Consider the following 56,441-nt stretch of genomic DNA (forward strand, 5'->3'; position numbering starts at 1 on the left):
ACGCATCAGGGTGCATTAAAACTGAAGCTTTTGCATTGGGATAATTTTCTTGTAGCCATTTTCCGGCCTGCATACCCGATTCGTATTTTAAAACCGATGGATAAAAAAATGCCGAGAGAAAAACCATAATCGATGCGGCAACGATTATGCTTCTGATGATCAGCGATTGAAAGCTTATCTTACGGAAAAAACCAAGGATAACCCCTACAAACGGAAGCGCAATGCCATAAAAACGAAAATTGAAGCCCGAATAAAAACCTATAAAAATTATAGCTGCAAGTAAAATGATCAGCAATACGCTCTGTATGTACCAAAATGCCTTTAAGTTTTTACCATCAAGTTTTTGCAGGTACAAGGCTGTGATGATGGCAAACTGTGGAAGAATGATCAATATATAATGTGGCAACTGGAATTTCGAAAGTGAAAACAGTAGAAAAGTGATTGCCGCACTTGTCCAGATCATGATGCTTTCTGCTGGAAGATTAACCCGGTTTTTCTTTCTGAAAAGGTTAACCACCGCGGTATAAAACAATATCGACCAAGGTAAAAATGCCCAGAGCGTAGTATGCAAAAAGAATGAAATGTCTCCCTTGCCCTTTATTGGTCCATTGTTAAAAAAACGACCGAACTGACTGTCCCAAAAAAAGAATTTTAAGCCCGACACCCCAGTTTTTCCGAATATAATTTTTTCAGGATGTAAATCGAACTGAACGTATAAGGTATATAATTCGGGGATGATGAAAATAAAAATCAAAGCAATGGCCAGCCACCATTTCAGTTTCAATAACTCCTTAAACTGTTTGGTTAACAGCCAATAAATAATAAAACCACCAAACACAGGGATCAGTACAAATATGCCCTTAATCATGATGGCGCAGGCGGCAAAGAATGAGCCTGCAACGATATGCCAAAAAGAACCCTGATGCGCTTTGTAGTAATGATAAATGGCTGCTAGGGTAAATGTGGTAATGTAAACTTCTGCGCGTACATCAAAAGTAGAAATGAGTATATGCAGCGAACTAAGTAAAATCAATGCACTGATCAATCCTGTTTTTTCGCCGTAGATATCTTTAGCCAGTTTGTAGAGATACCAGGCACCCAATAAGCCAAATAAAAAGGATGGAAGTTTGTAGGCAAAAGCGGTAATACCAAAAATTTTAAAAGAAGCTGCAGCCAGCCAAAAAGTGAGGTGAGGTTTATCGAGCCAATCGGCACCGCGCACATAGATATTGATCCAATCGTTGCGGAGTACCATATTTTTCGCAATAGAGGCGTACAGCGCAGAATCGGGTTCCATTACGCCACCAAAAAGTGCCAGTAAACTAACAATAGCAATTAATGCAATTAAAATTTTATATACCTGGGTATCTTTTAAGTTCATCTACAGAGGCAAATATGAGCAAAAAAAAGTCAATTTTTTTTAAGGTTTTAGATTAACAGACGCAAAGCCTTATCTTTGCTTTATGACAAAGTTATCTGTTAATATCAATAAAATTGCTACACTCCGCAATAGCCGTGGGGGTAATAACCCTGATCTGGTTAAGGTTGCCTTAGATTGTGAGCGTTTCGGTGCGCAGGGAATTACGGTTCACCCACGCCCAGATGAACGCCATATCCGTTATCAGGATGTTTACGATTTAAAGGCTGTTATTGCAACAGAGTTTAACATTGAAGGAAATTGTAAAGAAGATAAATTTGTTGATCTGGTTTTGGCCAATAAGCCGGCGCAGGTTACCCTGGTGCCCGACGCCGAAGGCCAGATTACCTCTAACCATGGATGGGATACTGTTAAACATAAAGATTACCTGAAAGAAATGGTTGCTGTTTTCCAAAAGGAAGGCATCCGCGTTTCTATTTTTGTCGATCCGGTGGTAGAAATGGTAGAGGGTGCAGTTGAAACCGGAACGAACCGCATAGAACTTTACACGGAGGCTTATGCGCACAACTATTTTGCCGACCGTGAAAAAGCAGTTGTAAATTACATCGCGGCAGCTCATCATGCCAATACACTCGGTTTGGGTATTAACGCTGGTCACGATCTGGATTTGCACAACCTTCACTATTTTGCGCAGAGCATCCCTGGCTTGTTAGAAGTTTCAATAGGTCATGCTTTAATTAGCGATGCCCTTTATCTGGGACTGGAAACCACCATTCAAAAATATTTGCAACAACTAGCTTAACAAGAAGAAAGACTAAAGCAAAAAGACTAAAGCTTTAATCTTTCCGCTTTAAGCTTTTAACCTTTATCTATGTTAAAAGGGATTCTCCTTGTTTTTTTCGGTGCCTGTAGCTTTGGCATATTATCTACTTTTGTTAAACTGGCTTATCACGAAGGTTATACTTTAGGCGATGTAACCGGTGCGCAGGCTTTTTTTGGTGCCGTAATTTTATGGATACTTTTTTTCTTCCAGCGCAGAACGGCAAGTTACAAGTCAAAGGTTGTTCCTGCCCTAACCCCTTGGTGGAAAATGATGCTGGCAGGTACATGTACTGGTTTGGTGAGTATTTTCTACTATCAAAGTGTAAAGCTTGTTCCTAATTCGGTTGCTATTATTTTATTGATGCAGTTTATCTGGATGAGCATTTTACTGGAATACCTCATTTTTAAAAAGAAGCCTACAGCATTGCAGTTTTTGGCCATCTTACTGGTGCTGGGCGGAACCGTTTTAGCCAGTGGAATGGTAGAAACGAATATACAAGATATGGATTTAAAGGGCATTGGCTTTGGCTTACTGGCCGCCCTTTGCTATGCTGGCTTCTTATTGCTGAGTGGTAAGATCGGGAATGAATATGCACCATTAAAAAAGAGCGCGCTGATGATTACCGGTGCCTGTATATTGATCTTTATTATTTTTCCGCCAACATTTTTATACAACGGCGCTTTAAGCGGAAGCCTTTTAAAATGGGGATTGATTATTTCGGTTTTCGGCACTGTAATTCCACCCTTATTTTATGCAGAAGGTGTGCCTAAAATTGGTACGGCCCTAAGTTCCATTTTAAGTGCTGCAGAATTGCCCGTTGCCGTAATGATGGCGGGTTTTGTATTGCAAGAGCAGGTTTCTTTTTTGAGGTGGGTTGGGGTTGTGGTCATTTTATCGGCCATGGTTTTGCCAAATCTGAAGTATCTGAAAAAAGCTAGCGGATAGAAAAGTTGAGGATGAAAGGTCAAAATTGAGCTAAATATCTTCTGACTTTGGGACACACGACCTCCGACTTACAAAAAAAATAAATATCTTTAAAAAGCATAACGTATTTACACATGAAAAAACTTACTCTTTATATTTTAGCCTTTATCGTGCTTGGCTTAGCGGCCTGTAAAACGAAAACTACCATCAACCAAGACGAAGCTTCCGAGGTAATTACCGATTATTTAAAAGCCAACCCTGAGTATAAAACCACCCGGTTTAAATTTGGCGAGATGAAGTTTAACAGCACCAACGATATGTTTGAGCTCGGAAAATATAAATCTTTGGCAAGCAAAGGTTTGGTTACGCTCGATCTGAAAGAAGCTAAAAAGAAATTCCTTTCAAAAGACAGTAGCTTTGTTTATCAGATTACGTTAACCGATAAGGCAAGTCCACTGGTATTGAAGCAGGATAACGATAGAGCAACGGTAAAAGTTGTAGAGTACGCATTGTCTGACGAGAAACCGGTTGATTTTGCACAGGTAAATTCGAGTACAGCAAAGGTAACCGTATCGCTAAAAATGGTGACTACCGATTTTGCCCCTTTCGATGATGATGCCAATAAAAACAGTAATTTCATTACCAAAACCTATAAGCTGAAGCTGAGTAAGGATGAAGGTTGGAAGGTGCAGAAGTAAGGTTAAATATTAAAGCGGAAAACAGAAAAGTCCGTCATTGCGAGGAGGAACGACGAAGCAATCTTACAACGATCGTTAGGTATGAAATAAATTAAAGCTTTTTGCTCACCCATAGCGTAGGATTGCTTTGTGCCTCCGCATGATACGAAGTGGCAAAAAGATTGAAACATATAGCGGGAACGAACTTAAATTTTAGCAGGCTATCTGCTTTCCAAATAATCGGATTATACGATTAAAAATGAACAAACGTTTGTCTTATTCTTTAGCTACATAATCTACTAATTTTGTCGCTTTTAAGCATAAATAAGACACCTTTTTTACACTGATTGATAGTAAAATACAGCTTCGTTTTTGCTACCTTTGCACGCAAATTTATTATTCATACCGCATGAGCTTAAATATCCATTACAAGGAAGATTTTCAAAATCGTCATATTGCGCCAAATGAGGCAGATACAGCCGAAATGTTGCAAACTGTTGGCGTAAATTCTATTGATGAGCTGATTGAACAAACTGTTCCGACGGCAATTAGGTTAAAACAGCCTTTAAATTTGCCGGCAGCAAAATCAGAAACTGAATATCTTGGTGCTTTAAAACAAACTTCATTATTGAATAAAGTTTTCAAAAGCTTTATCGGTCAAGGTTATTATGATACCATTACCCCGGGTGTAATTTTACGTAACGTATTTGAGAATCCAGGATGGTACACACAATATACACCATATCAGGCAGAGATTGCTCAGGGCCGTTTACAGGCTTTGTTAAATTTCCAAACCATGGTTATCGATTTAACCGGAATGGAAATTGCCAATGCATCTTTATTGGATGAGGGTACTGCCGCTGCGGAAGCAATGTTTATGCAATACAGCTTGCGTAAAAACCAGGCCGCCAAAAAGTTCTTCGTTTCCGAATTGCTTTTCCCTCAAACCATCGATATTTTAAAAACACGTGCAAACCCTTACGGTATTGAACTGGTTATTGGAAGTCATTTAGATTTCGTAGCCACTGAAGATTTCTTCGGTGCAATTGTACAGTATCCGGCAGGAAATGGTGAAGTTTTCGATTACAAAGATTTCGCATCTGCATTGCACAACCAAAATATTAAATTAACCGTAGTTGCCGATATTTTAAGCTTAACCTTATTAACGCCTCCGGGCGAGTGGGGTGCTGATGTAGTGGTTGGTACTACACAGCGTTTGGGTATACCAATGGGTTTTGGTGGTCCTCATGCTGCTTTTTTCGCCACTAAAGAAGATTATAAACGTAATATCCCTGGCCGTATTATCGGTGTAACCATTGATAGCCATGGCGATTATGCTTTACGTATGGCGCTGCAAACCCGCGAGCAGCATATCCGTAGAGATAAAGCAACTTCAAACATCTGTACTGCGCAGGCTTTATTGGCTATTATGGCTGGTTTTTATGCTGCTTACCATGGTCCGAAAGGATTAAAAGCCATTGCAGAGCGTACACACGGTTTGGCCATCAGCTTAGCTGCTACTTTAAAAGGCTTAGGTTTTGAGCAGCTGAATTCAGCTTATTTCGATACCATCCGTTTTGATCTGGGCGATTTAAAAGGTGGCATCCACTCAGGATGTATCGATAACGAAATCAACCTCAACTACGTTGGTAATGTGGTTACCATTTCGCTTGATGAAACGACTACCTTTGAAGATATTGTTTTAATTGCTAAAGTATTTGCTAAAGTAAAAGCCATTGCTGCCGATCAGGTTGAAGTGGTAGAAAATGTAGAAACGGTTATTCCTGAATCGCTACAACGTACTTCGGTTTATTTAACGCACCCAATCTTTAACTCGCACCACTCAGAGCATGAAATGTTGCGTTACATCAAATCATTAGAAGCAAAAGATTTATCGCTTTGCCACTCTATGATTGCTTTGGGCAGTTGTACCATGAAATTAAATGCTACAGCAGAAATGATTCCGGTTACCTGGTCTCACTTTGGCCGTATACATCCATTTGCCCCTGCCGATCAGGTATTGGGTTACTATTCTGTTTTTAACGAACTGGATAAATGGTTGAGCGAAATTACCGGTTTTGCTGCCATGAGTTTACAGCCAAACGCTGGTGCTCAGGGTGAGTATGCTGGTTTAATGGTTATCCGTGCTTATCACAATGATAGAGGCGATTTCCACCGTAATGTGGCGTTAATCCCTGCTTCGGCACACGGAACCAACCCTGCTTCTGCTGCCATGGCCGACATGAAAATTGTAGTGGTTAAATCTTTAGAAAATGGTAACATCGATGTTGAAGATTTAAAAGCCAAAGCAGAATTACACAAAGATAACCTATCGTGTTTGATGGTAACTTACCCATCTACCCACGGGGTGTTTGAAGAAAGTATCATCGAAATCTGCGAAACCATCCACGCTAACGGTGGACAGGTTTATATGGATGGGGCAAACATGAATGCTCAGGTTGGTTTAACAAGCCCGGCTAATATCGGTGCCGATGTTTGCCACTTAAACCTGCACAAAACTTTCTGTATCCCTCACGGTGGCGGTGGTCCTGGTATGGGCCCAATTGGTGTTGCAAAACACTTGGTTCCTTATCTTCCTGGCCATGCTGTGGTTGATATTGATAAAGGAAAATCTATTTCTGCAGTTTCATCTGCACCATGGGGTTCGGCTTCGATTTTGATCATCTCTCACGCTTATATCGCGATGATGGGTGCCGAAGGTTTAACGAATGCCACCAAGTATGCAATTTTAAATGCAAACTACATGAAAGCGCGTTTAGAGCAGCACTATCCAGTACTTTATTCTGGTGCTCAGGGCCGTTGCGCACACGAAATGATTTTAGATTGCCGTTCGTTCAAAGCTTTTGGAATCGAAGTTACTGATATTGCAAAACGTTTAATGGATTACGGTTTCCATGCACCAACAGTTTCGTTCCCGGTTGCGGGTACCTTAATGGTTGAGCCTACCGAATCGGAACCTAAACACGAGTTGGATCGTTTCTGTGATGCCTTGATCGCGATTAAAAACGAAATTTCTTCTGTAGAAAACGGAACTTTTGATAAAACAGATAATCCTTTAAAAAATGCTCCTCATACCGTGTCGGTAATTACCGCAAACGATTGGGATCATGCCTACAGCCGTCAAACAGCTGCTTTCCCACTTCCATATGTACTAGAACGCAAATTCTGGCCTTCAGTTGGCCGTGTTAACGATAGCCATGGCGATAGGGCATTAATTTGCGCTTGTCCGCCGATTGAAAGCTATTTGGAAGAGATTGTTCCTTAGTAATGTTGAAGGCAGGAAGGTAGAGGGTTTAAGGTTTTCCTTTCCAATGCCTCAATTTTCCCTTCTATCTTCATTGCGAGGTGGTACGACTTAGCAATCTATTTAGAAAATTGCTAAGTCTAAGTTCGTATCTTAACCAACATATTTATCTGCAGGTTTTATAGGGTCATTCCATAAAATCTGCAGATTTTTTTTGATATAGTAATTTATTTGCCTAACAATAATCCGTCAGAATTAACATTATAACCCTGAATTTTAATCTGATTGTTTTCTGCGGCCAAGGTAACCGTTTCTTTGGATTGAAATTTCGTTCTCTCCACGATGTAGTACAATACATAGGTTGCAGAAGAATTTGTGCCCCTTACCACTTTCGATTCCCAGTGATCGAGTTTTTCACTTTTAATTTCTCCAAGTTTGTTCAGTGCTCCGCTTAAATAATTGTTTAATTTCACAGCACTGGTTACGGCTTTGAACTGGGTACTTAGCAATGGATCTACTTTTTGAAATTCCTTTTTCTGAAGCAGCGCATAGAATTGATCAGCTACTTTTTCGGCATCTTTTTTATCTTCTTCACGGTTAATATATGTACTGTTAAAGTTGCAGCTGCTTAAGGTGAGTAATAGGCTAAGTGCAAATAGCGTTGCGCAAAACTTGTTTTTCATGAGCGGTTAATTTTTTTTAATATAGAATATTATTTTTTTTAGTCAGGCCAAGGGCAGTATATTTTTAATGAAATTGGCCAAAGTGCCATAAAATACCTGATGGATCGTGGAGAAAACACTCTTTGCCCCAAGGTTCGGTACGGATTGGTGTCAATCTTACATCGTCATATTTTTTAGGCAGATCGAGCGCTAAAAGCTCATCGTAATAACCGTTCACATCATCAACCTCTACAAAAATCATGGTATTATCAATCCAATCCTTTACATAGGCGTTTTGAAGGTAAAAGGCAATATCATTCATTTTAAAAACCGACATCTGATCTCCCAGTGTAGTTTCTTCAAAACCTAAATCGCGGTAAAAACTTCGGGAGATTTCAAAATCTTTGGCACCGACAAACGGCCTGATTGAGCTTATTTTATGTTTCATAATTTGATTTTAAGCTTAAGGTTTTCTGTACAAAATGCCGCCCAATATGGATAAGGGGGCAAAAAAAATGATGGCAAACAACTGTGTCCAATGGCTACCACCTGCGGTAAATAACGATATGGCGGCAAAACCAGCAATAATGAGGGCCAGTATATAATTCAGCATTAGGTTTTGACTCTTGGCAATTGCACCTAACACGTAACCGCTCAAGATTGAAAAGATGGCCCCATAAACGAGTGTCAATATTTTAAAGTTGAGCGCCGCATCGGCGTGGGGCCTTTGCACCGATAGTTTAAACAGTAAAAGAGATGAGATAACAAAGATGGCATAGCCGGCCAGCACGGCTAAAATTTTTCTGATCATATTCTAAAATTGTTCTGTTCTTAAAGTTTAAACTAATATAATCTTAAATTTTGGTGTTATTTAATTCACATTAAAAAGTAAACAAATTAAACCTTCACTATAATTGTCAAGTCAATAGAATGATTTTAAATAAATCCGATTATTTTTGAATAACTTAACATAGGTCAATAAGAATAGATCAAGTGTTAATATATCTTTGTATCAAAATTAAAAAAACCAGAAAATGAAATTAAAAATCTCTTCAATTTTTTTATTAGTGGCAGTTGTAGCATTGTCAGCTTTTAAAAACCCTACAAAACCAGTTACTTATACTGTAGATGCAGCAAAATCGACCATTACTTGGGTTGGTAAAAAAGTAACAGGTTCTCACAACGGAACTATTGCTTTACAATCGGGTACACTTGCAGTAAACGGTAAAAGTGTAACAGGTGGTACTTTCACCATCGATATGAACTCAATTAAAGATGCTGATGGTAGCGCTAAATTAGAAGGCCACTTAAAAGCGGATGATTTCTTTGGTGTAGCTAAATTCCCAACTTCAACTTTCGTAATTACTAAAGTTGCTGGTTCAGGTGCTAACGTAACTGTATCAGGTAACTTAACCATTAAAGGTATTACTAAACCATTAAGCTTCCCTGCAACTGTAACTGTTAATGCTGATGGTACTGCTTCTGCTTTAGCTGGTAAAATCGTTGTTGATAGAACTAAATATGATATCAAATATGGTTCTAAATCATTCTTCGATAGCATTGGCGACAAAGCAATCAACGATGAATTTGAATTAGCTGTGAAATTAGTAGCAAAAAAATAATTTTTCCCGTCTCGGAAAATAGAAAGCCCCGACAACTGTCGGGGCTTTTTTCGTTTTATGCCAGCTGAAGCAGGCAAAATAAATAATCATGGAATAGATTAGCTAACGATGAATTCATTGTGGTCCGGCTTTAGCCAGTCACAATTCAAAGGACTAATTCACATCATGCATCTGTTTGGACAAAGCTTACCTTATCTTAAACCCACCCTCAACAGCATCTACAAAGCCTGTTGCAGCACTTTTACCATGGTAAAACAAGCATTCCCAGTTTTCTTCTGCTGCTCTTTTGCCAAATTCTTTACGGAGTTCCATCGCCTTGCGGCCATCAAAATCATATTTGGCAATAAAGTTTTTAACCAGTTCTTCAGGTTCAGGTAAAACATCTCCTCCGAAAAACACTTTCTGATTACCTTCTGATAATAAAAAAACCTGGTGGTTAGGACAATGCGCGCCTGTAAATTCGAAAGAAATGGTTTCATCAAGTGCCCCATCACCTTCCACAAATTTCAACTGTGCATTGCGCTGTACAAAATCAAAAATATCGGCATGGTAAGAAGAAGATGTGCTGCTAAAAGCTGTTTCCCATTCTCCACGGTTAATTACATATTCTGCATCCGGAAAACTCAATTCTGTTTTATCGCCCAACTTATGGATCATACCACCAGAGTGGTCGTAATGTAAGTGCGACATGAGCACCTTGGTTACATCAGTAGGGTCGAAGCCCGCATTGCGGATGTTTTTGTGCAAAATCAGTTCGCCATGGTCATCGCTAAAGCCTAGGCCCGTATCAAAAAGAATCAGTTCGTTTTTCAGTTCTACCAAAAAAGGCTGAACGTTAATAAACAACGATGCCGGTCTATCTTTAAAATGATGTATAGCTGGGTCAAAAGGAACAAATTTCTTTGTAGCATCAACAGAATAGGTTCCTTCAAATAAGGTATGAACTTGCAAAATGTGGAGTTTTAATGTTTTTACAAAGGTAACAATCTAAACATTAGTATTTGTTTTGGTAAAAGCTTGGATACTTCCTTTTTTTGTAAAATATCATCCTTAAATTTCTACCATGAATTTTCGAATCCTAATTTTTATACTGGCTTTTGGCTTTTCCCTGCAGTTAAATGCGCAACAAAAGCCAAATGTAATTATTGTTTTGGCCGATGATATGGGCTATGCAGATATTTCCTGCTATGGAAGCCCGCTAATTAAGACTCCATTTTTAGACGGAATGGCTGCAAAGGGAATAAAAGCTACAAATTTTGTAACTACTTCGCCAACCTGTACGCCTTCAAGGGCATCATTGCTAACAGGTAGGTATTGTAGTAGGATGGATTTACCTTCGCCAATAGGGCCGGGCGATAAACGCGGGATCCCCGAAGATGAAATTACCTTGGCGCAGCTGCTCAAAAAATCGGGTTATGCCACCGCGCTGGTGGGGAAATGGCATTTGGGCGATCATGGCGTTTCGCTACCTAACAAAAAAGGATTTGATGAATTTTATGGTCTTTTATACAGTCACGATTATAGGGCGCCATATGTAAAAACCGATACTACGATCAAGATTTTCAGAAATACCAAACCAGAGATTTATAAGCCGCACGATAGTATTTTAACGGGAAATTACGCCCGCGAATCGATTAAATTTATTAAACAGAGCGCGGCCAATAAAAAGCCATTTTTTCTTTATTTAGCACAGAACATGCCGCATTTGCCAGTGGCTTTTGCAGCACAAAAAAGCAGAAAAACACCTTCAGCCGGAGGCGAACTGGGCGATGTGATTGAAGATATGGACGCCAGCTTAGCGCTGATATGGAAGCAGGTAGTAGCATCGGGGCAGGCGGATAATACGATTTTTATCTTTACCAGTGATAATGGCCCATGGATTAATGCACCACAGCGGATGTACGATGATGGCTTTACCAAATTTTACCATGTAGGTTCAGCAGGGGTTTTCAGAGGTTCGAAAGGCATTTCCTACGAAGGTGGCCATCGGGTTCCTTTTATCGTCTACTGGAAAGGCCATACCCTTAGCAATAACCAGTTAACCCAGCCAATTTCAAATTTAGATGTTTTCCCTACGTTGGCCGAGTGGACGAAAAGTAAACTGCCGGAAAAAAATTACGATGGACAATCTATAGCCCCATTGTTAACCGCAAAAAATTACAATCAGCCGCACCGCCCAATTTATTATCACAACTATGTTTTGGAGGGGGTTAAAGATGGCGACTGGAAATTGAGGATTACCAAAAAAGATAATGCTGAGCTTGCCGAACTGTACAATTTATCTTGGGATCCAGCTGAACGGGTAAATTTAATTGATGATGCAAAATATGCCGATCAGAAAGCGCATTTATTGAAGCTTTATCAGGCATACCCAGGAGCTGCAAAATAAATTAATTTTTGTTGTCCATCTGTGGTGGTCATGCTGTCCAGAATGTACCGCCAACTAAAGATTGCCATCACCATATGCAATTAAAATGTATATTTACTGTTCGGAGACAGAATAAATGGAAAAAAGATGGGTACTGGCATCGGCTTGTAATGATGCTACTTTAACAACAATAGCTGAACAACTTAATATAGACCGCTCGCTTGCACAGATATTGGTGCAGCGCAATATATGCGATTTCGATCAGGCTAAAGATTTCTTCAGGCCAGATTTAGATCACCTCCACAATCCCTTTTTAATGAAGGATATGGATGTTGCCATAGCGCGAATAGAAGCAGCTTTGGCCACCCATGAAAAAATCCTGATTTATGGCGATTATGATGTAGATGGTACCACCTCTGTTGCACTGGCATTTAGTTTCTTTTCACAGCTTACCCAAAATATAGAATATTATATTCCCGACCGCTATTTGGAAGGTTATGGCATTTCTACCGCTGGTATCGATTATGCCAATGAACATGGTTTTTCGTTAATCATTGCGCTGGATTGCGGTATAAAATCTATCGATAAAATTGATTACGCCAATAGTTTGGGTATTGATTTTATTATCTGCGACCACCATTTGCCCGGCGATGAAATACCTAAGGCTATTGCTGTTCTAGATCCCAAACGTGCAGATTGTGCCTACCCATTTAAAGAGCTGGCAGGCTGTGGCATTGGTTTTAAGCTGGCGCAGGCTTATGCCCAAAAACATCATTTACCGAAAGAAACCTATTTACAGTACCTGGATTTGGTGATGGTAAGTATTGCCGCAGATATTGTACCTGTTGTGGGCGAGAATAGAATTTTAGCCTACTATGGCCTTAAAAAACTAAACAACAACCCCTGCGAAGGCTTAAGGGCATTAATGGAAGTTTCGGGCAAAACCGAAAATTACACCATTACCGATGTGGTTTTTACCTTAGGCCCGCGGATTAACGCCGCCGGCAGGATCGATCATGCAAAACATGCCGTTGCCATGCTGCTTTGCCAGGTTGATGGAAACTCTTTAGAACAAAGTGAACTGATTAACCTTAAAAATACCGAGCGTAAAACTTACGATCAGGATATTACCCGCGAAGCATTGGCCTTAATTGGCGATAGCGATATTCTGATCAACAAAAAAACAACTGTTGTTTTTAATGAAAACTGGCATAAAGGGGTAATCGGGATTGTGGCTTCGCGCTTAACCGAAAAATACTACCGTCCAACGATTGTATTAACCAAATCTAACGGACACATCGCTGGCTCTTGCCGTTCGGTTGTTGGTTTCGATTTATATGAAGCTTTAAGTGGCTGTGCCGATTTATTAGATCAGTATGGCGGGCACAAATTTGCTGCAGGCTTAACCATGCAGCAGCACAATGTAGATGCCTTTGCCGATAAGTTCGAAGAAATTGTTTCGGCAACCATTACAGATGAGCTGCTTACGCCGATGATTAAAATCGATGCCGAAATAGAATTGGCTCAGATTGATGGTAAATTTTACAGGGTTTTAGCACAAATGGGACCTTTCGGACCTGAAAATATGGCGCCTATTTTTGTAACCCATAATGTATACCTGGCGCAGCACGCCATGGCTGTTGGGGCAAATCATTTAAAAATTAATGTAAAGCAACAAAATTCGCCTATTTTTGAGGGCATTGCATTTGGGCTGGCAGAGTATCAAAATCTGTTGCAGCCAAGAGTGCCGTTTTCAATCTGTTATACCATCGAAGAAAATGTGTGGAGAGAAAAGAAACGTTTGCAGTTAAATATAAAAGGAATAAAAGTAGATTAAGTTAAACTAAATCGTCATGCTGAACTTGATTCAGGATCTCTTTATGGAGATGCTGAATCAAGTTCAGCATGACGGATCGATTGATATATGATATTAAGAGCCGAAAACCTGGTTAAAAAATATAAACAGCGTACCGTTGTTAACAATGTTTCTTTCAACGTAAGTCAGGGAGAAATTGTGGGGCTTTTGGGGCCAAACGGTGCCGGTAAAACCACTTCATTTTATATGATTGTAGGCTTAATTAAACCTAATGAAGGCCGCATTTATTTAGAGGAAGAAGATATTACGGAGGATGCCATGTACCGCAGGGCCCAAAAAGGGATTGGTTACCTTGCACAGGAGGCATCTGTTTTTAGAAAGCTTACTGTAGAAGAAAACATTCTTGCCATTTTGGAGATGAGCAGCATGAGCAAAGAAGAACAAAAAGAGAAGCTGGAAGAACTTATTAACGAATTTAGTTTGCATAAAGTCCGTAAAAACCGAGGCGACCTTTTATCAGGAGGTGAGCGCCGCCGTACCGAAATTGCCCGTGCTTTAGCTGCCAATCCAAGCTTTATTTTGCTGGATGAGCCATTTGCAGGTGTAGATCCAATTGCGGTAGAAGAAATCCAAAGTATTGTTGCCAAACTGAAGCATAAAAACATCGGGATCCTAATTACCGACCATAATGTGCAGGAAACCCTATCAATAACCGATAGGGCATACTTACTTTTTGAGGGAAAAATTTTGGAGCAGGGTATCCCAGAAGTTCTGGCAGAAAATGAGATGGTTAGAAAAGTTTACCTGGGCTCGAACTTCGTGTTAAAGCGTAAGAAATTTGATGTTTAATTATTTAATCAACGATAATCAGCAAACAAATTTTAATTTGGTGTGTTGCCTAATCACGAAATTAAAACAAAAGCTATAAAATTATTTACCGTGTATAAAAATCTGTGCGTGTCTGTGAACGTCTGTGGCAAAATGATGCTCATTAATTTTAACATTTAATATGGCATTTGTAAACTCAATTTTTACTTGGTTAATGAAAAAGCGGATCCACCAGATCGAGCTTTTTATGAAATATCCGCACGATGTTCAGGAAGAGTGGTTCCACACGTTGATAGATAGTGCCGAGAATACAGAATGGGGAAAACTGTACGATTATAAATCAATTTTAACCACCCAGCAGTACCAGGAACGTGTTCCCATCCAAAATTACGATACCTTAAAGCCCTATATAGAGCGCATGCTCAATGGCGAACAGAATATACTTTGGCCATCAGATATTAAATGGTTCGCTAAATCATCCGGTACGACCAGCGATAGAAGTAAATTTATCCCTGTTTCGGAAGAATCTTTAGAAGAATGCCATTTTAAGGGCGGTAAAGATATGCTTTCCATATACTGCAATAACCGCCCGGATAACCAGATGTTTACCGGTAAAGGCCTTGTGCTGGGGGGAAGCCATCAGGTAAACCAATTAAATGAAGATTGCTTCTACGGCGATTTATCAGCAGTGCTGATTAAAAACCTACCCATTTGGGCCGAATATTATCGCACGCCCGATATGTCTATCGCCTTAATGGATAATTATGAAATTAAGATGGATAGGATGGCTGAAGCCACGATCAATGAAAATGTAACCAGTATTTCTGGCGTACCCACCTGGACCATCGTTTTGGCCAAAAAAGTACTCGAGCTTACCGGAAAACAGAATTTACTGGAAGTTTGGCCAAACCTGGAGCTCTATATCCATGGGGCTGTAAATTTTACCCCATACCGCGAGCAGTTTAAACAGCTGATTCCATCAACCGAAATGTATTATCTGGAAACTTATAATGCATCCGAAGGTTTCTTTGGTATCCAGGATCAGGATCATTCAGAAGAAATGCTGCTGATGTTGGATTATGGAATCTTCTATGAGTTTGTACCCATGGAGCATATCTGCGATGAAAACCCTAAAGCTTTGCTATTGGGAGAGGTAGAATTGCATAAAAACTATGCAATTGTGATTTCTACCAACGGTGGTTTGTGGCGGTATATGATTGGCGATACGATCCAGTTTACTTCACTTTCTCCTTACCGCATTAAAATTACCGGCCGTACCAAACATTTTATCAATGCATTTGGCGAAGAAGTAATTATCGATAATGCAGAACAGGCCTTAACCAAAGCCTGCCAGGAAACCAATGCCGAAATAAAAGATTACACAGCTGGCCCAATTTATTTTAAAGATGAAAAGGCAGGTGGGCACGAATGGATTATTGAATTTGACAAACAACCGAACGATTTTGAGAAGTTTGTAGATGTAATGGACCAAACGCTGCGCGAGATTAATTCCGATTATGATGCCAAGCGTTTTAAAGATATGGCTTTGGCACGGCCTAAAGTGCACAATGCACCTGCAAATACATTTTACAACTGGTTAAAGGCAAAAGATAAACTTGGCGGCCAGCACAAGGTACCACGTTTGGCCAATGAGCGGAAATATGTAGATGATATTCTGGAGATGATCAAATCATCTTAAAATATTATTGATTATATTTGTTCTGGTTTACAATTTAAATATGGAAGCAACAGGGAAATTAACTAATGTTCAACTAGAATTGTTAAAATTGTTCCAGTACAATTTACCAGATGCTCAGTTGGAGGATATTAAACAGATGTTGGCTGGATATTTTGCAAAATCAGCTTCTAATGAAATGGATAAACTCTGGGATGATAAAAAATGGGATGAAAGCACCATTGAATCCTGGAAAAGTGAACATCTAAGAAAAAAATAGCATTAATGAAAGTTGTACTGGATATTAATGCACTTCTGGTATCAATTCCTAAAAAATCGAAATATAGGGCAATTTTTGATTCATTGATCAATGAGCAATTTAGCGCAGTAATCAGTAACGATATTCTTTCTGAATATGTTGAAATTATTGAACAAAAAACAAACTTTCTCATTGCAAGCAACGTTGCCGAATTATTGCTAAATCTTCGCAATGTTGAAAAGGTAGATGTTTATTTTGAATGGAAGTTGATATTATCCGATTTAGATGATAATAAATATGTTGATGCATATGTGTGTAGCAATGCAGATTATATCATCACAAATGATAGCCACTTTAATATTTTAAAACAGATAGCGTTCCCTAAGGTTAACATATTAACAATTGATGAATTTTTATCTATCATTTCCAAATAGGATGCCTGTCACTGCCCGCTCCGTATTCAATCCTAAAAAACAGCAGCTTTCTGAAGATGATACTGATAAACTTATCGCTATTGCTTTTGATGAAAAATTGTTAACGCTTTTTCACAAAAAATAATGAGAAGCATTAGCTATACACGCGTAGCATGGCTATTGTTTTTTGGCTATTTCTTCGTACTCATGGTGCAGCTTACCTTGCGCTATATTCCTTTCGACAGGGAGGTATCTTTCCTGCAGATTAAACAGACCGAAGTATCCGAAATTAAAGCCTATCTGCCAATATTTTATACGCATGTTTACAGTGCCATATTTGTATTATTGGCCGGCTTTACGCAGTTCAACCCTAAAATTTTATCAAGGTATCCCAATATCCACAAGCGGCTCGGCTACTTATACGTGGTATTTGTACTGTTGCTTGCTGCGCCTTCGGGTATTTTTATAGGCTGGTTTGCAAATGGTGGCTTAATGGCCAAAACATCATTTGTTATTTTGGGTATTTTATGGTTCTGGTTTACGTTAAAAGCTTTGCAGCTAATCTTAAAACGGAAAATAAAAGCGCATAAAAATTTTATGTACCGCAGTTTTGCATTGGCAACATCAGCCATCACATTAAGGCTGTGGAAAGTTATTTTAGTATATTTATTTCATCCCGCACCAATGGATGTTTACCAGATTATAGCATGGTTGGGCTGGATGCCAAATTTGTTAATTGTAGAATGGTTAATAAGGAAAAAAATTATTTGACCAAAAAAGAATACGCTCATGAAAAAAATCTTATTACTAGCACTTCTCCCATTTTTGATGCTCTCTTGCAGGGAAACAAAGAAAACCAGCAAGCAAGAACCATCAGGTATTGTGCAGCAGGAAATCCACAAGGAACTATATGGCTTTTGGGTCGGTGATTTTTACGCAGCCGAAGAATCGGAATACGAAGGAGATATGGCCGATGCGCCTAAAAAACTGAACATTAACATTAAAAAAATAACCAAGGATACTGTAGTTGCGCAGAGCGTGGTATCTGGAAATAGCCGCCCGCTAATTGGTAAACTATCTGAAGATGGTGGTAAGATCACTTTTATCCTGGAAGAACCAGGAACAGATAAATATGACGGTAAATTTGAAATCACTTTGGTAGGCGATACTTTAATCGGTAAATGGAATGCTTACAAAAAGGAGCTCAAATGGCCTGAAAAAGAGTTTAAATTGCTTAAAAAAGCTTTTGAGTATAATGCAAACCTCATGTTGCCTTCAGAAACAGAATATGTAGATTGGAGCGACCATAAAATGGTGGAAATGATTGATACCGCAGAGGATGGAACAGTTGATACCTTGGGTGCCAATCCTTATTATAGAAGTGCGTCTGATCAGATTTTGAAATTGAACGCCTCTGCTGTGCTTTTAAAAGAAGCTGATTTAAAAAACCTGCGTAAGCTTGATTTGCAGATTATTAAAAACACCATTTTTGCCAGACATGGGTATGCATTTAAAAAGCAGACCTTTAGAAATTTTTTCGATCCGGTAGAATGGTATGTTCCGGTAAAAAACAATGTTGATGATGACCTGACTGCCATCGAAAACAAAAATATTAAACTGTTAGACCGTTTTACCAAGTACGCCGAAGATAATTACGATTCTTTTGGCCGTTAATTTGTAGCCATATCATTATGAAATTGAACAGGCAGAAAATATTGGGCTTCTTTCAGAAGTCGAAAAGCAAAGCTTCGGTTATTTTAGGCGATAAAACGAAGGCCAATAATACCATTAAAGATGCTTTAGGCAAGGCGGTAACCAATAGGAGCGATTTGGAAGGTGTTTGGGCAAAACTGGTACTGCTATTTGCCGTTGCAAAAGATTACGTTAATGGCGATTATACCGAAATCCCAAAAAGATCGATCATTGCCATTTTGGGCGGATTGATTTATTTTCTCTCGCCTATTGATGTTTTGCCCGATTTTGTGCCTGTTTTTGGTTTTATAGACGATATATACATTTTAAACCTGGTTTATAAACAGGTGGTAAAAGATCTGGATAAATATAAAGCCTGGAAAGACGCTCAGATTAAAGTAATAGGTATAAATGGCTCAAGGGCATAACAGTTTTATGCAGTGGTTGAGTGCGCATCTTTTTAGTTGCCCCTTTAAATCACATTTTGGAATAGATTGCCCAGGCTGCGGTTTACAGCGTTCTGTGCTTGCCTTATTTCAGGGCGATCTGGTTGCTTCATTTAAATTTTATCCGGCAACCATACCTTTAATTTTTGTGGCGTTATTTACCATTGTGCACCTTAAAATGGATTTTAAATTTGGTGCCCAGCTCATTAAAATCGTTTTTGCAGGTGTTGCAGTAATTATCTTAATCAATTACATTTACAAAATATACAATCACCAACTGATCTAAATATAACTATGTCTGAAGAACAAGAAAACCCTCAAGAAAATAAACCCATTGATCTTTCAAAAAAAGAAGATCCAATTGTTGAACCGGTTAATGATGGTCCGGTAACGCCGCCACCTTTTCAACAGCCACCGCCATTTCAGCAACCACCACCTTTCGGACAGTTTGGGAACGGAGGCTTTGGTCAGCAGAATTTACCCAATGGTACCGCTGCACTTGTTTTAGGTATTATAGCCCTTCCGGCATGCTGTTTTTATGGTATATTCGGATTGATATTTGGCATTATTGCCTGGGTTTTGGGCGCTGGCGATGTTAAAAAATACCAGCTTAACCCGGGTTTTTACACCGAATCGTCATATAAAAATGCAAAAGCAGGTAAAATATGCGGTATGATAGCCACAATTTTAAGTATTTTAACCATCCTGTTTTTTGTATTGGTAATTGTTGGGGCCATCACAAACCCACAGATGTATGATGATTTCTTACGTGGATTGAATTAAACAGCTGCTTGGATTAATTTTACCTTAAAAATATAAATCGGATGATACTTGCCATCCGATTTTCTTATTTTTGTAGCGTTCAAATTGTAAATAAAAAACTCACGATAATGTATCCAGAATATTTAGTAGAACCAATGCGTAAGGAATTAACCAACGTAGGTTTTCAAGAATTAAAAAATGCAGAAGATGTAGACCAAGCCATTAAAGGCGAAGGCACTGTGTTGGTTGTTGTAAACTCAGTTTGTGGTTGTGCAGCAGCAAATGCACGTCCGGCGGCTAGGGCAGCGGCGGCGCACGAAAAACATCCCGATAAATTGGTAACTGTATTTGCAGGTATGGAAAAAGAAGCTGTAGATCAGGCTAGAAACTACATGATGCCTTTTCCTCCATCTTCTCCGGCAATGGCTTTGTTTAAAGATGGTAAATTGGTTCACATGATTGAGCGCCACCAGATTGAAGGCCGTCCGGCACAAATGATTGCGGATAACCTGATCGGTGCTTTTGAGCAATATTGCTAATAAATATTCTTCATGCCGAAGAGCGAAGCATCTTTTATTGATGGAAACTTTCTGTTAATAAAGGATGCTTCTTTTTTTTATTATGATAATCATCAGAAATCTTTATTGAGTAACTTCTCTAGTTCGCCGAACGAAACATTCATTCTCACCCTGCCTTGTTTGGCATAAGATATTTCTCCGGTTTCTTCCGAAATGATCACGGCAACGGCATCAGTGGTTTCAGAAACGCCAATCCCGGCCCGGTGCCTCAAGCCAAATTGCGATGGCAATTGATCGTTATCGGTTAAAGGCAATATGCAGCTGGCACTTTTGATCTTGTTTTCAGAAATAACCACGGCCCCATCATGCAACGGACTATTTTTCTGAAAGATACTTTCTAACAACCGTTTTGAAATTTTAGCATCTACCAGCTCACAGCTGTTTGCAAAAAACTGTTCGTCGTAAAACTTAAGAAATACAATCAGCGCACCTGTTCTGGTTTTTTTCATGCTCTTGCAAGCATCAATAATGGGTTTAATGCGTGTTAAGTTATTTCTTTCTATCTCTTTCCGGCCAAATAAATAACCCCACCAGGCTTTATTTTTCTGTAGAAATGCATTTTTACCTATTAACAAGAGGAACCGCCTAATTTCGGGATGGAATATTACAATGAGGGCGATAATCCCAACGCTCATAAATTTCTCTATGATGGTGGTTAGCAGATCCATGTGTAAACTCTTTACTATCCAGTAGAAAACCGTGATAATAAACATCCCAACCAGCAGGTTTACTGCCAAGGTATTGCGGATCAAAGTATATACGTAGTAAATTAATAAGGCTACTAAAATGATATCAACGATATCAGTAGGAGACACTTTAAGGAAATCAAAATCAAAACCTTTCATTATTGGCAAGATAGCAAAACCGTTTTCAGTTTACAAGGTTCGGTTAATTGTTTATGATGGTTAATTGTTTGAATGGGTTAACTGTCTAAATGGGTTAACTGTTTGAATTGGTTAATCGGTTAACTGTTCATGTTCCTGAAAATTATTGCTTAAGTATCGATTTCCGTAATGCATTTAGTTTATTTGTTAGTTCGTCAAGTTTGATTCTAAATGAAATGTACTCTTCTTCATTAATATATTCCAGATCGAAAGCGCCTATAATGTGGTTAATTGTTTCAATCGCACTTGAGTAAGACATGTTAATAAAATGTGCTTTGTCTTTTGGTGTAATTCTGGCTGAGCCTCCTGCTAAACAATCGCCAATGCTACTAGATGATCTTTTGATCTGACTTGTCAAGCCAAATACTTCATCTTTTGGGAATTTTCTTGTCAGATTGTAAATGTCTTTTCTAAACCTTCTGGCTTTTTGCCAGGTTTCTAATTTTTCAAAGGAATAAATATGCATCACAATTAATTTTAATTTAATTATGGGATGATATCAAAAGTAAGAAAGATTATAGGAGAATATAAATTTGGGATCAAATTATCAATTAGCAAACTATTTAGCTGCTTCATGTAATTTAATGGCTTATGAACTTCAGTTAACCAGTTTAAACAATTAACCGATTAACCTTTTCTAGTTATTTCAGCATCTCTACTAATTTAACCATACTTTTGCAATTAACAGTAGTTTAATGGTTTATGAACTTCAATTAACCAGTTTAAACAATTAACTGATTAACCTTTTCTGATTATTTCAGCATCTCCACAAGCCTAATACATTCCACAGCTTCCCTTACATCATGCACCCTTAAAATTCCGGCTCCTTTTTGAAGGGCAATGGTATTCAGTACCGAAGTTCCGTTAAGTGCTTCGGCTGCGGTGGTGCCCAAGGTTTTATAAATCATGCCCTTGCGCGAAAAGCCAACCAGTACAGGGAGTTTAAAAATTTTAAATGCTTCCATTTGGTTCAACAGTTCGTAGTTGTGCGCAATAGTTTTCCCAAAACCAAAACCCGGATCGATAACCACATCATGGATATGAAGCGCTTTAAGCCTTTCCACTTTTTTGGCGAGATAATCAATCACCTCTAAAAGTACATTGTTGTAAACAGGATTTTCCTGCATATTCTGCGGCGTACCCTGCATGTGCATAATCATATATGGTACCTGAAGTTTGGCCACTGTTTCGAACATTTGTCCGTCCATATCGCCGGCGGCAATATCGTTAATGATGTGGGCACCGGCCATGATTGTTTCTTCGGCTACTTTTGCCCTAAAAGTATCGATAGAAATAATGGCTTCTGGAAATTCTTTTGCAAGGCTTTCTACCACCGGAACCAAACGGTCTACTTCTTCCTGTGCAGAAATATCTTTGGCACCCGGCCTTGACGAATAGCCGCCAATATCAATAAATGTAGCACCTTCTTTCAAAAACTGTGCAGTTTTGGCTAAAGCTTCATCGGTAGATTTTGTTCTGCTGTTACTGTAAAAAGAATCAGGTGTAATGTTTAAAATACCCATCACTTTCGGACTGCTTAAATCAATCAGTTTGCCTTTTATATTTAAGCTCCTTTTAGATTCAAAAAAGTTTTTTTCTGCCATAATAAACCCTTTCGGGATTTGGGTTTCGCTTTAAAAATGTATCTTTAGCTTTTGTTTTTTCACGACAAAAGTACACTAAAAACTAAATAAATATTGCTTTGGCACAAACAAATACCTCTACCGAATTTGATGAAGTGATTGCTGTTTGCAGATCATTATTCTTAAAAAAAACTAAAGATTACGGCACTGCCTGGCGGATTTTAAGACCAAGTTCAATTACCGATCAAATTTTTATCAAAGCCCAGCGTATCCGCACTTTGGAAGAGAAAAAGGTAAGTAAAGTAGGTGAAGGGGTAGTATCAGAATATATTGGTATTGTAAATTATTGCATTATTGCCATGATGCAGTTAGAACTGACGGATAGCGATCCGAATGAGATGCCTTATGCCGAAGTTGAAAAACTGTTTGAAGAAAAGGTATCCGAAACCAAAGATTTAATGTTTGCCAAAAACCACGATTATGGCGAGGCATGGAGAGATATGCGCATCAGCTCGTTAACAGATCTGATTTTGATGAAGATTTTTAGGGTTAAACAGATTGAAGACAATGAAGGGCAGACCCTGGCTTCGGAAGGGGTAAAAGCCAACTATCAGGATATGCTCAATTACTCGGTTTTTGCTTTGATTAAGCTCAACGTAAAATAGATAAAAGCTCAACTACCTTTAACATACATACAGATGCGAAACATACTATTGAAATTCTCCAGATTTTTTGTCGGTGCTTTATTTATATTTTCAGGATTGATAAAAGCCAACGATCCGCTTGGATTCGGTTATAAATTACAGGAGTATTTCGAAGTTTTTCACCTCAACTTTCTGAGTGGTATGGCCACTGGCATTGCCATTCTGCTTTGCACCTTAGAAATTGTACTGGGGGCCTTGTTGTTATTGGGTTTCTGGAGCAAAAAGGCAGCCTGGGGATTGTTGCTCTTAATCATCTTTTTTACGCTGTTAACATTTGTATCGGCTGCATTTAAGGTTGTTACCAGCTGTGGCTGTTTTGGCGATGCCATTCCACTTACACCTTGGCAGTCGTTTAGTAAAGACCTGATCCTTTTATTGCTCATCATCATTATTTTCATCAACAAGGATTTAATTGAACCACTGTTCAAGAAAGAGTCTGTTCAGAGAAATACTGCACTGGCAGTAACCCTTATTTCTTTGGGATTTGGTTTGTATACCTACAATGTGCTTCCAGTTATCGATTTCCTTCCTTACAAGGTTGGCGCGCATATTCCATCATTAATGGTGATTCCTCCGGGAGAAAAGCCCGATGAATTTGAAATTATGTACCACCTGAAAAATAAAAAGACCAAGGCTGAGCAGGATATGAGCGATAAAGCTTATCTGAAAACCGAGATCTGGAAAGATAACAACTGGGAAATCATTGGCGAGCCGACCAAGAAGCTAGTTAAAAAAGGGTATGAACCAAAAATTAAGGATCTTATCATTACCGATGCTTCTGGAACCGATTATACAAAAGAATTAATCGAAAACCCTTATTATAGTTTGGTGTTTGTGGCTTACGATCTAAAAAATGCCAATCAAAATGCCATTGGTAAACTAAATGCAATCGCCATCAATGCTACGCAGCAGTTTAATATCCGTACGGTACTGTTAACCTCCAATTCGGCGCAGGATGCAGAAGCCTTTATCAAAAAGAATAATCTTTTCTCTGAAGTTTTTTATGCTGATGCCGTTCCATTAAAAAGTATGGTAAGGGCAAATCCGGGTGTTTTATTGTTGAAAAATGGTGTGGTGATCAATAAATGGCATTTTCATAATGTGCCAACTTTTGATCAACTGAGCAGAAAATATTTCGATAAATAAGCATGATAGGCTATGCACTAAAAAAACTAATGTATGGACTGCTGGTCATGGCTGGCGTTATACTGGTTGTTTTTGTGCTGTTCAATATCTTACCTGGCGATCCGGCACGGATGACGATGGGGCAAAGGGCCGATGTACAATCGCTCGAGGCTGTTCGGAAAGAATTGGGCCTCGATCGTTCCAAGCCCGTGCAATTTGCTTTATACCTGAACGATTTATCGCCGATCAGCATTGTAGATCATGACAGCACCGCCCAGCAGAAATACCATTATGCCAAATTACTCGCTTTCGATAAAAAAGCACTTGTCTTAAAATGGCCTTATCTGCGCAGCTCGTACCAAACCAAACGTGATGTAACCGCCATACTTGCCGAAACAGTTCCGAATACTTTTATCCTGGCTTTAACGGCTATGATTTTTGCTACAATTATTGGTGTGTTTTTGGGGGTTTTATCAGCGGTTTACAAAGATTCGTGGATTGATAAATCAGCTAATGCCTTTGCCATTTTGGGTATTTCGGCCCCATCATTTTTTGCTGGGATTATTATTGCCTGGCTTTTTGGTTTTGTTCTGAGCAACTACACCGGTTTAAAAATGAGCGGTAGCTTATATTCATACGATCCATTTAATGGTGAAGTTTTAACACTAAGAAATTTATGGCTGCCCATGATTACGCTTGGCCTAAGGCCTCTGGCTATTATTGTACAGTTAACCAGAAGTGCCATGCTCGATGTTTTAGCCCAAGATTATATCAGAACCGCAAGGGCAAAGGGTTTGAGCAGAAATACCATCATTTATAAGCATGCCTTAAAAAATGCGATGAACCCGGTTATCACCGCAATTTCGGGCTGGTTTGCTTCGCTATTGGCCGGTTCTTTTTTTGTTGAATACATTTTTGGGTATAACGGATTGGGCAGAACAACGGTAACAGCTTTAGAAATGTCCGATTTTCCGGTAGTAATGGGTTCAATACTTTTTATCGCTTTTGTATTTGTGGTTATCAATATTCTGGTTGATATTTTATACGCATACATCGATCCGAGGGTTAAATTAAGTTAAGCTGTGCAGGAAGAAGAAATCATCAATTACACACAGGTAGCAGATAGTCGGATTATCGCCATATTTAACCTGGCTACTGTCGCAATACCCGAAGCAGAACGCTTGTTCAGCCATGTACTCAATGCACAGCATATCTGGGCACAGCGTATCTCTGGTCTTAAACCAATTTATGGCGTTTGGGATATTCATCCTAAACAGGATTTTGAAAGCATCTCGGTACTCAATTTTAAGTTGATCAGGGATGTGCTCAAAAATGATCCATTAGATAAAAGCATTGAATATTGTACTTCTAAAGGTATCAGGTACGAAAGTAGGATAGATGAAATTTTATTTCATTTATTTAATCATTCTACTTATCATCGCGGACAGGTTGTAACCTTATTAAAGAAGGCAGGTTTTGAACCACCGGTAACTGATTATATTATGCTAAAACGCGATCATTTGTTGTAGATCGCCAGTAACTAGAATACACATGAAGATTTTCCTAATTGGATATATGGGCTGCGGTAAAAGCACTAAAGCAAAACAGTTGGCGCACCGCTTGGAATGCCCTGTTATAGATTTAGATGCCGAAATTGTTGCAAAAACTGGTAAAACCATAGCCGAATATTTCGCTGAATATGGCGAAAGCGGTTTTAGGGATTACGAAAGCGAAATGCTGAAAACTTTTGATTACCCGGAAACCTGTGTGGTGGCAACAGGAGGTGGACTACCATGTTTTTTCGACAATATGGAGTGGATGAACGCCCATGGAGAAACTGTTTACCTGCAAATGGAACCTGCCGCTTTGGTATCGCGCCTGCATAACCGCCAAAAAAGGCCTTTGATTAAGGATTTGGACGATGAACAGCTTTTGGTATTTATTACAGAAAAACTTCAGGAACGTGATCCTTTTTATACCCAAGCGAAGTTGATTGTAGATGCATTTGATTTGGATGGGGAGAAGTTAGAGGAAGCAATTAAGGGGAATCATTAGCCCTTTTAGCATATTATCAGTCTTGGTCATTAAGGGAGTTAAGGAATTATACCTTAATGTTCTTAATTTCTTACTGGTAAATAAATCATTAATAGGGTTTACCCAGTTCTCTTTTCAGACCATGGGAGTTAAGGAAATTTACCTTAATGTTCTTAATTTCTTACTTGTAAATAAATCATTAATAGGGTTTACCTAGTTCTCTTTTCAGACCATTAAGAAGTTAAGGGAGTTAAGAAAATATATCTTAATGCTCTTAATTTCATACTGGTAAATAAATCATTAATAGGGTTTACCTAGTTCTCTTTCAGATCATTAAGAAGTTAAGGGAGTTAAGAAAATTTACCCCAATGCTCTTAATTTCTTACTGATAAATAAATTGTAAATAGCCATTGCCTAATAAATCAGTTTTTCGATGTTGAAGTCAATTAACCACTTAAACAGTTAACCGACTAACCCAAAAATGGCTTATAAACCAATGAATTAATCCCATCATCAATTATCTTTGCAGACAATAACGCAAGTGGAATTCCTCCCCCTGGATGTACACTGCCACCACAGAAATACAGGTTTTTGATTTTCGAACTGAAATTGGCGTGCCGTAAAAAAGCAGAAAACTGATTGTTGGAGCTGTTTCCGTATAATGAACCCTGATAAGATCCTGTTTTGCTTTCTATGCTTCTCGGATCGAGCACCTGCTCGCAAAGAATATCTTTTTCAATATTACGGTTTAAAATGCGGCTTAGTTTTTTGGTGATATTTGCTCTGGCTTCTTTAATCAACAGATCCCAGTTTTGTCCGGTGTTGGCGGGTACATTTATCATTACAAACCAGTTTTCTCCATCAGCAGGCACATCGTTTTTAAGGTGTTTAGAGCTGATGTTGAGGTAAACCGTAGGATCATTGCATATTGTTTTATCTTTCCAGATGGAACTGAACTCACGTTTGTAATCTTTAGCAAAGAAAATGTTATGCAGGCCTAAAGCACCATAGTTACCTGCCATGCCCCAATAAAAGATGAGTGCCGAACTGCTGCGCTCTTGATTTAAGCGATTTTGGGGCTGCGGTACTTCTTTAAGCAAGTTTTTATACGTAAACCAGATATCAAGATTGGAAACAACAATATCGCTATGGTAGATAAGCCCATTAGCCTTAATTCCTTCAACTTTAGGCATAGGTTTATCTTGGTGCAAGATTTCCTCAACCTTTTGGTTGTAATGAAATTTTACCCCTAACTCTTCTGCCAGTTTTACCAGAGCAGTAACAATGCCATACATCCCGTTTTTTGGCAGGTAAGCGCCAAAATGATATTCAAAATGAGGAATTACGTTTAAAGTGGCGGGTGCCTGATAAGGATCTGAACCATTGTAGGTAGCATAGCGGTTAAAAAGCTGTGTGATCCTATCATCCCTAAAAAAAGAACTGTTTGCTTTGGCCAGTGTTCTGAAAGCATCAATCTGCCCAAATCGAAATATAGATTTTAAAGTATCCCAGTGGAGGTAGCTTTTGAGCTTATGCAGGCTTCTTTCTAAAAAAACACGGTGCGTAACTTCATATATGGTTTTGCTTTTTTTGAGGTAGCTATTAACTTCTGCGGTTGTAGAATTGGTTTTTTCTTCAATTTCACGGGCGAATTTATCAAGATCAGCGCTTGCATTTAACCTTAAGCCGTCTTCGTAAAAATAGCGGCAAATTTCTGTTAGCTTAGTGTACTCAAAATAATCTTTTGGATTTTTTCCGGCCAGGGTAAAAAGCTCATCTACATATTGCGGCATGGTAAACAAACTCGGACCAGCATCGAACCTAAAACCATTCATTTTTATTTCGGCCAGTTTACCTCCAGGTTTTGAACCGGCTTCAAAAACATCAGTTTCATATCCCTTTACAGCAAACCGTATTGCAGATGCAATACCGGCAATTCCAGCACCTATAACTATTGCTTTTGGCATGGTTTATTTCAACTCCTCCAGATAAACTTTGGTCTGCTTTTCTATTTCGTTTGTTGCAAATTTAATTGCCGAACCAATTCTGGTGGTTTCGGGCTTTACAGGCATTTTGTTAATGGTGGCTAAAGCAGCTATATACCATTTGCTCCAAACTTCAATAATGTGTTTTTCATCGGCTACAGCTTTGCCTGCCGCTATGGCCTTTTTGCTTAAATCGAATTCTGTTTTTAAACGCGCCAAAGCATCAGTTTTAACCTGCGAAACCGTAGCCGATGCCGTATTTTCATCAGCAGAAATCAAGGTATAAGCAGCTGTTAATCCACTTATGCCCACATTTTTCATTTCAGTGGGCGAAACTTTATCAATCCTGTCATTATCGGTGTGGTAAAAAACATCGGTAAAATGCCACATTAAAAGTCCTGGTATTTTATTTTGCAAAAATGGCGTATGGTCGCTGCCACCTTCAAATGGATTATAGTTAACAGTCCAGTTGGCAAACTTTCCCTGGGCTTTGCAGATATCAAAAATAAAGTCGTTAAAATAATGAGGGAAAAGATCTTTTTCAGCCACATCCCCAGCGCCCCATTCTGTGTGCTTATCAGTTCCCCTTGTCCATATGGCAGATGGATCGGGCATTTTTTCGATTAAAAAAGAACCACCGGTTTTTTTGGTGTCTTCGCCAACCATATCCAAGCTCATGCCCCACATAATACCTTTTGCCCTGGTTGTATCTTCGGTAATGTACCTTCTGGTAGAAACAATTTCATCGCCCCATAAAAAGGTTAAGCTACGCTTTGGGTTTATTTTTTTTGCCTGGTACAGTTCGGCAGTTAACCTTGCCATTTCGGCCAAGGTTCCAACACCGCTGGCATTATCGTTTGCGCCGGGTTCTTGCACGTGTGCACTAAAAACAAAGCGCTCATCGGCATTTACGCTACCTTTCACATTGGCAACAATGGTCAATTCTTCCGATGGATAAATTTTGGTCTCAATATTTACCTTTAATCTGGTTTCGCCTTTTAAGCAGGTGGCTTTTAATTTTTCTTTGGCCGCATACGATAAAAGCAGGGTCCAAACCTCGCTGTTGGCTTTCATACTGCCAAATTGGATAGAAGTTTGGTGGATTTCTGGCTGTGTATATTTTGGCATCGAATAGCCCAATACGCCAATGGCACCAGCTTTGGTAGCTGCCTGGAGCAAACGGGAAGGATGGGTTTCGCTAAACACGATCTTTCCCTTCAGATCCATTTTTTCAACCTCCGCGGGATTAGCTTTTTCAATGAAAACAACAGCCGCAGTAACGCCGCCAGCTGGGGTAGAGCCGCAATTAATAGGAATCATATTGCGGTTGGTTTTATAAGAAATTAGGGGCTGCTTTTCGCCAACGATATCGATGTTCGCATCAACAGGCTCCCATGTATTGTTTTTCATGGGGCGTTTCTCAATGCGGTAAGTTAAAGGAGCTTCCTTTTCATTTTGCTGCTGCAATACAAAACCTGCTTTTTTAAGTATATTTTCTACATAGTGGATACTTGCGTTAAAACCCGTATTACCAGGCACGCGGAAATACTTTTCAACAAAAGCTGTGGTTTCGTAAGCATTTTTTTCTTTAAAACCTGCTCTGGTAAGGTTAAAATATCCATCTGTTGGGTTTTGAGCGTATGTTCCCAACCCCGCAAAAAGCAGTGCAAAAAGTATCTTCGTTTTCATCGTTATTAATAAAAGCGAAAGATACTAAGAATATTCAATCTTGTTTAAGCGTAGCGCTTACCTGTTTTATGTTTTAACCCCTCATCAACGGATAAAGGACCAGAACCTACCACCCAAAACATAATGAGCAGAAATAAAACCAGCACCGAAAACCATAATTCCGAATTAGGTGTAGAGAAACCCGGGGTAAGGTTTACAAAAAACACGGCGAACAATAAGATCGGAATTTGAATCACTACCGCGAAACGGGTAACAAGCCCCAGCGTAATTAAAACACCCCCAACCAAATGTGCAAATGCAACAAGATGAATGGCTACACTGATCATCATGCCCGAAAAGCCAAAAACATTGTTTTGTGTAATCATGTTTTGAAGAACCGATGTGTCGCTGACAAAAGAAACACCTTTTCCAAAAATGATAAGGCCGAGGACAATGCGTAGATAATCCAGCCATTTTGATTGATGAACATCTCCCCAATGTTCAATTTTACGGATAACGTTCATAATGAACCTCCATTTTTATGTGAATGATATATTAAGTTACGGAATTATATCAGATTATCAAATTAATCGGCTGAAAATCAGTAATGATATACAGGCTGATGCCGGTTAAGCAATATTTAACAAATAGGTGTAAAATTAACATAATATTAATTTATACCGTTTTGGTTTTTGGTATAAATTTGGTATTATTGTTGATAATAGATAGATTTTTTATCATGAGCAAAGAAATACTGGAATTTTCTGTACAGGTAGATGAAAAATTTGACCTTAACTTTAACTGGCTTGATGGTTTTTGGGGAGCCGCCTTTAAGTTTTTTGGAAAATAATTTTTAATATCATAAATAAGCCGGATCAGTTGCCATGACTGAAAGGGAAAATATTGCCCATTCTTTCTTGTAAACTATTTATATTCATTCCAACTTTAGCTTTCATTTACCTTAATGTTCTTAATGGTAAATAAATCGTAATAGAGCTTAACTTGGTTTTTTCTTTTCAGAACTTTGAGAAGTTAAGGTAGTTAAGAATTTACCTCAATGTTCTTAATGGTAAATAAATCGTAATAGAGCTTAACTTGGTTTTCTCTTTTCAGAACATTAAGAAGTTAAGGTAGTTAAGAAAATTTACTTGAATGTTCTTAATTTCTTAATGGTAAATAAATTGTAAATAGCAATTGCCCAATAAAACACTTTGGTCTTAAGCCTTAGGCCTTTCCTGTTTCAGCCTTTTGCCTTATCTTTGCAAAATAATGAGTAGAAGAAAACCAGGTACGGTAACTATTGTTCCAAACGTACATATAATTGATATTGCTGAAGAGGGAAAAGGCGTTGGCAAAGCCGACGAATTGGTGATTTTTGTTGATAAAGCTGTTCCCGGCGATGTTGTTGATGTACGGCTGACCAAAAAGAAGAAGAATTTTGCTGAAGCGATTATCGATCAGTTACACGAAAAATCTGCTTTGCGTACCGATCCCTTCTGCCAGCATTTTGGTACCTGTGGCGGTTGCAAGTGGCAACATATGGGCTACGATGCGCAACTGAAATTTAAGCAGAAGAATGTTGAGGCTGCTTTACAGCGTCTGGGTAAAATAGATACTTCTAACACCGAACCTATTCTGGGATCGGCAAAAAACAGGTATTACCGCAATAAATTAGAATTTACTTTTTCGAACAAGCGTTGGTTGGAGAAAACCGATGTTGAACGTGATGAGGATTTTGATATGAACGCACTGGGTTTTCACGTGCCCTTGCGTTTTGATAAGATTTTGGATATCGAGCATTGCTATTTGCAGGATGAACCATCCAATTCCATCCGGAATGCCGTACGTAAATATGCTTTGGAAAACAGCCTCTCTTTTTACGATCTGCGTAACCACGAGGGGGCTCTGCGCAACCTGATTATCCGTACTTCTACTACGGGTGAAGTGATGGTTGCAGTGGTATTTGCCTATCCGGAGCAGGAGCAGGTTGATGGACTGATGAACTTTCTTAAAACTGAATTTCCGCAGATTACCTCCTTATTGTACATTGTTAACCAAAAGAAGAACGATACTATTTTTGATCAGGAGATTGTGGTATTTGCTGGCCGCGATCATATTTTCGAAGAAATGGATGGCATCCGCTTTAAGATCGGGGTAAAATCATTTTATCAAACCAATTCTGAGCAGGCTTTTGAATTATATAAGATTACCAGGGATTTTGCCGGTTTTAAAGGCGATGAACTGGTTTATGACCTGTACACTGGTGCAGGTACAATTGCCAATTTTATTGCCAAACATGTAAAACAGGTTGTTGGTGTTGAGTATGTGCCAACGGCAATTGAAGATGCAAAGTTTAATTCGGCATTGAACGGGATTGATAACACCATTTTTTATGCCGGTGATATGAAAGATATACTAACTGCAGAGTTTATTCTTGCACACGGTAAACCTGATGTAGTAATTACCGACCCGCCAAGGGCAGGTATGCATGCCGATGTGGTGCAGCGCTTATTGGAAATGGAGTCGGAAAAGATTGTTTACGTGAGCTGTAATGCAGCAACACAGGCAAGAGATTTAGAATTGTTAAAAGATAAATATGAGGTTGAGCGCATTAAGCCTGTTGATATGTTCCCGCATACTCAGCATGTAGAAAATGTAGTGTTGTTGAGGTTGAAATAATAGAAGGATTGAATAATTGAATGAGAGGGTGATTGAATGAGAGAATGGGCTGGTTGCTTATAAACATTCCATCCTTCAGTCATTCAAAATTCAACAATTAGTAGGTTATGGATAGAGAAGAATTATTAAGCGCAACGCCAGAAGATAGCGGGGCAAAGAAACAGGAAAGTCCGCTGGTAAGTTTAGAAAAAGACCTGGCGTTTTATGCTGATGCAATTAAAGAGGTAGCTGTTGAAATTATGGTTGAAGGTATTTCTGCCCATCCAATTTTTATTGCCCACCAGCATGAGGTTAGTATTGGCGAAATGATCCTGAATAAAGAAGAACTCAATACGGATTGGACCATCCAGGCTTCTACTTTAGAGGAGTTTGTAGAGAAAGGGATTATTGGTAAAGAGAAGAAAGAACCTTTCCTAAAAGTTTACAAAAAACCGGAAGATTTTATGTGTGTTTTTGTAATCGTACCCGAAGGTGCAAACTTTATTTACTATCCTTACAATAAAGGTGGAAGGTAGTAGGGCTTAGGGTTTTAATGCTATGGCTTTAATTGCCCAATCTGTGTAATCCCTTAATCCGTGGGATATTTTAAAAAAAAAAACGCTGCTTTGTATCCACAAAGCAGCGAATTATCATTAACTAAACTAAAATTCTAATTTACATGTCTAACATCACCGCTTTTTGAGCTTGATGTTTTTTTAAGGGAGGCATTTCCTTTATAACTTACGTCTCCACCACCACTGGCCGATGCCTCTAGGCCTTTGTTTACATGGATAGCTACATCCGATCCGCCTGACGCCTGTACCTTTGCATAATCGGTAATAAAGTCATAGGCATCAATATCACTTCCACCGCTTGATTGGATGGTCATGTTTGAAGCCTTTCCTTTTAAGTCGATATCACTGCCACCGCTAGATTGGATCGAAATATCATTGCAAACCACCTCCAGTTTTAAATCTGATCCCCCAGATGAGCGGATGGCCAGTTTATCTGTTTTTAATTGATTCTGCGTAAATACATCAGAACCTCCTGATGCAGCAATAGCATTTAATGTTTTATAGTTTACATAGGCTTTAATGGTACGGTTTTTAAACATTCCGCCCCAGTTGATGCCGTCTTTAAATTTAATGTTAACGTTTCCGCCATTCTGTTCTACAACAATATCTTTAAGGGTTTCTGCATCCGATTTAATGCTTACGCCTTCACTGCCGCCCTGCGTTAAATATAGATCTATGCCACTGCTGATGCCGATGCTGTTGAAGTTTTTTACTGCAACGTTTTTGGTTTCCTGCGCTTTGGCCATATAGCTGCTGATTATGACAAATAATACTGCTGCTGATTTGGTAAGGATTTTCATAGTTATTTTTTGTTAAATGATTTTTGAAGCTATCATTTCTGTAGGTGAAATGACGGCCCGTAATTTTGTGTTTTGGTTATTGATTAGACGCAGATCAGATAGAAACGTTGCAGGGAATCGAAATTATTTTTCAAATAGTTTGAATTTCATCCTTAAAATCGTTCTTTTTGTATTCAACCTTTTATATAATGGCCGCATCACAATTACTTATTTTAAACAAGAAACAAATTCAGCAAAAAATAGACCGTATCGCTTATCAGATTTTAGAAGATAACCTGAACGAAAAAGAAGTTGTACTTGCTGGTATCTGGGACCGCGGTTATAAATTGGCTTTAAGGTTAGAGAAAGTACTGAAAAAAATCTCTGATTTTAAGTTAACCCTATTGCGCATCGATCTGCAGAAAGAAAGCAGTAAGCTGGTTGCCTCAACCGATCTGGATGAAAGCCACTGGAAAAATAAGGTAATTATTATTGTTGATGATGTACTGAACAGTGGCAAAACGCTGGCCTATGGCTTGGGCGTTTTCTTAAATACACCGCACAAAAAAATCCGTACAGTAGTTCTGGTGGATAGAAGTCATAAAATTTTCCCTATTGCAACTGATTTCGTTGGATTAGAACTCGCTACCATCTTAAAAGAACATGTAGATGTGGTAATGGATGTAGAAGGCGAAGAAGACCGGGTTTACCTAAGCTAAGATAGGATAGCATGTAGGATGTAAGATGGAAGAGGTAAGATGGAAGAGGTAAGATGGAAGATGGAAGAGGTGAGATGGATGATGGAACAAACCATCAATCGTGTTATATCGTCCACGTTACAACACAGGGTCCATGATTTATGCACATATGTAAGCTGCATTTGCAATTGAGCTCAATTTTTTGCAACTTCCCGAAATGTATCAGCCCAGAAAAAATAATTTTATTTTCAGCTTTTTTTCGTGGTACATCCAGTACATTATCAAAAAGGATTTCACTTCATTTAAGTATGATGAAGTGGAAATTAAACACGATACTTCCATTTTGGTTTTAGCCAATCATTTTAGCTGGTGGGATGGTTTTTTTCTGTTCTACATCAATAAGAAGTTATTTAAAAAACAGTTTCATGTTTTGGTAAATGCTGATAATTATAAAAAAGTTGGCTTTTTGAAATACCTTGGCGCTTTTGCTGCAGAAAATAAAGGAAAAGATGTTTTAACCACACTTGAGTACGCGGGCAAGCTTTTAGACAATCCCGAAAACCTGGTGCTCGTTTTTCCACAGGGAAAACTGTATTCCAACCACTTAAAGCAGATCCATTTTGAGAAAGGCGTGATGCAGATGATCAATGCCAGTCAGAAAAAGACCAATATTGTTTTTGCCGCAACTTTTGTCGATTATTTTGCAAAAAGGAAACCTTCCGCCTATACCTATCTGCAAAATTGGGAAACCGAAGAGTATGTTAGTTTACAGTTATTGAAAAGCGCTTACAATAAACACTACGATCAATCGGTTATTAAACAAACACAGATTACTGAATGACGGTTTTTATTTACGCAGTTTTAATCTTTCTGGTCATCCGGTTTTCGGTCACTGTTTTTAACTTCCTTTCCAATCCGAAATTGCCAAGGGTAGTTAAGCATTATCAGGATAAAGTTTCGATATTAATCCCGGCCAGAAACGAAGCCGAAAATATACTTGGGCTATTGGCTTCGATCAAAAATCAGGATTACACCAATTATGAAGTTATTGTTTTAGACGATAACAGTAGCGATAGTACCTTTGCTGTAGTAAAAGAATTTTGCACCGTCAATGCCAATTTCGAAGTGGTTAAAGGAAAGGAGCTTCCGCAGAAATGGTTGGGTAAAAACTTTGCCTGCCACCAACTTAGCAGCTTCGCCACAGGTAAATATCTGTTGTTTATTGATGCCGACGAAACAATAAAAAGAGGTTTGATCAACAGTCTGATTGCGCGCATGGAGCTTGGTAAGCTCTCGCTATTGAGTGTATTTACCAATCAGGTTATGAAATCGGTAGGCGAGCGCTTAACCGTACCCTTAATGCATTTCATTTTGTTAAACCTTTTGCCCTTGCGTTTGGTTAAACTTTCAAAAAACCATGCCTTTGCTGCAGCGAGCGGTCAATGTATGTTTTTTAATGCGGCTAATTACCGGGACAATCAATGGCACGAACGGGTAAAACTGCAGGTTGTGGAGGATGTTGAGATTATGAAACTGGTTAAACAGGAAAAGTTTAATGCCGAAGCACTTTTGGCCAATGGCCTGATATATTGCAGGATGTACAAAAACCTCGGTGAAAGTATGAATGGCTTTAGTAAAAATTTACTGGCAGGTTTTGGGAATAACATCATAATATTATTACTTTACCAGCTTTTGGTGGTTGTAGGACCGGTAATTTTAATTTTAAACTTTAATGTAGCTTTACTTGTATTACCACTAACATTAATAATTTTAAGCAGAATAATGATTTCCTATTTATCCGGACAAAATGTTTTGATAAATTTGATATTGCATCCATTCCAGATGCTGTTCTTCTTGATAATTTCATTCATTTCTATAAAAAAGCATATTTTTAAAACAGGCACATGGAAGGGCAGAACGATCAGAACGACTTAAAGGTTAAAAGGATTGCAGTAACAGTAATTATCGTTTTTCATTTGGTTGGCTTGCTTGGCTTCTTAATTCCTGCCGCTCAGCCTTACTTTATCAAGCTTGTTCCTTTCCACCTCTTGCTGATGTTTGCTGTAATTGTGTTTTCGTACAATGCAGATGTAAAGCGCTTGTTATTATTCGTTTCGGGCGTTTTTCTTTGTGGTTTCATGGTGGAAGTGTTGGGTGTGCACACCGGTAAAATATTTGGCAGCTATTATTATGGCGATACTTTAGGCTATAAAATTGCTGCGGTTCCGTTGCTGATGGGTGTAAACTGGGTAATACTCATTTTTAGCGTGGGCCAGATGATGAAAAGCATGAAAATAAGGCACAGTATTTTGGCTTCGGTTATTGGGTCTTTTGTACTGGTGGGTTTCGATTTCTTTTTAGAGCCTGTAGCCATGAAGTTTAACTACTGGCAATGGGACTGGCACGAAGTTCCGCTTCAAAATTATGTTGCCTGGTTTATTGTTTCGGTAATACTGCTCAAGTTTTACTACGCTCTGGGCCTAAAACAACAGAAATATATCGGCACCACGATGTTTGTTGCGCAGTTAATCTTTTTTGTTGTCTTGTACATGACAACCGGAACAAATATTTTTGCGTAATTTTGTAATAACTATTTTAATTAATTTTATAAAATGGAAACACTGATCGTACAGCCTAAAAATAAGAAACAACTTTTGGCAATTGAGGCTGTGTTACAAGCATTAAACATAACTTTTAAAAAAGAAAAGAGCTATGGTTCGGAATTTATAAAGGAAATAGCCAGGGGAGAAGAGGATATAAAAAACGGGCGTTTAACGAGGGTTGAAAATGTTCAGGATATATGGCAAAGTATTTTGTAGATATTACTGATCAAGCTAAAAAGCAACTGGCTGCAATCCTTAAATCTGGAGATAAGGCCTTATTAAAAAACTCCAACAAATTTTTATAGAGTTAAGTATTCATCCGGCATCTGGTACGGGGAGGCCCGAAAAATTAAAATTTCAGTTTTCAGGCTATTGGTCCAGATAGATAAATAAAAAAGATAGGTTAGTCTATAGAATCGATGGAGAGATTATTACAGTATTTGTAATTTCTGCAAAGGGGCATTATGACGATAAATAACTAATCCTAAAAGAAAAATGAGCAATTTAAACTTACAGGTCAACATCGATAAATCATCAGGCTTTTGCTTTGGCGTAGTATATGCTATAGAAATGGCCGAAGATATTTTGGATAACGAAGGGTATTTATACTGCCTTGGGGATATTGTTCATAACGATGAAGAAGTTGAACGGTTAACCAACCGCGGGTTAAAAATCATCGATCACGAAGTTTTAAAAGATTTAAGGAACGAAAAGGTATTGATCAGGGCACATGGTGAGGCGCCATCAACATACCAGTTGGCTTTGGCAAACAACCTAACCTTAATTGATGCCTCTTGCCCGGTTGTGCTTAAACTGCAGAACAGGATCAAAAACTCGCACGATGACGAAGAACAGGTGCTTATTTTTGGTAAGCACGGTCATGCCGAGGTAATTGGTTTACAGGGACAAACAGATGGTAAGGCTATTGTGTTTCAGGATTTGGCCGAGTTAGATAACATTGAGCTTCCATCTAAGTTTACGTTATACAGCCAAACCACTAAAAGCACCGATAAATTTTATCACATCAAGGATGAATTGTTAAGCCGTGGTTACGATGTGAAAGCCAATGATACCATTTGCAGGCAGGTATCTAACCGTTACGATGAGCTTGAAGATTTTGTAAGCCATTATGATAAGATTGTTTTCGTTTCTGGTAAGAAATCATCAAACGGAAAAGTGCTATATGATGTGTGTAAAAAGTATAACGATAATTCTTATTTCATTTCTAATGTTGAAGAATTAGAACAGCACTGGTTTAATGAAAATGATAAAGTTGGTATCTGCGGCGCTACTTCTACGCCAATGTGGTTAATGGAGAAAGTTAAAGTAGCTTTGGAGCAGTACTAGATATTTTGTATACTCGAGTTGTTACCTATTTGCTAATAAACAAGTTTAGGATTATGCATTTCCACCCAGATAGGCCAAAGCACTACATCTCCGTTCTACTTAAATCCGGCCTAACAAATTTTTCGGGTTGCACTCACCAGGCCTTCCCACTAACTTTGAAAGAAAAGTTTTCAGCCGGCATTTTTTGTTTCTTTTTGATGCCAAAAAGAAAGAGCCCTTCGGCGGCGGTGAGCCGACACAAGGCTGCGCAGCAGGGCAAAAAAATCAATTAGAATTTCAGTCGGTGTGACACCGACCGATAGATTAATTACCAATCGTCACCCTGAATTTATTTCAGGGTTTAAATTACAAAAAAAAGATGCTGAAACAAGTTCAGCATGACGACAGCGAGTGAGGATACTTAAAAGAATCATCTTCTCAATAAAACCATAATTTGAAAAAGATAAAGCCATACATCGGAATATTGGTTGCCCTAGCCGTAATTACCTGCTGGCTCATATCGCTTTATAGCCTGCTTACATGGCATTTCTCTTGGAGCAATCCGCTGGTTTACTTAATGGTTTTCGTTCAGATGCATCTGTATACCGGACTGTTTATCACCGCGCATGATGCCATGCACGGGACAATATCGGCCAACAAGAAAGTAAATAATTTTATTGGATACCTCTCTGTTTTTCTTTATGCCGGTTTCTTCTATAACCGTTTGTATGCCAAACATCATCAGCATCATAGCCATGTACATACCGAACAAGATCCCGATTTTGCACCTCATGGCTTTTGGAAGTGGTATTTCCGTTTCATGCTCAATTATGTTACCATTATTCAATTGGTAATTATGGCTATCGCTTATAATGTGCTTAAAATTTGGGTTTCTGAAAAGAATTTACTGTTATTTTGGGTTTTGCCTTCGCTGTTAAGCACTTTTCAATTGTTCTATTTTGGCACCTATCTACCACATAAAGGTGAACATGATAACGAATACCATTCTACTACGCTGCAGAAAAACCATTTCGTTGCATTTTTTACCTGTTACTTCTTTGGTTATCATTTAGAACATCACCAAAAACCGGGTATGCCCTGGTGGCAACTGTATAAAGTTAAAAAATAGTGGTGATGCTCTGAGTATGATCATGAATAAATATTTTCATCCTGAGCTTGTCGAAGGACTAGTTTAAAATCCTTTGCGTTGTCGGATGTTACCAAGTTACACTAAACTATACTATTAAAGAAATTGATATCTTCACTCAGAGATGGTTTTGGTCGATTACCCATAATTTGTTGCTGCGCATGGTGGGAAGCTTTAATAGGGCTTAGAATCGTTGCTCCCCACAGGAGGAGGCTTTCTACAACCAATAATTTGCTGCTGCGCACAGCAGGAAGCTTTCCTGATACTCATGATGGGTTGCTGTTCCCTGCAGCTGGGTTTCATTGCAAAACCGTTTGAACCATTTTTGCAGCTTTTGATGTTCGCCTTTAGGCTAATAACCTTGCAGTTAAACAACTAGGGAATGAATTGCGGTTAATATTATTTTCTGCTGACCAAAAAATGTTTACGATCACATTTTAACATAGGTAAAAAATAATAAAAACGCGATATTTGCGGCACTTAACATATTATTATCAATGAGCAAAAAAGGGATTTTACTGGTAAATTTAGGCACACCCGATAGTCCGGCAACAGCCGATGTCAAAAAATATTTAGATCAGTTTTTGATGGACGAAAGGGTAATCGATATTCCTAAACTGAACAGAACTTTACTTGTAAAAGGAATTATTGTTCCTTTCCGTAGCCCGAAAACTGCCAAATTGTATAAAGAAATATGGAATGAAAACGGCTCCCCGCTTTTGTATTACAGCCGCCTGCAAGCCAAAATGCTGCAAGAAAGATTGGGCGACGATTACCACGTAGAACTGGCCATGCGTTACCAAAGTCCTTCTATTGCTTCGGCGCTTGCCAATTTAAAAGCAGGTTTGGTAGAAAGCATTCAGGTAATCCCCATGTTTCCACAGTACGCTTCTGCAAGTACAGGCTCGGTAATGCAGTTGGTAATGGAGCTGGTAAGCAAGTGGCCAACCGTTCCGCCAATTTCGTTTGTGAATTCGTTTCACGATAATGAATTAATGATCAAGGTTTTTGCAGAAAATGCAAAAAAGCATAATGTTGAAAGCTACGATCATGTTCTGTTCAGCTTCCACGGCTTACCAGAACGGCAATTGCTAAAGTGCGATCATACCGGCAGTTATTGTTTAAAAAGTGCCGATTGCTGCCAAACCTTAAACGATACCAATAAGTTCTGTTATTCTGCTCAGGGACATGATACCGCCCGCTTAATTGCCGAAGAATTAAACCTATCGAAAGATAAATACACCGTGTGCTTCCAATCGCGTTTAGGTAAAGAGCCTTGGGTACAGCCTTATACTACCGATGTTTTAAAGAAATTAGCAGCCGAAGGCAAGAAACGTTTATTGGTTTTTAGTCCGGCGTTTGTAGCCGATTGCCTGGAAACCCTTTACGAAATTACCGTTGAATACCACGAAGAGTTTAGGACTTTGGGTGGTGAGCATGTGCAATTGGTAGAAAGTTTAAACGATAGCCCTGTGTTTATTGAAGCGCTTGCGGGCATGGTAAATTAATTGTTGGATATGGCAGGTTTTATCATTTTAATGGGCGTTTCGGGGAGTGGTAAAACCGTTGTTGGAAAAGCTTTGGCGCCCCAAATAAATGCCGAATTTATTGATGGGGATAATCTTCATTCACAGCGCAATGTAGATAAGATGGCAGCTGGTATTCCCTTAACCGATGCCGACCGCTTAGATTGGCTTTTGCTCATTGCAAAAGTTGGCCGTGAGCACGTGTCCCATGGAACCTCTTGTATTATTGCCTGCTCGGCCCTAAAAAAATCCTACCGTAACTTGCTTAGAGAAGATAATCCAGCTATCCGCTTTGTATATTTAAAAGGAAGTTTCGATTTAATCCACGATCGGATTACCAAACGTTCGCATCAGTACATGCCTTCCAGTTTATTAAAAAGTCAGTTCGAAACCTTGGAAGAACCTGGGGCAGATGAACAGGATGTAATTACGGTTTCGATAGATCAAAGCATAAGCCAGATAGTAGCGGAAATTGCTAAGCGCGGTCTGCTTTCGTAATCATCGAAATAATCTCATCTGTTGCCCCTTTTTTATTGATTACATAATTCCTGGCTTCATGGGCAGCATTGGTGTTTTCGGCAAAATCTTCAAAGGCATAGCTCAATTCATCAATTGATGAAATGCTTTTCGCCGCACCTAATGCGATTAAATCTTTAGCTTCCTGAAATTTATCGTATTTAGGTCCGAAAATTACGGGCAGCCCAAAAGCAGCAGCTTCTAAAGTGTTGTGGATACCTGTGCCAAAACCACCACCTACATAAGCAACTTTTCCGTACTGGTATAAAGCCGAAAGCATGCCGATGTTATCAACGATAAGCGTTTGGTGACTGGCGTTTGGCGTTTGATTACCTGAGCTGAGTGCCGAAAACCGCAAACTGCCAGCCGAAAACTGTTTCTCTATGCTTTCAATATGGCTTTCGTGAATTTCATGTGGCGCAATAATAAATTTCCAGTCAGGATATTTGCTTGGCAATCCGGCCAGTAGCTTTTCATCTTCGGGCCAGGTGCTGCCACAGATCAACGTTGGCGATTGGCCTATAAATGCTTCAATAATTGGCAGTTGCTTAGGGTTTTGTGCACTTTCAAAAACACGGTCGAAACGGGTATCACCATTGATGGTAACATTTGTTAATCCAATTGAGTGTAATAGCTTTTTACTCTCCTCATTTTGAACGAAGAAATAGCTTACAGCTTTTAAAATGTTGCGGTAAAAGCCTCCATACCATTTAAAAAAGGCCTGGTTTTCTCTAAAGATGCCTGAAATAACATATAAAGGAATATTGCGGTCTTTTAATTCTTTAAAGTAAAAATGCCAAAATTCATATTTGGTAAAAATGGCCATCTCCGGGTTAATGCTGGCAATAAAACGCTTGGCATTTGCGGCCGTATCAATCGGGAGGTAGAAAACATCGGCCAGTGCATAGTTTTTCCTGATTTCATATCCCGAAGGAGAAAAAAAGGTAACCACTATTTTCTTGGCGGGATAAAGTTCTTTTAATTTTTCTAAAACAGGGCGGCCCTGTTCAAATTCGCCCAGGGAGGCAAAATGAAACCAGATGTGCTTTTCTTTGGGATTAATTTGCTGAACAATTTGTGTATAGACGTTTTTACGCCCGTTTATAAACAGTTTAGCCTTAGGATTAAATAATGAAAATATCCTGATAAGTAAAGTGTAAACCCGAATTCCGATTATGTAAAGCAAAAGCATTAGTGTAATTTCATATCTTCGTGGCAAGATAAAACGAATTATTTAAAAAGCTTAAAAATATATGGAACCATTACGGTTTAGCCTATAATTCAATGCAATAAATAGACAGACTGTAGTAGCGCCATAGCAGCTAAAAACAAAAAATAACAGATGAAGATAGCCGTTATTGGTACCGGATACGTAGGTTTAGTTACCGGAACCTGCCTAGCAGAAACAGGAAATGATGTAATATGCGTTGACATTAATGAAGCAAAAGTTAAAAAAATGCAGGCTGGCGAAGTGCCTATTTATGAGCCTGGCCTAGATCTTCTGTTCCACAGGAACATTGAACAGGAAAGACTAACTTTTACTACAAATTTAGCCGATGCCATAAAAGATGCGCAGATTATTTTTATGGCTCTGCCAACGCCTCCGGGTGGAGATGGTGCTGCCGATCTTTCTTATATTTTAGGTGCGGCCAAAGATATTTCCAAGCTCATTACCGATTATAAGGTAATCGTAAACAAATCGACCGTTCCGGTTGGTACAGCAGATAAGGTAAAAGCCGTTTTTGCCGAAAATACTACGGTAGAAGTTGATGTGGTTTCTAACCCTGAATTTTTGAGGGAAGGTGTAGCTGTTGATGACTTTATGAAACCAGACCGTGTGGTATTGGGAACAAAAAGCGATAGGGCTAAAAAACTGATGACCGAACTTTATGGTCCTTATGTACGCCAGGGCAACCCGATCCTATTTATGGATGAGCGTTCATCTGAGCTGACTAAATATGCCGCCAACTCTTTTCTGGCTACAAAAATCACCTTTATGAACGAGATTGCAAATCTTTGCGAGCTGGTGGGTGCCGATGTAGATGCCGTAAGACGTGGTATCGGATCAGACGACCGTATCGGAAAGCGCTTTCTGTTTCCGGGCGTAGGTTACGGTGGTTCATGTTTCCCAAAAGACGTTCAGGCCCTAGTGAAATCATCTGATGATTATGCCTATAATTTCCAGATCCTGAAATCGGTGATGGAAGTGAATGAAAAGCAAAAAACCATTTTAGTAGATAAAGTATTAAAATATTATAAAGGCGACATTAAAGGCAAGCATTTTGCACTTTGGGGATTGGCCTTTAAACCAGAAACCGACGATATACGCGAAGCCCCAGCTTTATATATTATCGATGCGCTGGTTAAAAACGGAGCAACGGTTACCGTATTTGACCCAGAGGCAATGGCCAATGTTAAAAATATTATTGGCGATAAAATTAATTATGCCAAAAACCAGTACGAAGCTTTAGAAGGCGCTGATGCTCTGCTGATTGCAACGGAATGGTCGGTGTTTAGAAATCCTGATTTTGAAAAAATTGAAAGTATTTTGAAAAATAAAGTGGTTTTCGACGGTCGAAATTTGTATGATTTGCAAAAAATGATCGATCTTGGCTATTATTATAATAGCATAGGTAGAAAACTAATAGATTAAAATGGGTTTGAAAAGAATTTTGATCACAGGTGCGGCCGGATTTTTAGGCTCGCATCTTTGTGATCGTTTTGTGAAAGAGGGGTATCATGTAATTGGAATGGATAATCTGATTACCGGAGATATGGCAAACATTGAGCATTTATTTAAGCTCGAGAATTTTGAATTTTATAACCACGATGTTTCAAAATTCGTACATATCCCCGGCAAACTCCACTACATTTTACACTTCGCTTCGCCAGCAAGCCCAATCGATTATCTTAAAATACCCATCCAGACCCTCAAAGTAGGCTCTTTGGGCACACACAACCTGCTAGGACTGGCCAGAAACAAAAATGCCAGGATGCTCATTGCTTCAACATCCGAAGTATATGGCGATCCAAATGTTAATCCACAGCCTGAAGAATATTGGGGCAACGTAAATCCCGTTGGCCCACGTGGCGTTTACGATGAGGCCAAACGTTTTCAGGAAGCCATAACCATGGCCTACCATACCTTTCACGGCGTAGAAACCAGAATTGTAAGGATTTTTAATACCTACGGCCCAAGAATGCGCCTAAATGATGGCCGTGTTTTACCTGCTTTTATTGGGCAGGCATTAAGGGGCGAAGATTTAACTATCTTTGGCGATGGAAGTCAGACACGTTCGTTCTGTTACGTTGATGATCTGATTGAAGGCATTTACCGCTTGTTAATGAGCGATTATGCACAACCGGTTAACATTGGCAACCCTGATGAAATTACCATTAAGCAGTTTTGCGAAGAGATTATCAAACTTACAGGTACCTCGCAGAAAATTGTTTACAAAGAGCTTCCACAGGATGACCCTAAACAGCGCAGGCCGGATATTACCAAAGCAAGGGAAATATTGGGCTGGGAGCCAAAGGTAGACCGTGCAGAAGGACTAAAAATTACATACGAATATTTTAAATCTTTGCCTCCAGAGGCTTTGGAAAAAATAGAACATAAAGATTTTACTACATTTAACCGTTAAAATGGCAAAAATATTAGTGACTGGTGGAACAGGATACATAGGTTCGCACACAGCAGTAGAGTTACACAACGCAGGATATGAGGTTGTAATTGTTGATAACCTTTCTAACTCCAATATCAAAATTTTAACCCAGCTCCACGCCATCACTGGCAAATGGTTCGATTTTCATGAAATTGATCTTCAGGATGATAAAGCTGTTCAGGAATTTGCAGAAAACCATACCGATATTGATGGGATTATCCATTTCGCAGCATCAAAAGCTGTAGGCGAATCGGTAGAACAACCTTTAAAATATTATAAAAACAACTTTTACGGATTAATTAACCTGTTAACCTCGTTCAACAGAAAAATTAATTTCGTATTCTCTTCTTCATGTACCGTTTACGGTCAGCCAGAAAGCTTACCGGTAACCGAAGCAGCGCCGGTACAAAAGGCAGAATCGCCATACGGCAACACCAAACAGATTGCAGAAGAAATTTTAGCAGAAACAGCTGCGGTAACACCTGATTTAAATATAATTGCTCTGCGTTATTTTAACCCTGTAGGTGCGCACGAAACAGCATTGATTGGCGAGCTGCCTAATGGCGTTCCGGCAAATTTGGTTCCATTTATTACACAATCTGCAATCGGTAAGCGTGGCCCAATTACGGTTTACGGCGACGATTATGATACACCTGATGGATCGGCCATCCGCGATTATATCCATGTGGTTGATTTGGCAAAAGCACATGTTGCGGCCATTAAAAAACTCGAAAATGGCAATCCGAACGGCAATTACGATGTTTTCAATATCGGAACAGGTAAAGGCTCTTCGGTTTTGGAAATCATTGCGGCCTTTGAAAAAGTGAACGGTGAAAAGCTGGATTATAAAATAGGCCCGAGAAGAGCTGGTGATATTGTGCAGATTTATGGTGATGTGCAAAAATCAAATAACGAACTCGGTTGGAAAGCCAACCTGGACATTAACGAGATGATGCGCTCGGCATGGGAGTGGGAAAAATACATCAAAGCTAACCCCTTTTAAATGAAATTAGCTGAGCATAAAGAGCTAAAAGCAGCCATAACAGCATTGCCTGTCAAAGAAAAAGACAAGCTACTGCTGCGTTTAATTGCCAAAGATAAAGTGCTTACAGAACATCTTCATTATAAGTTATTAGAAGATGAAACGGACTTAGACGACCGCAAAGAGCGGATTAAAACTGATGTAAAAGAACAGGTTTCAGACCTTCAGAAACTGAATGCTAAAGAAGCATTGGTAAAGGTGAGGAAAATGATCACATCAGTTAATCATTTCTATAAGGTAACAAAAGACCCATTGGGTGAGGTTGAACTGAAATTATTTATCCTCAACATTATTCCGTTTGATTACAAGAAATCAATTTTTGGTTACCGCGATTTTATGATCCTCTTCACTACTTTTTACGTGAAGACAGTTGCGGTAACCTTAAATAAGTTTAAAAAACTCCACGAAGATCTTCAATTTGATTTAAGCGAAGACTTTAATAATTTGCTCCATAAAATCTATTCCTCTAAATTAGCAGCTGCTGCAGAAGCCAGCAATTTACCAAAGGAAATAAGTTAAATACCATAAACTGCCATTATGTTCGGATTATTTAAAAAGAAAAAAATAGTACCCGAATTTAATTTCTCGAGCATAGGAACAGATATGCACTCGCACATTATCCCGGGGATAGATGACGGCGCACAAACCCTTAACGATTCTTTCCTCATGGCCAAAAAGTTTAAGGCGCTTGGCTACCATAAGCTTATTGCAACGCCGCACATTATGGCCGATTATTTCAGGAATACACCAGATACCATTCACCGTGGGCTTGATGCGTTACGGAATGGACTTAAAGACATCGGACTCGAATTAGAAGTAGATGCTGCAGCAGAATATTATCTGGATGAAACATTGGAAAAAAAGATCAGACAAAAAGAAGTTTTAACCTTTGGGGGCAATTATCTTTTGTTCGAACTATCGTATATCAATGCCCCACAAAACCTCATCGATTTTATAAAAATGATGCAGGATGCCGGCTATAAGCCTATACTGGCGCATCCCGAGCGATACCCGTATTACTATGGTGCATTTGAAAACTACCACCAGATAAGAGAAACCGGATGCTTATTACAGATGAATACCATTGCCCTGACCGGCTATTATGGTTCAGGAGCAAAAAAAGTAGCCGAAGAAATGGTAGAAAACCACATGGTTGATTTTATTGGCAGCGATATGCACCATTTAAAACATGCAGCAGCCTTAGAAGATAGTTTAACTACACCTTTTATCGAAAATCTGCTCAGCCAGGAGCAATTAAAGAATGCCTTATTATAGGTTCACTGGTTCATTTGCCATTAGTAGATTGGTTGTGGCACAAAGCACCAAATCACTAAAATCTTATCAGCACCCTTTAATTAATTTTGCATAACGTCGGGCCATTAACGATTAACTAATGAACCATTGGCCAATGAACTATTGAACTTGGTTTATTCGTACCTCAATGCCTCAACAGGATCCAGTTTCGATGCTTTTTTAGCAGGATAGTATCCAGATAAAATACCTACAAGTACACACAGTACAAAGCCACCGATAATAAACAGCCAAGGTATTAAGAAAGCTCCACCCATGGCCAGCGATATAATATTGCCGAGCACAATACCCAGGAATATACCCAGTACCCCGCCCATTAAACAGATTACTACGGCTTCGATCAAGAACTGTCGGCGGATAACCTGCGGATTGGCGCCAATTGCCTTCCTGATACCGATTTCGCGTGTACGTTCCGTAACCGAAACGAGCATAATGTTCATTAAACCGATTGATGCACCGATAAGCGTAATAATTCCGATAGCTACACCACCAATGGCCACAAAAGCAAGGTTTTCGAACAAGGTCTGCGCAATGGCATCGCTCTTGGTAATTTCGAAGTTATTGGTTTCGTTAACTTTAACCTTTCGGATATTTCTGAACAGGGCAGTAGATTCGCCAATAATGTTTTCCTGCATTTCATTGCTGGGAACCATTACCGTTATGGTGTATGATGGATTGGCATTGGCATTAATCTGCTTGGCTTTTAAGAGGGGCACATATACGGCTCTATCTCCACTAAAACCCATACTCGATCCTTTTTTCTCGAGTACACCAACAATTTTAAAACGGTTATTACCAACGTTGATCAATTTATCTAAAGGATCTGAATCTTTGAAAAGTTTTTCTACAACCTCTCCGCCAACAATACAAACATTACTACCCAAGGTAATTTCCGAAACACTAAAATTTCTGCCCTGAGATAAATTTAGCCCTTGTGAGGCAAGGCCATTTTCATCAATACCCTGCACGTTAATATTCGGATTGGTTTTTAAACTGCCGTTCTTCACCGTAGAGCCGCCACTGGCAAAAACACTTACGGCTACGGTTGCGGGTGTATTTAAGCTATCCTTAAATTTTATGGCATCCTCGTAACGGATTGCCTTAAAGGGTTTTGGTCTTTTTCCATTCCCGATCCTTATCCCGGTACCGCGGTTTCTAATGGTAAATGAATTGGCCCCCATACTGCTAAAGGCATCGGTCATACTTTTCTTTACAGCATCAAGTGTGGTTAAAATCCCAACTAAAGCCATTAAACCAATGGCAATAATTAAGGCCGTAAGCATCGTGCGTAAGCGGTTTCCTTTAATAGATTCTAATGCCAGTCTGATGTTTTCTCTGTAATTCATTTATAGTAAGTATCAAGTATTGGGGGGATGAAGTAGCAAGACAGGCTTTTAGCCTTAATCCCTACACCTTTTGCCTTAAACCTTTATGCGTAAAAATAAAAAAAGTCCCGGTGTTTAGACATCGGGACTGTGTTATATGTTACAATATATTTTATTTATGCCGAGAAACTGGTGCCACAGCCACAGGTGCTGGTTGCATTAGGGTTAACGAATGTAAAACCGCGCGAATTTAATCCATCTTGCCAATCAATCATCATGCCCATTAAATACATTTGGTGAGCTTTGTTCATAAACACCTTAATGCCATCTATAAAGAATTCCTGATCGCCATCTTTTTTCTGGTCAAAACCTAAGATGTAATTCATGCCAGCGCAACCGCCGCCTTCTACACCTACGCGTAAACCGTAATCTTCACTAATCTCCTGTTGGTCCCTTAATTTATATAACTCTTTAGCTGCTCCTTCCGAAAAAGTAACTGGTGCAAATGCTGTATCAACTGTTGTGCTCATGTTATTTAAATTTTATCTGTTACAAATATAAATAATAATGCACATTTTTGCTTTTAACGGTTCGTTAATATTACCGTATTTAAACAATACTTATGAACACCCAACAGATTTTAATTGACGTAGTAATCTTATTTGCAGGCATTTTCACCGCGCTAATGGCGGTTTATTATATTTTAAAGGGCGATATTCAGCGCTTCTTTAATTTAAAAAACATAGAGCTTAATAAAGAGGGTAGGGCCCATATTTTGCCCTTAAGGCTTCAGGCGCACGAACGTTTAATCATTTTTATCGATCGCATCAATCCGGCAAACCTGTTGGTACGCCTGCATCAGCAGGGAATTGATCTGGCCACTTTACAGGCAGTTATCCTAAACGAAGTACGTTCTGAATATCAGCACAACATTACCCAGCAGCTATATGTAGACAGTACAACATGGACTGTAGTGCGTAAATTAAAAGACGATACCATTGCCATGATTACCAATGCCGTGCAGGGCTTACCCGCCGGTGCCAATGGAATTGAATTAAGCAAAGCCATTTTACAACACATGGCCACTATTGATGAAAACCCATACGATTTAACGATTGAATTGATTAAGAAAGATATCCATAAGCTATTTTAGCATGAATTGCACTGATTGGGTTAACTGGTTAATTGTTTAAATTGGTTAACTGTGCTTAACAAGGTTAATTGGTTAACCGTTTAAATTGGTTAACTGTTGCATGGTTGGAAAATGCTACTTTACAATTAACCACTATACATTTTGCAATGGGCAGTTTGCTGTTACCAATGAACTAATGACTAGTGGACCAATGAACCAAATATATGAGCGATAAAAAGCATACCACCACTTCGGGCATTGAAATAAATAGGCTGTATACTTCTGCCAGGCCAATGGAAGAGCAACCGGGCGAATTTCCATTTACCAGGGGCATTCAGAAAGATATGTACCGAGGGCGTTTGTGGACCATGAGGCAGTATGCTGGTTTTTCTACAGCCGAAGAGTCGAATAAGCGTTACCATTACCTGTTGGCCCAGGGAACTACTGGTTTATCGGTTGCATTCGATCTTCCAACGCAGATTGGTTATGATTCTGATCATGAAATGTCTGATGGAGAAGTGGGTAAAGTGGGGGTAGCCATCGATTCGTTAAAGGATATCGAGATTCTGTTTGATGGTATTGAGCTGAAAGATATCACCACATCCATGACCATTAATGCTACCGCTTCCATATTATTGGCCATGTACATTGCATTGGCTAAAAAACAGGGGGCAGATCTGAAACAGATTTCGGGCACTATACAGAACGACATATTAAAAGAATATGCAGCGCGTGGAACTTATATCTATCCTCCAAAGCAGTCTATGCGGCTAATTACCGATATTTTTGAGTTTTGCAGTAAGGAAGTGCCCAAATGGAATACCATTTCTATTTCCGGATATCACATCCGCGAAGCGGGCTCAACTGCTGTACAGGAACTGGCTTTTACCCTGGCCAATGGCAAAACCTACCTTAAAGCCGCACTGGATAAAGGTTTGGACATTAATGTTTTTGCCAAGCGCTTATCATTTTTCTTTAATTGCCACAATAATTTCTTTGAGGAGATTGCCAAGTTTAGGGCCGCAAGGCGGATGTGGGCAAAAATTACCAAAGATTTGGGCGCTACCGATGAAAAGGCACAGATGCTGAGGTTCCATACCCAAACGGGCGGCTCTACCTTAACAGCCCAACAGCCCCTAAATAACGTAATCAGGGTGAGCAACCAGGCCATGGCAGCAGTTTTGGGCGGAACCCAGTCTTTACATACCAATGGTTACGATGAAGCCTTGTCGCTTCCTACAGAATCTGCCGCAAAAATAGCCTTGCGCACACAACAGATTATAGCTTTCGAAAGCGGGGTTACCGATACGGTTGATCCACTGGCCGGATCTTACTTTGTTGAAAGCCTGACAGACGAGGTTGAGGCCGCTTCGTGGGCATATATTGATAAGATTGACGCAATGGGCGGTTCGGTTAATGCTATAGAAAGTGATTACATGCAGAATGAAATTGCCGGAGCATCTTATCAATACCAGAAAGAAATTGAAAGCGGAGAACGGATCTCGGTTGGTGTAAATAAATTTACGCAGCAGGAGGAAGGGCTGACTGAAGTGTTTAATATTGATGATTCTATCCGCAAGCTGCAAACCGAAAAACTAAATGCGCTTAAAGCTACCCGTAACGCGCAGGCAGTAGCAGAGGCATTGCGTGTACTTGATGAAGCGGCTAGGGGCGACGATAACCTGATGCCATTGATCATCGATGCGGTAGAAAAATATGCTACTCTTGGCGAAATAGCTGATGTGTTAAGAGGCGCTTTTGGTGTCTACTAAATTGCTTTCATCACTATCCATTATTGAAGGGGAAATGCAACCAAGGCACTGCCTCAAAAAGGAATAAAAATGCTGTTCATTTTAGGCTCTTCAAAACACAAAATTGTGTTAAAATTCATACACTACTGCGCAATACAGGATTAAAACAAAAAATATCATGCAGATGTAGCAAAAATGATATTTGTTTATGGCTGTTAGGGCTTTGATTTTCAGCTAATTCTGATTATTTTAACGCTCAGATACGTAAATAATGACCAAAATGGCTTGGATTTTGCTTTTCCAATGGCGATTTGAAATGATTAGGCGATAGCCAGGTTAAATTACCGTTAATGTGGAAAACCTGTGTTAATAAATAGTTATCAACATAAAAAATTGAGGTTAAGCGGGCTACTATATTCCTTATCAGTGCGTTACGATTTATTTGAGATTTTTGTTTAAAATGTTGATAATTTTCTCAATATTCGTAGTCCCGAAACGGACCATCCCTTTATTTCGAATCGGCACTGTAAACCAATAAATTATAGAAATCGCAATGGAAAAAACTTGTACAGAAGTGTGGAAGAACTGTCTTCAAATTATTAAGGATAACATTCCGAACCAAAGTTTCAAAACTTGGTTCGAGCCAATAACAGCCCTTAAATTGGAAGGTAAGGTTTTAACCATACAAGTGCCAAGTTTGTTCTTTTACGAATGGCTTGAAGAACATTATGTAGGCTTGTTACGCAAGACTGTAAAAAAACAACTTGGTGAGGATGGCAGGTTGGAATATAATATCGTTGTTGATAAATCATCTAACAGCGGTAATCCTTATACTACCAATATGCCCTCAAATGGAAATGGAGCGGAGGCAAAGGTACAATCGATGCCGATCCCGGTTTCTATCAATAAGGATATTAAAAACCCATTTATTATCCCTGGATTAAAAAAGTTAAATGTTGATCCACAATTAAATGCCAACTATACTTTCGAAAATTACATCGAAGGAGATTGCAACCGCTTGGCGCGCTCTGCAGGTTACGCTGTAGCGGCTAAACCAGGAGGCACATCTTTCAACCCTTTAATGATTTATGGTGGAGTAGGCTTGGGTAAAACACACTTGGCGCAGGCCATTGGTAACGAGATTAAACGTAGCATGCCTGATAAGCTGGTAATCTATGTAAGCTGTGAGAAATTCTGCCAGCAGTTTGTAGACTCGTTAAAGAACAATACCATTAACGATTTTGTTAACTTCTACCAGGCAATGGATGTAATCATTATGGATGATGTGCACAACTTTGCAGGTAAAGAAAAAACACAGGATATTTTCTTCCACATCTTTAACCATTTACATCAATCGGGCAAACAGGTTATCCTAACATCCGATAAAGCACCAAAAGACTTGGCTGGTTTAGAAGAGCGCCTATTGAGCCGTTTTAAATGGGGCCTATCTGCCGATCTACAGATTCCAGACCTGGAAACACGTATTGCCATTTTAAGAAAGAAAATGTATGCCGATGGTATTGAGCTGCCGGGCGAAGTTGTAGAATATGTTGCGCACAACATTGATAACAACGTTCGTGAGCTGGAGGGCGCTATGGTATCCCTATTGGCACAGGCTACTTTGAACAAGAAAGAAATCGATTTAGCGCTGGCTAAGCAGATGCTGAAGAACTTCATCAAAAATACTTCAAAAGAAATTTCAATGGAATACATCCAGAAATTGGTGTGCGAATATTTTGAGGTTCCGGTGGATATGGTTAAATCGCAAACACGTAAACGCGAAATTGTACAGGCACGTCAGATTTCAATGTACCTTTCAAAAAGCCACACCAAATCATCGTTAAAAACCATTGGTGCTTTCTTTGGCGGCCGCGATCACAGTACTGTAATTTACGCTTGCCAAACCGTAGAAGATCTGATTGATACAGATAAGAAATTTAAAGCATACGTACACGATATCCAGAAAAAGCTTAAAATGAGCTAAATGAGTTCGGGAACAATAAATATCCGTTTATGTTCGAAAAATTACGCAGTAAAAGTAAAGGCCCGATATTTTATCGGGCCTTTACTTTTACTTTATTCTAGCACATTTAAAGCTTATCTATTTCAGCTAAACCATATAACAAAGCAGCAACATGCAATGCCTGAGCTATTTTATTTTCTTTGATTAATTGTTTTACTTCTTCAATGGTGTATTCCTCCACATTTAGAATTTCATGTTCATCTAAATGCTGCTCGTGCGTTTTAATGCCGCCAGTTAAGAAATAAGTAAAGGTTTTGTTGTTCGATGTTGCCGGATTGGGATAAAGCTCGGCAATCGGTTTACAGGTTTTAAAGCTGTAACCGGTTTCTTCCAAAAGTTCGCGCTTTACAGCAAATTCAGGCGCTTCATCGCCATCAATTACGCCACCTGGAACTTCAAGTGAAACAATATCTGCTGCGTGGCGGTACTGCCTTACCATAATTATTTTTCCTTCTTCTGTAAGGGCGATGGCATTTACCCAGTTTGGATATTCTAAAACATAGTAATCATCTTTTATTATTCCGTCGGGTAGTTTTACTTCATCTACCCTCAGGGTAGCCCATTTTTCTCTTACTAAATATTTTGAGGCAAGTTTTTGCCACTTTTCTATGATCATTTATTTATGTTGTTTATTCGTTTGGCGCTTAGCGTAGGTATTGTTGTATGGTTTCCTGGCGGTGCAAGTTAACCAAATGTACAATTTTGTGCTTATCGGATAGATATTGGTAAAGCAAATTAAGTTTTGGCGCTATGGTTTGATTTCTTTCCGGGCTTAAGCCCAGTTCATAATAAAGGAACTCGCTCAGCGAATCGAGTTTTTCTGGCGGCAGACCGGCACTTTGTAACCACTTTTCGAAGAGGGCCAGATCGCTCTGCTCCAATATTTCTTTGGGCAGTCCAAAGCCATCTGCAATGGTTTCATTAAAAAGGCTGTTTGCATCTTCCAGTTTTCCTTCTAACTTAAGCCCCATAATGCGGGCAAGAACCTGTGCAAGCTTTTGTATTTCTGCTGTTAATAAATCTCTTCGGTACATTTGGGTTGTAGTATTTAAATTGTTGCAAGGTTGGAATGTTTTTGTAACGTTCAAAAACGAAAACTATTCCAACCTATGAACTATGAACTATGAACTATGAACTATGAACTATGAACTATGAACTATGAACTATGAACCATAAATTACCAGCTTCCGCTCGAGCCTCCACCACCAAAACTTCCACCACCGAAGCCACCAAATCCACCACCGCCTCCGCCAGAAGAACCACCTCCCCAGCCAGAAGAGCCACTGCCCCAGCCGCCGCTGTTACGGCCTCCGCCGCCGCCACTGCCGAAAAGCATGGCCCAAAACAAAGCATTAGAAGCACCACGGCCACCTATTACTTCACTGCCGCCGCCACCACCTTTTATCATAATGATGATGATTACAATGATGATGATAATGATGACAATAATACTGCCTACGCCACCACTGCCTCCTTTGGAAGAAACCCGGGGCTGGTCGTTTTTATATTCGCCCCTTGTATATTTGATGATAGAAGTAGTACCTGCATCTAAACCGGCGTAATAATCTCCGGCTTTAAAATTAGGTTTAATGTCGTTTTCAATAATCCGCTTTGCATATACATCGGGTAAGGCACCTTCCAAACCATAGCCCGTTTGGATAGAGATTTTTCTATCTCCAACGGCTACAACTATCATAATACCATTGTTCTTACCGTTCTGGCCAACACCCCATTTTCTGCCGAGCGCTACGGCATACTCATTGATGTCGTAATCGCCTACCGATTTTAGTATGGCTATCGCAATTTGTGTAGAGGAAGAATCGTTAAATGTTACCAGCTTACTTTCGAGTGCCTGTTTCTGATCGGCAGATAGCACTCCCGAATAGTCGTTAACCAAGGTAGTTGGTTTTTCAGGAAAATCCTGGGCAAAAGCAAAAGTAAATAATAAGCTAAGTAGTGATAAAAGGAATATTTTTTTCATCCGTGTAAATTTATTTTCAGCGGTGATGGTTTCATCACTTATTTATTTTCTTGGTTATCCATAAAAACGATATCGTTCGGCAGTTCATTAATATCACCTTTTTGTGGTGGAAAAAACAACGCCAGTTTTTCTCCGGCCAGTGCCACACCGGCAATTATACCATCAGCTAAATTGCCCTTGGCAAAATGTGCAGTCATGGCAATTTTGGTCGT

At 39.2% G+C, this 56,441-nt stretch carries 61 protein-coding genes (2 of these 61 running past the window's edge); 42 read left to right on the forward strand and 19 right to left on the reverse strand.

What is annotated here, in order from left to right:
- Positions 1-1,381: the 5' portion of an ArnT family glycosyltransferase gene (locus ACS5PU_RS15785; RefSeq protein WP_439460121.1), read on the reverse strand. The gene continues 254 nt to the left of window position 1, outside the view; the window shows 1,381 of its 1,635 coding nt (coding positions 1-1,381); its start codon is at positions 1,379-1,381; the stop codon falls past the left edge of the window.
- Positions 1,382-1,463: 82 nt separating this feature from the next.
- Between ACS5PU_RS15785 and ACS5PU_RS15790 the strand changes: the two genes are divergently transcribed.
- The 4 genes from ACS5PU_RS15790 (at position 1,464) to gcvP (ending at position 7,088) form a co-directional block, all read left to right on the forward strand.
- Positions 1,464-2,180, forward strand: coding sequence for a pyridoxine 5'-phosphate synthase (locus tag ACS5PU_RS15790; RefSeq protein ID WP_439460122.1), 717 nt, complete (start codon positions 1,464-1,466; stop codon positions 2,178-2,180).
- Between the two features lie 69 nt (positions 2,181-2,249).
- Entirely contained in the window at positions 2,250-3,146 is an 897-nt protein-coding gene (locus ACS5PU_RS15795) for an EamA family transporter (RefSeq protein WP_439460123.1), read from the forward strand.
- A 113-nt stretch (positions 3,147-3,259) separates the two neighbouring features.
- Complete coding sequence (locus ACS5PU_RS15800) at positions 3,260-3,823, forward strand: hypothetical protein (protein WP_439460124.1); 564 nt, start codon at positions 3,260-3,262, stop codon at positions 3,821-3,823.
- 388 nt (positions 3,824-4,211) lie between these two features.
- Entirely contained in the window at positions 4,212-7,088 is a 2,877-nt protein-coding gene (gene gcvP / locus ACS5PU_RS15805) for an aminomethyl-transferring glycine dehydrogenase (RefSeq protein ID WP_439460125.1), read from the forward strand.
- A 206-nt stretch (positions 7,089-7,294) separates the two neighbouring features.
- On the opposite strand, the gene ACS5PU_RS15810 is transcribed toward gcvP, so the two are convergent.
- The 3 genes from ACS5PU_RS15810 to ACS5PU_RS15820 all read right to left on the reverse strand — a co-directional run bounded on the left by ACS5PU_RS15810 (position 7,295) and on the right by ACS5PU_RS15820 (position 8,540).
- Positions 7,295-7,750, reverse strand: coding sequence for a hypothetical protein (locus ACS5PU_RS15810; RefSeq protein ID WP_439460126.1), 456 nt, complete (start codon positions 7,748-7,750; stop codon positions 7,295-7,297).
- 64 nt (positions 7,751-7,814) lie between these two features.
- Entirely contained in the window at positions 7,815-8,177 is a 363-nt protein-coding gene (locus tag ACS5PU_RS15815) for a glyoxalase (protein ID WP_439460127.1), read from the reverse strand.
- Positions 8,178-8,192: 15 nt separating this feature from the next.
- A complete protein-coding gene (locus tag ACS5PU_RS15820) occupies positions 8,193-8,540 on the reverse strand; it encodes a hypothetical protein (RefSeq protein ID WP_439460128.1) in 348 nt (115 codons plus the stop codon).
- 223 nt (positions 8,541-8,763) lie between these two features.
- On the opposite strand from ACS5PU_RS15820, the gene ACS5PU_RS15825 reads away from it, so the two are divergent.
- The gene (locus ACS5PU_RS15825) at positions 8,764-9,351 is read left to right on the forward strand and encodes a YceI family protein (protein WP_439460129.1); all 588 of its coding nucleotides are present in this window, start codon (positions 8,764-8,766) and stop codon (positions 9,349-9,351) included.
- Positions 9,352-9,537: 186 nt separating this feature from the next.
- Here ACS5PU_RS15825 and ACS5PU_RS15830 read toward each other — a convergent pair whose 3' ends face one another.
- Entirely contained in the window at positions 9,538-10,302 is a 765-nt protein-coding gene (locus ACS5PU_RS15830; RefSeq protein ID WP_439460130.1) for an MBL fold metallo-hydrolase, read from the reverse strand.
- A gap of 112 nt (positions 10,303-10,414) precedes the next feature.
- Here ACS5PU_RS15830 and ACS5PU_RS15835 point away from each other — a divergent pair, with 112 nt between their 5' ends.
- The 12 genes from ACS5PU_RS15835 to ACS5PU_RS15890 all read left to right on the forward strand — a co-directional run bounded on the left by ACS5PU_RS15835 (position 10,415) and on the right by ACS5PU_RS15890 (position 20,149).
- A complete protein-coding gene (locus ACS5PU_RS15835) occupies positions 10,415-11,740 on the forward strand; it encodes a sulfatase-like hydrolase/transferase (RefSeq protein ID WP_439460131.1) in 1,326 nt (441 codons plus the stop codon).
- Between the two features lie 115 nt (positions 11,741-11,855).
- The gene (gene recJ, locus ACS5PU_RS15840) at positions 11,856-13,556 is read left to right on the forward strand and encodes a single-stranded-DNA-specific exonuclease RecJ (protein ID WP_439460132.1); all 1,701 of its coding nucleotides are present in this window, start codon (positions 11,856-11,858) and stop codon (positions 13,554-13,556) included.
- An 87-nt stretch (positions 13,557-13,643) separates the two neighbouring features.
- Positions 13,644-14,384: an LPS export ABC transporter ATP-binding protein gene (lptB, locus tag ACS5PU_RS15845; protein ID WP_439460133.1), complete on the forward strand. Its 741-nt coding sequence runs from the start codon at positions 13,644-13,646 to the stop codon at positions 14,382-14,384.
- Between the two features lie 160 nt (positions 14,385-14,544).
- Complete coding sequence (locus tag ACS5PU_RS15850; RefSeq protein ID WP_439460134.1) at positions 14,545-16,062, forward strand: GH3 auxin-responsive promoter family protein; 1,518 nt, start codon at positions 14,545-14,547, stop codon at positions 16,060-16,062.
- A 40-nt stretch (positions 16,063-16,102) separates the two neighbouring features.
- Positions 16,103-16,318: a hypothetical protein gene (locus ACS5PU_RS15855; RefSeq protein WP_439460135.1), complete on the forward strand. Its 216-nt coding sequence runs from the start codon at positions 16,103-16,105 to the stop codon at positions 16,316-16,318.
- A gap of 5 nt (positions 16,319-16,323) precedes the next feature.
- Complete coding sequence (locus ACS5PU_RS15860) at positions 16,324-16,731, forward strand: putative toxin-antitoxin system toxin component, PIN family (protein WP_439460136.1); 408 nt, start codon at positions 16,324-16,326, stop codon at positions 16,729-16,731.
- 123 nt (positions 16,732-16,854) lie between these two features.
- Positions 16,855-17,481 carry a DUF2306 domain-containing protein gene (locus ACS5PU_RS15865; protein WP_439460137.1) on the forward strand — a complete coding sequence of 209 codons (627 nt, stop codon included), beginning with the start codon at positions 16,855-16,857 and terminating at the stop codon, positions 17,479-17,481.
- Positions 17,482-17,499: 18 nt separating this feature from the next.
- Positions 17,500-18,384, forward strand: a complete 885-nt coding sequence (locus tag ACS5PU_RS15870; protein WP_439460138.1) for a YARHG domain-containing protein — start codon at positions 17,500-17,502, stop codon at positions 18,382-18,384.
- 17 nt (positions 18,385-18,401) lie between these two features.
- A complete protein-coding gene (locus ACS5PU_RS15875) occupies positions 18,402-18,830 on the forward strand; it encodes a YkvA family protein (protein ID WP_439460139.1) in 429 nt (142 codons plus the stop codon).
- 7 nt (positions 18,831-18,837) lie between these two features.
- Positions 18,838-19,134 (forward strand): DUF2752 domain-containing protein, encoded by a 297-nt coding sequence (locus ACS5PU_RS15880; protein WP_439460184.1) that lies wholly within the window; start codon positions 18,838-18,840, stop codon positions 19,132-19,134.
- 8 nt (positions 19,135-19,142) lie between these two features.
- The gene (locus tag ACS5PU_RS15885; protein WP_439460140.1) at positions 19,143-19,631 is read left to right on the forward strand and encodes a CCC motif membrane protein; all 489 of its coding nucleotides are present in this window, start codon (positions 19,143-19,145) and stop codon (positions 19,629-19,631) included.
- 107 nt (positions 19,632-19,738) lie between these two features.
- Positions 19,739-20,149: a BrxA/BrxB family bacilliredoxin gene (locus tag ACS5PU_RS15890; RefSeq protein ID WP_029275606.1), complete on the forward strand. Its 411-nt coding sequence runs from the start codon at positions 19,739-19,741 to the stop codon at positions 20,147-20,149.
- 92 nt (positions 20,150-20,241) lie between these two features.
- On the opposite strand, the gene cdaA is transcribed toward ACS5PU_RS15890, so the two are convergent.
- From cdaA to folP, 3 genes are all read right to left on the reverse strand, one after another.
- Positions 20,242-21,033: a diadenylate cyclase CdaA gene (cdaA, locus tag ACS5PU_RS15895; protein ID WP_439460141.1), complete on the reverse strand. Its 792-nt coding sequence runs from the start codon at positions 21,031-21,033 to the stop codon at positions 20,242-20,244.
- A gap of 142 nt (positions 21,034-21,175) precedes the next feature.
- Complete coding sequence (locus ACS5PU_RS15900; protein WP_439460142.1) at positions 21,176-21,538, reverse strand: four helix bundle protein; 363 nt, start codon at positions 21,536-21,538, stop codon at positions 21,176-21,178.
- Between the two features lie 286 nt (positions 21,539-21,824).
- The gene (gene folP / locus ACS5PU_RS15905) at positions 21,825-22,676 is read right to left on the reverse strand and encodes a dihydropteroate synthase (RefSeq protein ID WP_439460143.1); all 852 of its coding nucleotides are present in this window, start codon (positions 22,674-22,676) and stop codon (positions 21,825-21,827) included.
- 98 nt (positions 22,677-22,774) lie between these two features.
- On the opposite strand from folP, the gene ACS5PU_RS15910 reads away from it, so the two are divergent.
- The 5 genes from ACS5PU_RS15910 to ACS5PU_RS15930 are packed head-to-tail and all read left to right on the forward strand — an operon-like array spanning position 22,775 to position 26,539.
- A complete protein-coding gene (locus ACS5PU_RS15910) occupies positions 22,775-23,320 on the forward strand; it encodes a DUF1599 domain-containing protein (protein WP_439460144.1) in 546 nt (181 codons plus the stop codon).
- A gap of 33 nt (positions 23,321-23,353) precedes the next feature.
- Positions 23,354-24,505, forward strand: a complete 1,152-nt coding sequence (locus tag ACS5PU_RS15915) for a BT_3928 family protein (RefSeq protein WP_439460145.1) — start codon at positions 23,354-23,356, stop codon at positions 24,503-24,505.
- A gap of 2 nt (positions 24,506-24,507) precedes the next feature.
- On the forward strand, positions 24,508-25,563 hold the full coding sequence (locus ACS5PU_RS15920; RefSeq protein ID WP_439460146.1) for an ABC transporter permease: 1,056 nt from the start codon (positions 24,508-24,510) through the stop codon (positions 25,561-25,563).
- Between the two features lie 3 nt (positions 25,564-25,566).
- On the forward strand, positions 25,567-26,013 hold the full coding sequence (locus tag ACS5PU_RS15925; RefSeq protein WP_439460147.1) for a DinB family protein: 447 nt from the start codon (positions 25,567-25,569) through the stop codon (positions 26,011-26,013).
- Positions 26,014-26,035: 22 nt separating this feature from the next.
- On the forward strand, positions 26,036-26,539 hold the full coding sequence (locus ACS5PU_RS15930; RefSeq protein ID WP_439460148.1) for a shikimate kinase: 504 nt from the start codon (positions 26,036-26,038) through the stop codon (positions 26,537-26,539).
- 449 nt (positions 26,540-26,988) lie between these two features.
- On the opposite strand, the gene crtD is transcribed toward ACS5PU_RS15930, so the two are convergent.
- Genes crtD through ACS5PU_RS15945 form a run of 3 tightly spaced genes read right to left on the reverse strand, consistent with a single transcriptional unit; the run spans position 26,989 to position 30,695 of the window.
- Positions 26,989-28,485: a 1-hydroxycarotenoid 3,4-desaturase CrtD gene (gene crtD, locus ACS5PU_RS15935; protein ID WP_439460149.1), complete on the reverse strand. Its 1,497-nt coding sequence runs from the start codon at positions 28,483-28,485 to the stop codon at positions 26,989-26,991.
- 3 nt (positions 28,486-28,488) lie between these two features.
- Positions 28,489-30,192, reverse strand: a complete 1,704-nt coding sequence (locus ACS5PU_RS15940; RefSeq protein WP_439460150.1) for a M28 family peptidase — start codon at positions 30,190-30,192, stop codon at positions 28,489-28,491.
- Positions 30,193-30,236: 44 nt separating this feature from the next.
- Positions 30,237-30,695: a DoxX family protein gene (locus ACS5PU_RS15945; RefSeq protein ID WP_439460151.1), complete on the reverse strand. Its 459-nt coding sequence runs from the start codon at positions 30,693-30,695 to the stop codon at positions 30,237-30,239.
- A 215-nt stretch (positions 30,696-30,910) separates the two neighbouring features.
- Between ACS5PU_RS15945 and ACS5PU_RS15950 the strand changes: the two genes are divergently transcribed.
- The 3 genes from ACS5PU_RS15950 (at position 30,911) to ACS5PU_RS15960 (ending at position 33,365) form a co-directional block, all read left to right on the forward strand.
- On the forward strand, positions 30,911-31,021 hold the full coding sequence (locus tag ACS5PU_RS15950; RefSeq protein WP_109930739.1) for a phenylalanyl-tRNA synthetase subunit alpha: 111 nt from the start codon (positions 30,911-30,913) through the stop codon (positions 31,019-31,021).
- Positions 31,022-31,440: 419 nt separating this feature from the next.
- Positions 31,441-32,850: a 23S rRNA (uracil(1939)-C(5))-methyltransferase RlmD gene (gene rlmD, locus ACS5PU_RS15955; RefSeq protein WP_439460152.1), complete on the forward strand. Its 1,410-nt coding sequence runs from the start codon at positions 31,441-31,443 to the stop codon at positions 32,848-32,850.
- Positions 32,851-32,957: 107 nt separating this feature from the next.
- Positions 32,958-33,365, forward strand: coding sequence for a hypothetical protein (locus ACS5PU_RS15960; protein ID WP_439460153.1), 408 nt, complete (start codon positions 32,958-32,960; stop codon positions 33,363-33,365).
- 134 nt (positions 33,366-33,499) lie between these two features.
- On the opposite strand, the gene ACS5PU_RS15965 is transcribed toward ACS5PU_RS15960, so the two are convergent.
- Positions 33,500-34,204 carry a head GIN domain-containing protein gene (locus tag ACS5PU_RS15965; protein ID WP_439460154.1) on the reverse strand — a complete coding sequence of 235 codons (705 nt, stop codon included), beginning with the start codon at positions 34,202-34,204 and terminating at the stop codon, positions 33,500-33,502.
- Positions 34,205-34,392: 188 nt separating this feature from the next.
- Between ACS5PU_RS15965 and ACS5PU_RS15970 the strand changes: the two genes are divergently transcribed.
- The 9 genes from ACS5PU_RS15970 (at position 34,393) to ACS5PU_RS16010 (ending at position 41,981) form a co-directional block, all read left to right on the forward strand.
- Entirely contained in the window at positions 34,393-34,902 is a 510-nt protein-coding gene (locus ACS5PU_RS15970) for a phosphoribosyltransferase family protein (RefSeq protein WP_439460155.1), read from the forward strand.
- Between the two features lie 196 nt (positions 34,903-35,098).
- Positions 35,099-35,722: a 1-acyl-sn-glycerol-3-phosphate acyltransferase gene (locus tag ACS5PU_RS15975; protein ID WP_439460156.1), complete on the forward strand. Its 624-nt coding sequence runs from the start codon at positions 35,099-35,101 to the stop codon at positions 35,720-35,722.
- Positions 35,719-36,816 carry a glycosyltransferase gene (locus tag ACS5PU_RS15980; RefSeq protein ID WP_439460157.1) on the forward strand — a complete coding sequence of 366 codons (1,098 nt, stop codon included), beginning with the start codon at positions 35,719-35,721 and terminating at the stop codon, positions 36,814-36,816. Before ACS5PU_RS15975 ends, ACS5PU_RS15980 begins: the two co-directional genes overlap by 4 nt.
- Entirely contained in the window at positions 36,786-37,460 is a 675-nt protein-coding gene (locus tag ACS5PU_RS15985; RefSeq protein WP_439460158.1) for a carotenoid biosynthesis protein, read from the forward strand. The genes ACS5PU_RS15980 and ACS5PU_RS15985 overlap by 31 nt, the downstream gene beginning before the upstream one ends.
- 33 nt (positions 37,461-37,493) lie before the next feature.
- On the forward strand, positions 37,494-37,700 hold the full coding sequence (locus tag ACS5PU_RS15990) for a DUF2683 family protein (RefSeq protein ID WP_439460159.1): 207 nt from the start codon (positions 37,494-37,496) through the stop codon (positions 37,698-37,700).
- Positions 37,701-37,979: 279 nt separating this feature from the next.
- Complete coding sequence (locus ACS5PU_RS15995; RefSeq protein WP_439460160.1) at positions 37,980-38,831, forward strand: 4-hydroxy-3-methylbut-2-enyl diphosphate reductase; 852 nt, start codon at positions 37,980-37,982, stop codon at positions 38,829-38,831.
- A gap of 433 nt (positions 38,832-39,264) precedes the next feature.
- Positions 39,265-39,939 (forward strand): fatty acid desaturase, encoded by a 675-nt coding sequence (locus ACS5PU_RS16000; protein WP_439460161.1) that lies wholly within the window; start codon positions 39,265-39,267, stop codon positions 39,937-39,939.
- A 515-nt stretch (positions 39,940-40,454) separates the two neighbouring features.
- The gene (hemH, locus tag ACS5PU_RS16005; RefSeq protein ID WP_439460162.1) at positions 40,455-41,465 is read left to right on the forward strand and encodes a ferrochelatase; all 1,011 of its coding nucleotides are present in this window, start codon (positions 40,455-40,457) and stop codon (positions 41,463-41,465) included.
- A gap of 9 nt (positions 41,466-41,474) precedes the next feature.
- Positions 41,475-41,981, forward strand: a complete 507-nt coding sequence (locus ACS5PU_RS16010; RefSeq protein WP_439460163.1) for a gluconokinase — start codon at positions 41,475-41,477, stop codon at positions 41,979-41,981.
- Here the strand turns inward: ACS5PU_RS16010 and ACS5PU_RS16015 are convergent.
- Positions 41,959-43,191, reverse strand: coding sequence for a 3-deoxy-D-manno-octulosonic acid transferase (locus ACS5PU_RS16015; RefSeq protein ID WP_439460185.1), 1,233 nt, complete (start codon positions 43,189-43,191; stop codon positions 41,959-41,961). The genes ACS5PU_RS16010 and ACS5PU_RS16015 overlap by 23 nt on opposite strands.
- A 150-nt stretch (positions 43,192-43,341) precedes the next feature.
- Between ACS5PU_RS16015 and ACS5PU_RS16020 the strand changes: the two genes are divergently transcribed.
- Genes ACS5PU_RS16020 through ACS5PU_RS16040 form a run of 5 tightly spaced genes read left to right on the forward strand, consistent with a single transcriptional unit; the run spans position 43,342 to position 47,981 of the window.
- On the forward strand, positions 43,342-44,652 hold the full coding sequence (locus tag ACS5PU_RS16020; protein ID WP_439460164.1) for a UDP-glucose dehydrogenase family protein: 1,311 nt from the start codon (positions 43,342-43,344) through the stop codon (positions 44,650-44,652).
- Position 44,653: 1 nt separating this feature from the next.
- Complete coding sequence (locus tag ACS5PU_RS16025; protein ID WP_439460165.1) at positions 44,654-45,643, forward strand: UDP-glucuronic acid decarboxylase family protein; 990 nt, start codon at positions 44,654-44,656, stop codon at positions 45,641-45,643.
- Between the two features lies 1 nt (position 45,644).
- Positions 45,645-46,667 (forward strand): UDP-glucose 4-epimerase GalE, encoded by a 1,023-nt coding sequence (gene galE, locus ACS5PU_RS16030; RefSeq protein ID WP_439460166.1) that lies wholly within the window; start codon positions 45,645-45,647, stop codon positions 46,665-46,667.
- Entirely contained in the window at positions 46,668-47,225 is a 558-nt protein-coding gene (locus tag ACS5PU_RS16035) for a hypothetical protein (RefSeq protein WP_439460167.1), read from the forward strand.
- Between the two features lie 18 nt (positions 47,226-47,243).
- Positions 47,244-47,981: a tyrosine-protein phosphatase gene (locus ACS5PU_RS16040; RefSeq protein ID WP_439460168.1), complete on the forward strand. Its 738-nt coding sequence runs from the start codon at positions 47,244-47,246 to the stop codon at positions 47,979-47,981.
- A 152-nt stretch (positions 47,982-48,133) separates the two neighbouring features.
- Here ACS5PU_RS16040 and ACS5PU_RS16045 read toward each other — a convergent pair whose 3' ends face one another.
- Positions 48,134-49,363, reverse strand: a complete 1,230-nt coding sequence (locus ACS5PU_RS16045; protein WP_439460169.1) for an ABC transporter permease — start codon at positions 49,361-49,363, stop codon at positions 48,134-48,136.
- 155 nt (positions 49,364-49,518) lie between these two features.
- The gene (locus ACS5PU_RS16050; RefSeq protein ID WP_439460170.1) at positions 49,519-49,872 is read right to left on the reverse strand and encodes a HesB/IscA family protein; all 354 of its coding nucleotides are present in this window, start codon (positions 49,870-49,872) and stop codon (positions 49,519-49,521) included.
- A gap of 92 nt (positions 49,873-49,964) precedes the next feature.
- Between ACS5PU_RS16050 and ACS5PU_RS16055 the strand changes: the two genes are divergently transcribed.
- From ACS5PU_RS16055 to dnaA, 3 genes are all read left to right on the forward strand, one after another.
- Positions 49,965-50,495: a hypothetical protein gene (locus ACS5PU_RS16055; RefSeq protein ID WP_439460171.1), complete on the forward strand. Its 531-nt coding sequence runs from the start codon at positions 49,965-49,967 to the stop codon at positions 50,493-50,495.
- Between the two features lie 203 nt (positions 50,496-50,698).
- Positions 50,699-52,246 (forward strand): acyl-CoA mutase large subunit family protein, encoded by a 1,548-nt coding sequence (locus tag ACS5PU_RS16060; RefSeq protein ID WP_439460172.1) that lies wholly within the window; start codon positions 50,699-50,701, stop codon positions 52,244-52,246.
- A 532-nt stretch (positions 52,247-52,778) separates the two neighbouring features.
- Complete coding sequence (gene dnaA / locus ACS5PU_RS16065; protein ID WP_010601383.1) at positions 52,779-54,209, forward strand: chromosomal replication initiator protein DnaA; 1,431 nt, start codon at positions 52,779-52,781, stop codon at positions 54,207-54,209.
- A gap of 106 nt (positions 54,210-54,315) precedes the next feature.
- Here the strand turns inward: dnaA and ACS5PU_RS16070 are convergent, their stop codons facing one another.
- From ACS5PU_RS16070 to ACS5PU_RS16085, 4 genes are all read right to left on the reverse strand, one after another.
- Positions 54,316-54,864, reverse strand: a complete 549-nt coding sequence (locus ACS5PU_RS16070) for an NUDIX hydrolase (protein ID WP_439460173.1) — start codon at positions 54,862-54,864, stop codon at positions 54,316-54,318.
- A gap of 28 nt (positions 54,865-54,892) precedes the next feature.
- The gene (locus ACS5PU_RS16075; RefSeq protein ID WP_439460174.1) at positions 54,893-55,282 is read right to left on the reverse strand and encodes a hypothetical protein; all 390 of its coding nucleotides are present in this window, start codon (positions 55,280-55,282) and stop codon (positions 54,893-54,895) included.
- Positions 55,283-55,425: 143 nt separating this feature from the next.
- Complete coding sequence (locus ACS5PU_RS16080; protein WP_439460175.1) at positions 55,426-56,229, reverse strand: TPM domain-containing protein; 804 nt, start codon at positions 56,227-56,229, stop codon at positions 55,426-55,428.
- A 38-nt stretch (positions 56,230-56,267) separates the two neighbouring features.
- Positions 56,268-56,441 carry the 3' end of a TPM domain-containing protein gene (locus ACS5PU_RS16085; protein WP_439460176.1) on the reverse strand. It continues 270 nt past the right edge of the window, so the window shows 174 of its 444 coding nt (coding positions 271-444); its start codon lies beyond the right edge, outside the window — the gene reads right to left on this strand; its stop codon occupies positions 56,268-56,270.

The organism is Pedobacter sp. GSP4 (assembly GCF_051857575.1).
Lineage (GTDB): Bacteria > Bacteroidota > Bacteroidia > Sphingobacteriales > Sphingobacteriaceae > Pedobacter.

Bases quoted from the DNA above. Each gene is read 5' to 3' on its own strand.
- ACS5PU_RS15790 (WP_439460122.1), top strand. From the start codon at position 1,464: ATGACAAAGTTATCTGTTAATATCAATAAAATTGCTACACTCCGCAAT.
- ACS5PU_RS15795 (WP_439460123.1), top strand. From the start codon at position 2,250: ATGTTAAAAGGGATTCTCCTTGTTTTTTTCGGTGCCTGTAGCTTTGGC.
- ACS5PU_RS15800 (WP_439460124.1), top strand. From the start codon at position 3,260: ATGAAAAAACTTACTCTTTATATTTTAGCCTTTATCGTGCTTGGCTTA.
- gcvP (WP_439460125.1), top strand. From the start codon at position 4,212: ATGAGCTTAAATATCCATTACAAGGAAGATTTTCAAAATCGTCATATT.
- ACS5PU_RS15810 (WP_439460126.1), bottom strand. From the start codon at position 7,750: ATGAAAAACAAGTTTTGCGCAACGCTATTTGCACTTAGCCTATTACTC.
- ACS5PU_RS15815 (WP_439460127.1), bottom strand. From the start codon at position 8,177: ATGAAACATAAAATAAGCTCAATCAGGCCGTTTGTCGGTGCCAAAGAT.
- ACS5PU_RS15820 (WP_439460128.1), bottom strand. From the start codon at position 8,540: ATGATCAGAAAAATTTTAGCCGTGCTGGCCGGCTATGCCATCTTTGTT.
- ACS5PU_RS15825 (WP_439460129.1), top strand. From the start codon at position 8,764: ATGAAATTAAAAATCTCTTCAATTTTTTTATTAGTGGCAGTTGTAGCA.
- ACS5PU_RS15835 (WP_439460131.1), top strand. From the start codon at position 10,415: ATGAATTTTCGAATCCTAATTTTTATACTGGCTTTTGGCTTTTCCCTG.
- recJ (WP_439460132.1), top strand. From the start codon at position 11,856: ATGGAAAAAAGATGGGTACTGGCATCGGCTTGTAATGATGCTACTTTA.
- lptB (WP_439460133.1), top strand. From the start codon at position 13,644: ATGATATTAAGAGCCGAAAACCTGGTTAAAAAATATAAACAGCGTACC.
- ACS5PU_RS15850 (WP_439460134.1), top strand. From the start codon at position 14,545: ATGGCATTTGTAAACTCAATTTTTACTTGGTTAATGAAAAAGCGGATC.
- ACS5PU_RS15855 (WP_439460135.1), top strand. From the start codon at position 16,103: ATGGAAGCAACAGGGAAATTAACTAATGTTCAACTAGAATTGTTAAAA.
- ACS5PU_RS15860 (WP_439460136.1), top strand. From the start codon at position 16,324: ATGAAAGTTGTACTGGATATTAATGCACTTCTGGTATCAATTCCTAAA.
- ACS5PU_RS15865 (WP_439460137.1), top strand. From the start codon at position 16,855: ATGAGAAGCATTAGCTATACACGCGTAGCATGGCTATTGTTTTTTGGC.
- ACS5PU_RS15870 (WP_439460138.1), top strand. From the start codon at position 17,500: ATGAAAAAAATCTTATTACTAGCACTTCTCCCATTTTTGATGCTCTCT.
- ACS5PU_RS15875 (WP_439460139.1), top strand. From the start codon at position 18,402: ATGAAATTGAACAGGCAGAAAATATTGGGCTTCTTTCAGAAGTCGAAA.
- ACS5PU_RS15880 (WP_439460184.1), top strand. From the start codon at position 18,838: ATGCAGTGGTTGAGTGCGCATCTTTTTAGTTGCCCCTTTAAATCACAT.
- ACS5PU_RS15885 (WP_439460140.1), top strand. From the start codon at position 19,143: ATGTCTGAAGAACAAGAAAACCCTCAAGAAAATAAACCCATTGATCTT.
- ACS5PU_RS15890 (WP_029275606.1), top strand. From the start codon at position 19,739: ATGTATCCAGAATATTTAGTAGAACCAATGCGTAAGGAATTAACCAAC.
- cdaA (WP_439460141.1), bottom strand. From the start codon at position 21,033: ATGAAAGGTTTTGATTTTGATTTCCTTAAAGTGTCTCCTACTGATATC.
- ACS5PU_RS15900 (WP_439460142.1), bottom strand. From the start codon at position 21,538: ATGCATATTTATTCCTTTGAAAAATTAGAAACCTGGCAAAAAGCCAGA.
- folP (WP_439460143.1), bottom strand. From the start codon at position 22,676: ATGGCAGAAAAAAACTTTTTTGAATCTAAAAGGAGCTTAAATATAAAA.
- ACS5PU_RS15915 (WP_439460145.1), top strand. From the start codon at position 23,354: ATGCGAAACATACTATTGAAATTCTCCAGATTTTTTGTCGGTGCTTTA.
- ACS5PU_RS15920 (WP_439460146.1), top strand. From the start codon at position 24,508: ATGATAGGCTATGCACTAAAAAAACTAATGTATGGACTGCTGGTCATG.
- ACS5PU_RS15930 (WP_439460148.1), top strand. From the start codon at position 26,036: ATGAAGATTTTCCTAATTGGATATATGGGCTGCGGTAAAAGCACTAAA.
- crtD (WP_439460149.1), bottom strand. From the start codon at position 28,485: ATGCCAAAAGCAATAGTTATAGGTGCTGGAATTGCCGGTATTGCATCT.
- ACS5PU_RS15940 (WP_439460150.1), bottom strand. From the start codon at position 30,192: ATGAAAACGAAGATACTTTTTGCACTGCTTTTTGCGGGGTTGGGAACA.
- ACS5PU_RS15945 (WP_439460151.1), bottom strand. From the start codon at position 30,695: ATGAACGTTATCCGTAAAATTGAACATTGGGGAGATGTTCATCAATCA.
- ACS5PU_RS15950 (WP_109930739.1), top strand. From the start codon at position 30,911: ATGAGCAAAGAAATACTGGAATTTTCTGTACAGGTAGATGAAAAATTT.
- rlmD (WP_439460152.1), top strand. From the start codon at position 31,441: ATGAGTAGAAGAAAACCAGGTACGGTAACTATTGTTCCAAACGTACAT.
- ACS5PU_RS15960 (WP_439460153.1), top strand. From the start codon at position 32,958: ATGGATAGAGAAGAATTATTAAGCGCAACGCCAGAAGATAGCGGGGCA.
- ACS5PU_RS15965 (WP_439460154.1), bottom strand. From the start codon at position 34,204: ATGAAAATCCTTACCAAATCAGCAGCAGTATTATTTGTCATAATCAGC.
- ACS5PU_RS15970 (WP_439460155.1), top strand. From the start codon at position 34,393: ATGGCCGCATCACAATTACTTATTTTAAACAAGAAACAAATTCAGCAA.
- ACS5PU_RS15975 (WP_439460156.1), top strand. From the start codon at position 35,099: ATGTATCAGCCCAGAAAAAATAATTTTATTTTCAGCTTTTTTTCGTGG.
- ACS5PU_RS15980 (WP_439460157.1), top strand. From the start codon at position 35,719: ATGACGGTTTTTATTTACGCAGTTTTAATCTTTCTGGTCATCCGGTTT.
- ACS5PU_RS15985 (WP_439460158.1), top strand. From the start codon at position 36,786: ATGGAAGGGCAGAACGATCAGAACGACTTAAAGGTTAAAAGGATTGCA.
- ACS5PU_RS15990 (WP_439460159.1), top strand. From the start codon at position 37,494: ATGGAAACACTGATCGTACAGCCTAAAAATAAGAAACAACTTTTGGCA.
- ACS5PU_RS15995 (WP_439460160.1), top strand. From the start codon at position 37,980: ATGAGCAATTTAAACTTACAGGTCAACATCGATAAATCATCAGGCTTT.
- hemH (WP_439460162.1), top strand. From the start codon at position 40,455: ATGAGCAAAAAAGGGATTTTACTGGTAAATTTAGGCACACCCGATAGT.
- ACS5PU_RS16010 (WP_439460163.1), top strand. From the start codon at position 41,475: ATGGCAGGTTTTATCATTTTAATGGGCGTTTCGGGGAGTGGTAAAACC.
- ACS5PU_RS16015 (WP_439460185.1), bottom strand. From the start codon at position 43,191: ATGCTTTTGCTTTACATAATCGGAATTCGGGTTTACACTTTACTTATC.
- ACS5PU_RS16020 (WP_439460164.1), top strand. From the start codon at position 43,342: ATGAAGATAGCCGTTATTGGTACCGGATACGTAGGTTTAGTTACCGGA.
- ACS5PU_RS16025 (WP_439460165.1), top strand. From the start codon at position 44,654: ATGGGTTTGAAAAGAATTTTGATCACAGGTGCGGCCGGATTTTTAGGC.
- galE (WP_439460166.1), top strand. From the start codon at position 45,645: ATGGCAAAAATATTAGTGACTGGTGGAACAGGATACATAGGTTCGCAC.
- ACS5PU_RS16035 (WP_439460167.1), top strand. From the start codon at position 46,668: ATGAAATTAGCTGAGCATAAAGAGCTAAAAGCAGCCATAACAGCATTG.
- ACS5PU_RS16040 (WP_439460168.1), top strand. From the start codon at position 47,244: ATGTTCGGATTATTTAAAAAGAAAAAAATAGTACCCGAATTTAATTTC.
- ACS5PU_RS16045 (WP_439460169.1), bottom strand. From the start codon at position 49,363: ATGAATTACAGAGAAAACATCAGACTGGCATTAGAATCTATTAAAGGA.
- ACS5PU_RS16050 (WP_439460170.1), bottom strand. From the start codon at position 49,872: ATGAGCACAACAGTTGATACAGCATTTGCACCAGTTACTTTTTCGGAA.
- ACS5PU_RS16055 (WP_439460171.1), top strand. From the start codon at position 49,965: ATGAACACCCAACAGATTTTAATTGACGTAGTAATCTTATTTGCAGGC.
- ACS5PU_RS16060 (WP_439460172.1), top strand. From the start codon at position 50,699: ATGAGCGATAAAAAGCATACCACCACTTCGGGCATTGAAATAAATAGG.
- dnaA (WP_010601383.1), top strand. From the start codon at position 52,779: ATGGAAAAAACTTGTACAGAAGTGTGGAAGAACTGTCTTCAAATTATT.
- ACS5PU_RS16070 (WP_439460173.1), bottom strand. From the start codon at position 54,864: ATGATCATAGAAAAGTGGCAAAAACTTGCCTCAAAATATTTAGTAAGA.
- ACS5PU_RS16075 (WP_439460174.1), bottom strand. From the start codon at position 55,282: ATGTACCGAAGAGATTTATTAACAGCAGAAATACAAAAGCTTGCACAG.
- ACS5PU_RS16080 (WP_439460175.1), bottom strand. From the start codon at position 56,229: ATGAAAAAAATATTCCTTTTATCACTACTTAGCTTATTATTTACTTTT.